At 71.8% G+C, this 55990-nt stretch carries 58 protein-coding genes and 1 riboswitch (2 of these 59 running past the window's edge); of the genes, 29 read left to right on the top strand and 29 right to left on the bottom strand.

Translation table 11 applies throughout. The features are described 5' to 3' along the window. From QSK39_RS27180 to QSK39_RS27230, 12 genes are all read left to right on the top strand, one after another. Positions 1 to 101, top strand: partial view of a TetR/AcrR family transcriptional regulator gene (locus tag QSK39_RS27180; protein WP_285480646.1) — the 3' end only. Its footprint begins 475 nt before the window's first position; 101 of the gene's 576 nt are visible here — the last part of the coding sequence; its start codon lies off the left edge, out of view; the stop codon is at positions 99 to 101. A gap of 61 nt (positions 102 to 162) precedes the next feature. Next, positions 163 to 249, top strand: coding sequence for a putative leader peptide (locus QSK39_RS53095; protein WP_350310667.1), 87 nt, complete (start codon positions 163 to 165; stop codon positions 247 to 249). 99 nt (positions 250 to 348) lie between these two features. After that, positions 349 to 2037: a nitrite/sulfite reductase gene (locus QSK39_RS27185; protein ID WP_285480647.1), complete on the top strand. Its 1689-nt coding sequence runs from the start codon at positions 349 to 351 to the stop codon at positions 2035 to 2037. Continuing rightward, positions 2034 to 2189: an eL43 family ribosomal protein gene (locus QSK39_RS27190; RefSeq protein ID WP_285480648.1), complete on the top strand. Its 156-nt coding sequence runs from the start codon at positions 2034 to 2036 to the stop codon at positions 2187 to 2189. The genes QSK39_RS27185 and QSK39_RS27190 overlap by 4 nt, the downstream gene beginning before the upstream one ends. Continuing rightward, positions 2186 to 2881 (top strand): phosphoadenylyl-sulfate reductase, encoded by a 696-nt coding sequence (locus tag QSK39_RS27195; RefSeq protein ID WP_285480649.1) that lies wholly within the window; start codon positions 2186 to 2188, stop codon positions 2879 to 2881. The genes QSK39_RS27190 and QSK39_RS27195 overlap by 4 nt, the downstream gene beginning before the upstream one ends. Positions 2882 to 2892: 11 nt before the next feature. Further along, on the top strand, positions 2893 to 3813 hold the full coding sequence (gene cysD, locus QSK39_RS27200) for a sulfate adenylyltransferase subunit CysD (protein ID WP_285480650.1): 921 nt from the start codon (positions 2893 to 2895) through the stop codon (positions 3811 to 3813). After that, on the top strand, positions 3813 to 5075 hold the full coding sequence (locus tag QSK39_RS27205; RefSeq protein ID WP_285480651.1) for a sulfate adenylyltransferase subunit 1: 1263 nt from the start codon (positions 3813 to 3815) through the stop codon (positions 5073 to 5075). The genes cysD and QSK39_RS27205 overlap by 1 nt, the downstream gene beginning before the upstream one ends. Continuing rightward, positions 5072 to 5809 carry a sirohydrochlorin chelatase gene (locus tag QSK39_RS27210; protein ID WP_285480652.1) on the top strand — a complete coding sequence of 246 codons (738 nt, stop codon included), beginning with the start codon at positions 5072 to 5074 and terminating at the stop codon, positions 5807 to 5809. Before QSK39_RS27205 ends, QSK39_RS27210 begins: the two co-directional genes overlap by 4 nt. Positions 5810 to 5946: 137 nt before the next feature. Further along, a complete protein-coding gene (locus QSK39_RS27215; protein ID WP_285480653.1) occupies positions 5947 to 6447 on the top strand; it encodes a hypothetical protein in 501 nt (166 codons plus the stop codon). Between the two features lie 188 nt (positions 6448 to 6635). Beyond that, positions 6636 to 7265: a cyclase gene (locus QSK39_RS27220; protein WP_284742015.1), complete on the top strand. Its 630-nt coding sequence runs from the start codon at positions 6636 to 6638 to the stop codon at positions 7263 to 7265. Positions 7266 to 7310: 45 nt separating this feature from the next. Continuing rightward, positions 7311 to 7823: a DUF3291 domain-containing protein gene (locus tag QSK39_RS27225; RefSeq protein WP_285480654.1), complete on the top strand. Its 513-nt coding sequence runs from the start codon at positions 7311 to 7313 to the stop codon at positions 7821 to 7823. Positions 7824 to 7861: 38 nt separating this feature from the next. Further along, positions 7862 to 8629 (top strand): enoyl-CoA hydratase family protein, encoded by a 768-nt coding sequence (locus QSK39_RS27230; protein ID WP_285480655.1) that lies wholly within the window; start codon positions 7862 to 7864, stop codon positions 8627 to 8629. On the opposite strand, the gene QSK39_RS27235 is transcribed toward QSK39_RS27230, so the two are convergent. Further along, a complete protein-coding gene (locus QSK39_RS27235; protein ID WP_285480656.1) occupies positions 8626 to 9930 on the bottom strand; it encodes an MFS transporter in 1305 nt (434 codons plus the stop codon). The two genes, QSK39_RS27230 and QSK39_RS27235, sit on opposite strands and share 4 nt — an antisense overlap. A 102-nt stretch (positions 9931 to 10032) precedes the next feature. Between QSK39_RS27235 and QSK39_RS27240 the strand changes: the two genes are divergently transcribed. Continuing rightward, entirely contained in the window at positions 10033 to 11010 is a 978-nt protein-coding gene (locus tag QSK39_RS27240; RefSeq protein WP_285480657.1) for an Lrp/AsnC family transcriptional regulator, read from the top strand. Here the strand turns inward: QSK39_RS27240 and QSK39_RS27245 are convergent. From QSK39_RS27245 to QSK39_RS27255, 3 genes are read right to left on the bottom strand one after another with little or no spacing between them, the layout of a single operon-like run. Beyond that, on the bottom strand, positions 10985 to 11353 hold the full coding sequence (locus QSK39_RS27245) for a barstar family protein (RefSeq protein ID WP_284742018.1): 369 nt from the start codon (positions 11351 to 11353) through the stop codon (positions 10985 to 10987). The genes QSK39_RS27240 and QSK39_RS27245 overlap by 26 nt on opposite strands. Continuing rightward, entirely contained in the window at positions 11350 to 11808 is a 459-nt protein-coding gene (locus QSK39_RS27250) for a guanyl-specific ribonuclease (RefSeq protein WP_285480658.1), read from the bottom strand. The genes QSK39_RS27245 and QSK39_RS27250 overlap by 4 nt, the downstream gene beginning before the upstream one ends. An 11-nt stretch (positions 11809 to 11819) precedes the next feature. Then, positions 11820 to 12023, bottom strand: a complete 204-nt coding sequence (locus QSK39_RS27255) for a hypothetical protein (RefSeq protein WP_284742020.1) — start codon at positions 12021 to 12023, stop codon at positions 11820 to 11822. 59 nt (positions 12024 to 12082) lie between these two features. Between QSK39_RS27255 and QSK39_RS27260 the strand changes: the two genes are divergently transcribed. From QSK39_RS27260 to QSK39_RS27270, 3 genes are all read left to right on the top strand, one after another. Then, positions 12083 to 13048, top strand: a complete 966-nt coding sequence (locus QSK39_RS27260) for a quinone oxidoreductase family protein (protein ID WP_285480659.1) — start codon at positions 12083 to 12085, stop codon at positions 13046 to 13048. Positions 13049 to 13185: 137 nt separating this feature from the next. After that, positions 13186 to 14229 (top strand): alpha/beta fold hydrolase, encoded by a 1044-nt coding sequence (locus QSK39_RS27265; RefSeq protein ID WP_285480660.1) that lies wholly within the window; start codon positions 13186 to 13188, stop codon positions 14227 to 14229. Positions 14230 to 14322: 93 nt separating this feature from the next. Continuing rightward, a complete protein-coding gene (locus QSK39_RS27270) occupies positions 14323 to 15789 on the top strand; it encodes an amino acid permease (RefSeq protein WP_285480661.1) in 1467 nt (488 codons plus the stop codon). Here the strand turns inward: QSK39_RS27270 and QSK39_RS27275 are convergent. From QSK39_RS27275 to QSK39_RS27285, 3 genes are read right to left on the bottom strand one after another with little or no spacing between them, the layout of a single operon-like run. Beyond that, positions 15786 to 16835 (bottom strand): NAD(P)H-dependent flavin oxidoreductase, encoded by a 1050-nt coding sequence (locus QSK39_RS27275; protein ID WP_285480662.1) that lies wholly within the window; start codon positions 16833 to 16835, stop codon positions 15786 to 15788. The genes QSK39_RS27270 and QSK39_RS27275 overlap by 4 nt on opposite strands. A 19-nt stretch (positions 16836 to 16854) precedes the next feature. Next, a complete protein-coding gene (locus tag QSK39_RS27280; protein WP_285480663.1) occupies positions 16855 to 17211 on the bottom strand; it encodes a nuclear transport factor 2 family protein in 357 nt (118 codons plus the stop codon). A 54-nt stretch (positions 17212 to 17265) separates the two neighbouring features. Next, entirely contained in the window at positions 17266 to 17775 is a 510-nt protein-coding gene (locus QSK39_RS27285) for a MarR family winged helix-turn-helix transcriptional regulator (protein ID WP_285480664.1), read from the bottom strand. Positions 17776 to 17882: 107 nt separating this feature from the next. Between QSK39_RS27285 and QSK39_RS27290 the strand changes: the two genes are divergently transcribed. From QSK39_RS27290 to QSK39_RS27300, 3 genes are all read left to right on the top strand, one after another. Further along, positions 17883 to 19655: a beta-N-acetylhexosaminidase gene (locus QSK39_RS27290; RefSeq protein WP_285480665.1), complete on the top strand. Its 1773-nt coding sequence runs from the start codon at positions 17883 to 17885 to the stop codon at positions 19653 to 19655. A 117-nt stretch (positions 19656 to 19772) separates the two neighbouring features. Beyond that, complete coding sequence (locus QSK39_RS27295) at positions 19773 to 20219, top strand: pyridoxamine 5'-phosphate oxidase family protein (protein WP_285480667.1); 447 nt, start codon at positions 19773 to 19775, stop codon at positions 20217 to 20219. 26 nt (positions 20220 to 20245) lie between these two features. Then, on the top strand, positions 20246 to 20821 hold the full coding sequence (locus QSK39_RS27300) for a PH domain-containing protein (protein ID WP_285480668.1): 576 nt from the start codon (positions 20246 to 20248) through the stop codon (positions 20819 to 20821). Between the two features lie 7 nt (positions 20822 to 20828). Here QSK39_RS27300 and QSK39_RS27305 read toward each other — a convergent pair whose 3' ends face one another. Next, positions 20829 to 21398, bottom strand: coding sequence for a Uma2 family endonuclease (locus QSK39_RS27305; RefSeq protein ID WP_285480669.1), 570 nt, complete (start codon positions 21396 to 21398; stop codon positions 20829 to 20831). A gap of 132 nt (positions 21399 to 21530) precedes the next feature. Beyond that, entirely contained in the window at positions 21531 to 23372 is a 1842-nt protein-coding gene (lepA, locus tag QSK39_RS27310; RefSeq protein WP_285480671.1) for a translation elongation factor 4, read from the bottom strand. Positions 23373 to 23487: 115 nt separating this feature from the next. Here lepA and QSK39_RS27315 point away from each other — a divergent pair, with 115 nt between their 5' ends. Beyond that, on the top strand, positions 23488 to 24108 hold the full coding sequence (locus QSK39_RS27315; protein WP_285480672.1) for a class I SAM-dependent methyltransferase: 621 nt from the start codon (positions 23488 to 23490) through the stop codon (positions 24106 to 24108). On the opposite strand, the gene QSK39_RS27320 is transcribed toward QSK39_RS27315, so the two are convergent. Both QSK39_RS27320 and QSK39_RS27325 read right to left on the bottom strand, forming a co-directional pair. Continuing rightward, positions 24105 to 24479: a VOC family protein gene (locus QSK39_RS27320; protein ID WP_285480673.1), complete on the bottom strand. Its 375-nt coding sequence runs from the start codon at positions 24477 to 24479 to the stop codon at positions 24105 to 24107. The two genes, QSK39_RS27315 and QSK39_RS27320, sit on opposite strands and share 4 nt — an antisense overlap. A gap of 23 nt (positions 24480 to 24502) precedes the next feature. Beyond that, the gene (locus QSK39_RS27325; protein WP_285480674.1) at positions 24503 to 25381 is read right to left on the bottom strand and encodes a DMT family transporter; all 879 of its coding nucleotides are present in this window, start codon (positions 25379 to 25381) and stop codon (positions 24503 to 24505) included. Between the two features lie 357 nt (positions 25382 to 25738). Between QSK39_RS27325 and rpsT the strand changes: the two genes are divergently transcribed. Further along, the gene (rpsT, locus tag QSK39_RS27330; protein ID WP_091316168.1) at positions 25739 to 25999 is read left to right on the top strand and encodes a 30S ribosomal protein S20; all 261 of its coding nucleotides are present in this window, start codon (positions 25739 to 25741) and stop codon (positions 25997 to 25999) included. Positions 26000 to 26202: 203 nt separating this feature from the next. Here rpsT and holA read toward each other — a convergent pair whose 3' ends face one another. Further along, on the bottom strand, positions 26203 to 27183 hold the full coding sequence (gene holA / locus QSK39_RS27335) for a DNA polymerase III subunit delta (RefSeq protein ID WP_285480675.1): 981 nt from the start codon (positions 27181 to 27183) through the stop codon (positions 26203 to 26205). A 136-nt stretch (positions 27184 to 27319) separates the two neighbouring features. After that, a riboswitch (SAM riboswitch) is annotated at positions 27320 to 27453 on the top strand. 13 nt (positions 27454 to 27466) lie between these two features. Here holA and thrC point away from each other — a divergent pair. Continuing rightward, a complete protein-coding gene (gene thrC / locus QSK39_RS27340) occupies positions 27467 to 28732 on the top strand; it encodes a threonine synthase (protein WP_284742038.1) in 1266 nt (421 codons plus the stop codon). Positions 28733 to 28769: 37 nt separating this feature from the next. Here thrC and QSK39_RS27345 read toward each other — a convergent pair whose 3' ends face one another. The 7 genes from QSK39_RS27345 to nadD all read right to left on the bottom strand — a co-directional run bounded on the left by QSK39_RS27345 (position 28770) and on the right by nadD (position 35292). Further along, on the bottom strand, positions 28770 to 31151 hold the full coding sequence (locus tag QSK39_RS27345) for a ComEC/Rec2 family competence protein (protein WP_285480676.1): 2382 nt from the start codon (positions 31149 to 31151) through the stop codon (positions 28770 to 28772). Beyond that, positions 31148 to 31867: a ComEA family DNA-binding protein gene (locus tag QSK39_RS27350; protein ID WP_285480677.1), complete on the bottom strand. Its 720-nt coding sequence runs from the start codon at positions 31865 to 31867 to the stop codon at positions 31148 to 31150. Before QSK39_RS27350 ends, QSK39_RS27345 begins: the two co-directional genes overlap by 4 nt. A gap of 195 nt (positions 31868 to 32062) precedes the next feature. Then, complete coding sequence (locus QSK39_RS27355) at positions 32063 to 32920, bottom strand: DegV family protein (protein ID WP_285480678.1); 858 nt, start codon at positions 32918 to 32920, stop codon at positions 32063 to 32065. A 4-nt stretch (positions 32921 to 32924) separates the two neighbouring features. Then, the gene (gene octT, locus QSK39_RS27360) at positions 32925 to 33653 is read right to left on the bottom strand and encodes a diglucosylglycerate octanoyltransferase (RefSeq protein WP_285480679.1); all 729 of its coding nucleotides are present in this window, start codon (positions 33651 to 33653) and stop codon (positions 32925 to 32927) included. Positions 33654 to 33656: 3 nt separating this feature from the next. Further along, the gene (locus tag QSK39_RS27365) at positions 33657 to 34271 is read right to left on the bottom strand and encodes a histidine phosphatase family protein (protein WP_285480680.1); all 615 of its coding nucleotides are present in this window, start codon (positions 34269 to 34271) and stop codon (positions 33657 to 33659) included. Then, on the bottom strand, positions 34268 to 34663 hold the full coding sequence (rsfS, locus tag QSK39_RS27370; protein WP_285480681.1) for a ribosome silencing factor: 396 nt from the start codon (positions 34661 to 34663) through the stop codon (positions 34268 to 34270). Before rsfS ends, QSK39_RS27365 begins: the two co-directional genes overlap by 4 nt. Before the next feature lie 59 nt (positions 34664 to 34722). After that, entirely contained in the window at positions 34723 to 35292 is a 570-nt protein-coding gene (nadD, locus tag QSK39_RS27375) for a nicotinate-nucleotide adenylyltransferase (protein WP_434056734.1), read from the bottom strand. Positions 35293 to 35489: 197 nt separating this feature from the next. On the opposite strand from nadD, the gene QSK39_RS27380 reads away from it, so the two are divergent. The 5 genes from QSK39_RS27380 to QSK39_RS27400 all read left to right on the top strand — a co-directional run bounded on the left by QSK39_RS27380 (position 35490) and on the right by QSK39_RS27400 (position 41461). Then, entirely contained in the window at positions 35490 to 37601 is a 2112-nt protein-coding gene (locus QSK39_RS27380; protein ID WP_285480682.1) for a RecQ family ATP-dependent DNA helicase, read from the top strand. A 99-nt stretch (positions 37602 to 37700) separates the two neighbouring features. Beyond that, on the top strand, positions 37701 to 38987 hold the full coding sequence (locus tag QSK39_RS27385) for an MFS transporter (protein WP_285480683.1): 1287 nt from the start codon (positions 37701 to 37703) through the stop codon (positions 38985 to 38987). 69 nt (positions 38988 to 39056) lie between these two features. Then, positions 39057 to 40778 (top strand): arginine--tRNA ligase, encoded by a 1722-nt coding sequence (gene argS, locus QSK39_RS27390; protein ID WP_285480684.1) that lies wholly within the window; start codon positions 39057 to 39059, stop codon positions 40776 to 40778. A gap of 12 nt (positions 40779 to 40790) precedes the next feature. Beyond that, positions 40791 to 41180 carry a PPOX class F420-dependent oxidoreductase gene (locus QSK39_RS27395; protein WP_285480685.1) on the top strand — a complete coding sequence of 130 codons (390 nt, stop codon included), beginning with the start codon at positions 40791 to 40793 and terminating at the stop codon, positions 41178 to 41180. Further along, a complete protein-coding gene (locus tag QSK39_RS27400) occupies positions 41177 to 41461 on the top strand; it encodes a putative quinol monooxygenase (protein WP_285480686.1) in 285 nt (94 codons plus the stop codon). Before QSK39_RS27395 ends, QSK39_RS27400 begins: the two co-directional genes overlap by 4 nt. On the opposite strand, the gene QSK39_RS27405 is transcribed toward QSK39_RS27400, so the two are convergent. Further along, positions 41431 to 42030, bottom strand: coding sequence for a TetR/AcrR family transcriptional regulator (locus QSK39_RS27405; protein ID WP_285480687.1), 600 nt, complete (start codon positions 42028 to 42030; stop codon positions 41431 to 41433). The two genes, QSK39_RS27400 and QSK39_RS27405, sit on opposite strands and share 31 nt — an antisense overlap. A 61-nt stretch (positions 42031 to 42091) precedes the next feature. Between QSK39_RS27405 and QSK39_RS27410 the strand changes: the two genes are divergently transcribed. Then, a complete protein-coding gene (locus QSK39_RS27410; RefSeq protein ID WP_285480688.1) occupies positions 42092 to 42805 on the top strand; it encodes an SDR family oxidoreductase in 714 nt (237 codons plus the stop codon). Positions 42806 to 42910: 105 nt separating this feature from the next. Here QSK39_RS27410 and proB read toward each other — a convergent pair whose 3' ends face one another. From proB to QSK39_RS27435, 5 genes are all read right to left on the bottom strand, one after another. Further along, the gene (gene proB / locus QSK39_RS27415) at positions 42911 to 44020 is read right to left on the bottom strand and encodes a glutamate 5-kinase (RefSeq protein ID WP_285480689.1); all 1110 of its coding nucleotides are present in this window, start codon (positions 44018 to 44020) and stop codon (positions 42911 to 42913) included. Next, on the bottom strand, positions 44017 to 45468 hold the full coding sequence (gene obgE, locus QSK39_RS27420; RefSeq protein WP_285480690.1) for a GTPase ObgE: 1452 nt from the start codon (positions 45466 to 45468) through the stop codon (positions 44017 to 44019). The genes proB and obgE overlap by 4 nt, the downstream gene beginning before the upstream one ends. 109 nt (positions 45469 to 45577) lie before the next feature. Then, a complete protein-coding gene (gene rpmA, locus QSK39_RS27425) occupies positions 45578 to 45835 on the bottom strand; it encodes a 50S ribosomal protein L27 (protein ID WP_285480691.1) in 258 nt (85 codons plus the stop codon). Between the two features lie 41 nt (positions 45836 to 45876). Then, complete coding sequence (gene rplU / locus QSK39_RS27430; protein ID WP_003067132.1) at positions 45877 to 46191, bottom strand: 50S ribosomal protein L21; 315 nt, start codon at positions 46189 to 46191, stop codon at positions 45877 to 45879. Between the two features lie 164 nt (positions 46192 to 46355). After that, positions 46356 to 49292 carry a translation initiation factor IF-2 N-terminal domain-containing protein gene (locus QSK39_RS27435; protein WP_285480692.1) on the bottom strand — a complete coding sequence of 979 codons (2937 nt, stop codon included), beginning with the start codon at positions 49290 to 49292 and terminating at the stop codon, positions 46356 to 46358. 534 nt (positions 49293 to 49826) lie between these two features. Here QSK39_RS27435 and QSK39_RS27440 point away from each other — a divergent pair. Beyond that, complete coding sequence (locus tag QSK39_RS27440; protein WP_285480693.1) at positions 49827 to 51260, top strand: S8 family peptidase; 1434 nt, start codon at positions 49827 to 49829, stop codon at positions 51258 to 51260. A gap of 96 nt (positions 51261 to 51356) precedes the next feature. Here QSK39_RS27440 and QSK39_RS27445 read toward each other — a convergent pair whose 3' ends face one another. The 4 genes in view from QSK39_RS27445 to QSK39_RS27460 are tightly spaced (at most 41 nt apart) and all read right to left on the bottom strand, a layout consistent with a single transcriptional unit that may run on beyond the window. Continuing rightward, positions 51357 to 52187, bottom strand: coding sequence for an ABC transporter permease (locus QSK39_RS27445; RefSeq protein ID WP_285480694.1), 831 nt, complete (start codon positions 52185 to 52187; stop codon positions 51357 to 51359). After that, on the bottom strand, positions 52187 to 52993 hold the full coding sequence (locus QSK39_RS27450; protein WP_285480695.1) for an ABC transporter permease: 807 nt from the start codon (positions 52991 to 52993) through the stop codon (positions 52187 to 52189). Before QSK39_RS27450 ends, QSK39_RS27445 begins: the two co-directional genes overlap by 1 nt. Next, positions 52993 to 53937: an ABC transporter ATP-binding protein gene (locus tag QSK39_RS27455; protein WP_285480696.1), complete on the bottom strand. Its 945-nt coding sequence runs from the start codon at positions 53935 to 53937 to the stop codon at positions 52993 to 52995. Before QSK39_RS27455 ends, QSK39_RS27450 begins: the two co-directional genes overlap by 1 nt. Before the next feature lie 41 nt (positions 53938 to 53978). After that, positions 53979 to 55990 carry the 3' portion of a phosphodiester glycosidase family protein gene (locus tag QSK39_RS27460; protein WP_285480697.1) on the bottom strand. Its footprint extends 1288 nt past the window's final position, so 2012 of the gene's 3300 nt are visible here — the last part of the coding sequence; its start codon lies beyond the right edge, outside the window — the gene reads right to left on this strand; the stop codon is at positions 53979 to 53981.

Genomic DNA, 55990 nt, shown 5'->3' on the forward strand with positions numbered 1-55990 from the left:
GCCTCACCGTCGAGCGGTTGACATTGCCCGAGGCGTTCGCCGGGTACTCGGACGCGCAGGTCGTGGGTCTGCTGGTCGACCGCATTCTCCCAGGCGAGTGACCCTTCTCCCACCATCCGGGCACCGCTGGACCACATTGTGGACGCGTGGCACGCTGACGCCGTGACTCATGCCGGTGTTCTCCTCGTGGCCCGCCGCCACGTCGACCTCCTGCGGGTCGCCAGCGCCCTCTGCGTACCCGTTCGCTGACTGCCGTCGCCACCACGAATTCTGGACAGCCGGCGCCGGAGGACACCCGCGAGCCGGTGGTTCCTCCGCCGCCACGAAAGCCTCTCGGAGGACGCCGCCATGGCCACGCCCCAGACCCCCGCCCGCCCCGCGCGCGTCAAGCAGAAGCGCGGCGAAGGGCAGTGGGCGCTCGGTTACCGCGAGCCGCTGAACCCGAACGAGCGGTCGAAGAAGGACGACCACCCGCTCAACGTGCGGGCGCGGATCGAGAACATCTACGCCCACCGCGGGTTCGACGCGATCGACCCGGGTGACCTGCGCGGCCGGTTCCGCTGGTTCGGCCTCTACACCCAGCGCAAGCCGGGCATCGACGGCGGCCGCACCGCGACGCTGGAGCCCGAAGAGCTCGACGACCGCTACTTCATGCTGCGGGTCCGGCTCGACGGCGGGGTGCTGAGCACCGGGCAGCTCACCGTGCTCGGCGAGATCTCGCAGGAGCACGCGCGGGACACCGCCGACATCACCGACCGGCAGAACATCCAGTACCACTGGATCGAGATCGAAGACGTGCCCAAGATCTGGGCGAAGCTCGAGAACGCCGGGATGACCACGATGGAGGCCTGCGGCGACAGCCCGCGCGTCATCCTCGGCTCGCCGGTCGCGGGCATCGCGGCGGACGAGGTCATCGACGGCACGCCGGCGATCGAGGAGATCAAGCGCCGCTACATCGGCAAGCCGGAGTACGCGAACCTGCCGCGCAAGTTCAAGACCGCGATCTCGGGCCAGCCCGACGTCGCCCACGAGATCCACGACATCGCCTTCGTCGGCGTGGACCACCCGGAACACGGGCCCGGCTTCGACCTCTGGGTCGGCGGCGGCCTGTCCACCAACCCGATGCTCGGGCAGCGCCTCGGCGCCTGGGTGCCGCGCGACGAGGTGCCGGACGTCTGGGAAGGCGTCATCTCGATCTTCCGCGACTACGGCTACCGCCGGCTGCGCTCGCGGGCCCGGATCAAGTTCCTGGTCAAGGACTGGGGTGCGGAGAAGTTCCGCCAGGTGCTGCAGGACGAGTACCTCAAGCGCGAGCTGATCGACGGGCCGCCGCCGGCCGACCCGGCCGTCCCGATCGACCACGTCGGCGTGCACCCGCAGGTCGACGGCAAGTTCTACGTCGGCGCGGCGCCGATCGCCGGCCGCGTCTCCGGCGGCACGCTGGTCGCCGTCGCGAAGGCCGCCGAGCGGGCCGGCTCGGGCCGGGTCCGGCTCACCCCGCAGCAGAAGCTCGTCGTGCTGGACGTCCCGGAAGCGCAGGTCGCCCCGCTCCAGGCGGAGCTGGCCGAGCTGGGGCTGGAGACGAAGCCGTCGCCGTGGCGGCGCAGCGTGATGGCCTGCACCGGGCTGGAGTTCTGCAAGCTCGCCATCGTCGAGACGAAGGCCCGCGCGCAGCAGCTCGTCGCGGACCTCGAGAAGTCCCTCGCGGACATCCAGGACGGTCTCGACACGCCGGTCAGCGTGCACCTCAACGGCTGCCCCAACTCCTGCGCGCGGATCCAGACCGCGGACATCGGGCTCAAGGGCCAGATCGTCACCGACGCCGACGGCAACCAGGTCGAAGGCTTCCAGGTGCACCTCGGCGGCGGCCTCGGCCTCGACGCCGGGTTCGGCCGGAAGCTGCGCGGCCACAAGGTGACCGCGTCGGAGCTGACCGGGTACGTCGAGCGCGTCGTCCGCAACTACGTCACCGGGCGCGAATCCGGCGAGCGGTTCGCGCAGTGGGCCGGGCGCGCCGAGGAAAGCGCCCTGCAGTGACCTCCACCGAGCGCGCGGTGCCGTACTACTGCCCGTACTGCGGCGACGAAGACCTGCGGCCGGAAGAGAACGGCGGCTGGCTGTGTTCCGGTTGCCGCCGGGTTTTCTCGGTCAAGTTCCTCGGCCTGTCCCTTCCGGAGGTTTCCCGATGACCGCCACCGCCGACTACAAGACCCTCGCCGAGCGCGCTTCGAAGGAACTCGCGCAAGCCACTGCCGACGAGGCGATCCGCTGGACCGTCGACACCTTCGGCGAGGACTTCATCGTGGCGTCCAACATGCAGGACGCCGTGCTCGTGGACCTCACCACGAAGGTGAAGTCCGATGTGGACATCCTCTTCCTCGAGACCGGCTACCACTTCCCCGAGACGATCGGCACGCGCGACGCGGTGCAGGCGGTCTACCCGAACGTCAAGATCGTCAACGCGCAGGCCGAGCAGAGCGTCGCCGAGCAGGACGCGGAGTACGGCGAGAAGCTGCACGACCGCGACCCGACGCTGTGCTGCAACCTGCGCAAGGTCGTGCCGCTGCGCAAGACCCTGGCGAACTACTCGGCGTGGATCACCGGCGTCCGCCGGGTCGACGCGCCGACCCGCGCGAACACCCCGATCGTCACCTGGGACGACCGCAACGGCCTGGTGAAGATCAACCCGATCGCGGCCTGGACCGACGACGAGTTCAACGGCTACATCCGCGAGCACGGGATCCTGGAGAACCCGCTGGTGTCGATCGGCTACCTCTCGATCGGCTGCGCGCCGTGCACCGCGCGCGTGGAGCCGGGCCAGGACCCGCGCAGCGGCCGGTGGGCGGGGCAGAGCAAGACCGAGTGCGGACTGCACGGCTGAGGAAGGGACGCATGACGACCTTGGAGCCCGCCACCGATGCGGCACAGGACAACTTGGCCGCGCTCGAATCCGAAGCGATCCACATCTTCCGCGAAGTGGCGGGTGAGTTCGACCGGCCGGTGATCCTCTTCTCCGGCGGCAAGGACTCGACGCTGCTGCTGCACCTGGCGATCAAGGCGTTCTGGCCGGCGCCGGTCCCGTTCCCGCTGCTGCACGTGGACACCGGGCACAACTTCGACGAGGTCATCGAGTTCCGCGACCGCGTCGTCGAGCGGCACGGCCTGCGGCTGGTCGTCGCGAAGGTCCAGGACTGGATCGACGACGGACGGCTCGAGGAGCGCGCCGACGGGATGCGCAACCCGCTGCAGACCACGCCGTTGCTCGACACCATCTCGGAGAACAAGTTCGACGCCGTGTTCGGCGGCGGCCGCCGCGACGAAGAGCGCGCCCGGGCGAAGGAGCGGATCTTCAGCCTCCGCAACGCCTTCGGCCAGTGGGAGCCGCGCCGGCAGCGGCCCGAGCTGTGGAACCTCTACAACGGCAGGCACCGCCCGGGCGAGCAGGTCCGCGTCTTCCCGCTGTCCAACTGGACCGAGGCCGACGTCTGGAACTACATCGCCCGCGAGAAGGTCGAACTGCCGTCGATCTACTACGCGCACCAGCGCGAGGTGTACCTGCGCGACGGGATGCTGCTGGCCGAAGGCCCGTGGGGCGGCCCGCGGCCCGGTGAAGAGGTCCGCGAGCTGACCGTCCGCTACCGGACCGTCGGCGACGGCTCGTGCACCGGGGCGATCGAGTCCACCGCGACCACCGTCGAAGACGTCATCGCCGAGGTGTCGGCGTCCCGGCTCACCGAACGCGGCGCCACCCGCGCCGACGACCGGATGTCCGAGGCGGCCATGGAAGACCGCAAGCGTGAGGGGTACTTCTGATGAGCTCGCTGCTTCGCCTGGCCACGGCCGGGAGCGTCGACGACGGCAAGTCCACTTTGGTCGGCCGGCTGCTCTACGACACCAAGTCGGTGCTCGCCGACCAGCTCGACGCCGTCACGCGCGCGTCCGTCGACAAGGGACTGTCCACTCCGGACCTGTCGCTGCTCGTCGACGGCCTGCGCTCGGAACGCGAGCAGGGCATCACCATCGACGTCGCCTACCGGTACTTCGCCACGCCGAAGCGGTCGTTCGTGCTGGCCGACACGCCCGGGCACGTGCAGTACACGCGCAACACGGTGACCGGCGCGTCCACCGCGCAGCTGGCCGTGCTGCTGGTCGACGCGCGCAAGGGCGTCATCGAGCAGACCCGGCGGCACGCGGCCGTGCTGGCCCTGCTCGGCGTGCCGCAGCTGGTGCTCGCGGTGAACAAGATCGACCTGGTCGGCTACGACGAGGCGACGTTCACGGTGATCGCCAAGGAGTTCGCTTCGCACGCCGAAACGCTGGGGTACCCGCAGGGCTCGGTGCTCGCGATCCCGGTCTCGGCGCTGGAGGGCGACAACGTCGCGTCGCGGTCTTCGCGCACGCCGTGGTACTCCGGTCCCAGCCTGCTGGAGCACCTCGAGGACGTGCCGGTCGCGCCCGACCCGCACGACTCGGCGCTGCGCTTCCCGGTGCAGTACGTGATCCGCCCGCGCACGCCGGAGTACCCGGACTACCGCGGTTACGCGGGCCAGATCGCGGCGGGCACGGTCCGCCCGGGCGACGAGATCGTCGTGCTGCCGCAAGGCATCCGCAGCCGCATCGAGCGCATCGACACCGCCGACGGCCCGCTGGCGGAGGCCGGCGCCGGCACGTCGGTGACGCTGCTGCTCACCGACGACATCGACATCTCCCGCGGTGACCTGATCGCCGCGGCGGACGCGCCGCCGCGGGTCACCGACGAGATCACCGGCACGCTGTGCTGGCTCTCGTCGAAGCCGCTCAAGCCGGGCGCGCGCGTGCTCGTCAAGCACGGCGCCCGGACGGTGCAGGCACTGGTCGGCGAGCTGCACGCGCGGTTCGACGAGCAGAAGCTGTCCAGTGTGGACGCCCCGGCCTCGTTGGAGCTCAACGACATCGGGCTGGTCACGTTGACGCTGGCCGAAGAGCTGGGCGTCGACGACTACGGCGTCAGCCCCCGCACCGGCGCGTTCCTGGTGATCGACCCGAAGGACGGCGACACCCTCGCCGCGGGCCTGGTCGGTGAGCGCTTCTCGTGACGCCACCCCTGGTCGCCGTCGCGCACGGCAGTCGTGATCCCCGCTCGGCCACGACCGTGCGGGCGCTCGTCGACGTCGTGCGCGCCCAGGCGCCGGGGCTCTCGGTGCACGAGTCCTTCCTGGACCTTTCCGCTCCAAACGTGACGGACGTGCTGCGGTCGTTGTACGCGGACGGCCACCGGAGCGCGGTCGTGGTGCCGCTGCTGCTCGGCAGCGCGTTCCACGCCCGGGTCGACCTGCCGGCGCTGATCGACCAGGTCGTTTCCGGGTGCCCGGGCTTCCGCGTCGAGGTGTCGGACGTCCTGGGCGCCGACCCGGCACTGGAGGCGGTGGCCCTGGACCGGCTGGCTGCCGCACCGCGCCGGCGCGGGACGGGCGTGCTGCTCAGCGCGGTCGGCTCGTCCAACGCCTCGGCGAACGCGGTGGTCGCTTCGCTGGCTTCGCGCTGGGAGTCACGGCTCGGTGTTCCGGTGAGCGAGGCCTTCGCTTCGGCGACCCAGCCGGACATCCCCGCGGCCGCCGCCCGGCTGCGCGAGCGAGGCGTCCGGCACCTGGTCGTGGCGTCGTGGTTCCTCGCACCGGGCCTGCTGCCGGACCGCATCGAGCGGCTGGCGCGCGAGGCCGACCCGCGGGCGTTCGTCGCGGCGCCGCTCGCCGACGACCCGCGCGTCGCCGACGTCGTCATCAGCCGGTATGCCACGGCGGTGAGCGGGCTGCTCCGCCAGTACGCCTGACCGGCGGTCCGTGCCATGCTCCGCGCAGTCCGCGGCCGCGCGAGCGAACCGCGAGATCGACGACCGGTGGGCGGAGACCCCGCTCGCGCAGCTGAGCCAGGAGCTCCCCGGCGGCCAGTGGACCGAAGCCCGCGTCCGTGAAGTGTGCGAAGCCGTCCCACGCCACCTCCTTCGGTGCGCCGGAACCCGGGACGATCACGTGCGAGACGGACTACGTCCGCCAAGCCGGGTTCGACGGCGACCTGCCGGACCTCCTCCGCGCCGCCGACGTCGCCGCGCGCAAGCTCGGCTGGTCCGACCACGACGGCCGCCTCCAGACCGCGCTCGGCTACTACGAGACCAGTCGTCGCGCAGGCACCCCGGTCGACGCCGGGGCCGTGCCCGCCATCTCCTACACCGTCCCGCCGCCCGCCGCCGGGACCACGGGCTGCAGCTCCCCCGACTACCTGCGCGAGACTTCGGTGGAGCGCTCGAGCGCGCCCTGGGCGAAGGACTTCACCGAACGCGCGGTCTACGACCCGGCGTTCGAGCGGTCGAGCGGGCCCCCGGCCGCGACGACAGCGCCCGAGCTGCTGCGCGCCCACCGGTTCGTCCTGACGTTCGGCCTCGTGCGCCAGTGCAGTCTCCCCGTGGGCTGAACCACTCTCGGTAGCGCGGGGCGATCGCGCGAGCATCACCACCGCCAAAAGGCGAGTCTTATTCACATTTGTGGTCACACACTGTGCCTGGGAACGGTAAATCCTTGACGCTCTACTTAACTTGCCGGTAACTATCTAAGCGCTGCGCAACTCTCCTCCCCTCCAAAACCGCAGGTAGGTGGATACAGATGAAAGCGCTTCACTTTTCCCGGCTGGCTGCCCTGACCGCGGCCGCGGCTCTTCCGATCGCCCTCGCCGCCCCGGCTTCGGCGGCCACCACCATCGCCTTCGACTGTCAGGCCGACGCTCCGATCATCGGGCCGCAGCAGGTGTCGCTCAACCAGGACGCCGACGTCACCGCGCCCGCCACCGTCGCACCCGGCGGCGCCTTCGACGTCGTCATCGACCCGGCGCCGAACGAGGTTCCCGGCGAGGTCAGCGGGAACACCGTCAAGAACATCAACACGTTCGCGCTGAAGTTCCCGATCCCGGCGAACTCCACCTACGTGAGCGCGGACCTGGCCGGCGGCTCCGGCCTCGGCTCGACGGCGCCGACCATCGCGGTCGCGAACGGCGTCGCGACCCTGAGCTTCCCGGGCCCGATCGCGGGCGGCGCCACCTTCGAACTCCCCACCATCACCGCGCACCTGACCGCCGGCCAGTCGGGCACCATCGAGACGAAGCTGTCCGGCACCAGCTACAGCGATCCCGGCCTGACCTTCAAGGCCGTGGCGGGCACCATCATCGGGGACATCACCGCCCCGACCGCCTGCTTCCCCAACCCCAGCCCGGTCTTCACCACGACGACCATCGGCTGACCGCGAGCCACCCTGCGGACGGGGTTCCGCCCGTAGGGTGGCTCCATGGGGTACGAACTCGCAGAAGTCAACATCGCCCGGATGAAAGCACCGATCGACGACCCGTCCTTCAAGGGTTTCGTCGACGCGCTCGAGCCCGTCAACGCCCTCGCCGACGCCGCGCCCGGCTTCGTCTGGCGCCTGCAGACCGAGGACGACAACGCGGTCTCGATCCGCGCCTTCGAATGGGACGTGCGCGGCACGTCCGGCCTCCTGATCAACATGTCCGTCTGGACGTCGGTGGACACCCTCGCCGCCTTCACGTTCTCCGGTGAGCACCTCGCGATCCTCAAGCGCCGCCGCGAGTGGTTCCACCGCGTGAAGGACGTGATGACCGCGCTCTGGTGGGTGCCCGCCGGGTACCGGCCCACGCCCGCCGACGCCGAAGAGAAGATCAAGCACCTGCGCGTCCACGGGCCGACGCCCGAGGCGTTCACGCTGAAGCAGCACTTCCCGGCCCCGGACGCGGCCGTCGTCGAAGCCCGCGAGGGTGACCCCGATTGGCTGTGCCCGGCGTAACACCGGGCCGGCGCGGCAAGTGTGTAAAGGTGTCGGTCATGGCTGACGAACTGGTGCACTACGACGTGGTGGGCGGCACCGCCACGATCACCCTGGACTCCCCGCACAACCGCAACGCGCTGTCGGCGCAGCTGCGCCGCGAACTGTCGGACTCGCTGGCGAAGGCGGCCACCGACGACGCCGTCCGCGTGATCGTGCTGACCCACACGGGCCCGGTGTTCTGCGCGGGGATGGACCTCAAGGAGGCCCGCGGCGCCGGTGCGGGCGACCAGGGCGTGAACGAGTTCCCGAAGATCCTCGAGCAGCTGTGGACCAGCCCGAAGCCGGTGGTCGCCCGCCTGGCCGGCCCCGCCCGCGCCGGCGGCATCGGCATGGTGGCGGCGTGCGACATCGCGGTGGCGGTGCCGGAAGCGACGTTCGCCTTCTCCGAGGTCCGCATCGGCGTGGTCCCGGCGGTGATCTCGCTGACGGTCCTGCCGCGGCTCAACCCCCGGGCGGCGCACGAGCTGTTCCTGACGGGTGACACGTTCGACGCGCGCCGGGCGGTGGAGATCGGCCTGCTGAACTCCGCGACCTCGGACCTCGACGCCGAAGTCGCGCGGTTCGTCAAGGCGCTGGCCGCGGGCGGCCCGACGGCGCTGGCCGAGACGAAGGCGCTGCTGAGCCGCCCCCGCCCGGCGACGCCGTCGGAGGGGTTCGAGGAGATGATCGGGCTGTCGGCGAAGTTCTTCGCGAGCGAGGAAGGCCAGGAAGGCATCCTGGCCTTCGCCCAGAAGCGCAAGCCGAACTGGGTCCCGCAGGACTAGACCGGGACGGCGGCCTGCTTGCGCGGAACCAGCGCGAGCAGGCCCGTCACCCCGCCGCACACCGCGGCCACCACGTACACGGGTGCCAAACCCCCGTCCTGGTAAGCGATCCCGAGCACCGCGACCCCCAGCGTCTGCCCGAACTGCCGGGTCGTCGTGAGGATCCCCGCGGCCATCCCGGCGCGTCCGGGCGGGGCCGCTGCCGCGATCGCCGCGCCCGTCGCCGGTCCCGCGATCCCCACGCCGATCCCCGTCACCGCGAGCCCGGCGGTCACCGGGAGACCCAGCTGCAGCAGGCACCCCACCGCACCCAGCAGCACGCCGGCACCCAGCAGGACCCGCGGCGGGAACCGGTGCAGGGCCTTCCCGGCGAGCACCGAGGTCAGGAACGACGCCACGGCCAGCGGCGCCAGCTCGAGCCCGGCCGCCACCGGGCCGAGCCCACGATCCGTCTGCAACCACAAGGACACGTAGACCAGCGCCGCGAACGTCAGCGTCGACGCCGCCGCGCACGCCACCAGCGTCGTGAACCCGCCGTCGCGGAACAACCGCAAGTCCAGCAACGGTTCCGGGCGCCGCTCGACGAGACCGAACACGGCGAACGCGACCGCCGAAACCACCAGCGCCCCCACCGTGACCGGCGACGTCCACCGGCCGGAACCGCCCAGGGTCAGCCCGTGCACCAGGCTCGCCGCGCCGACCGCGAACCACACCGCACCCGCGACGTCGAACCGGCCGCGCCGCGCGGGAGTGTCCGGCCGCACCGCCACCAGCGCGAACCCGCCCGTCACCACCGCCAACGGCACGGTGACGAAGAAGATCGCCGCCCAGCCGAAGTACTCGGTCAGCACGCCGCCCACCACCGGACCCGCGGCCGCGCCGAGCCCGTTCACCGCGAAGAACACGCTGATCGCGGTCGCCCGCGAGCGCCCTTCGTAAGCCGCGGCCAGGATCGCGAACCCGGTCACCGCCAGCGCCGAGCCACCGACCGCCTGCACCCCGCGCGCCGCGATCAGCATCCCGATGTCGGGCGAAAACCCGCAGGCCAGCGACGCCGTCCCGAACACCGCCAGCCCGGCGAGGAACACCCGCCGCCGTCCCCACCGGTCCGCGAGTGAACCCGCCGCCAGCATCAGCACCGCCAGGACGAGCGTGTAGACGTCGGGCACCCACTGCAGCTGCCCGACCGACGCCCCCAGCTCGGCCCCGATCCGGGGCAGCGCCACCGTCACGACGGTGGTGTCCAGCAGGAACAGGAACGAGCCCGCACAGACCGCGAGCAACGGCCACCACTTGCGCATCGAAACTCCCTTCGTGTGGCCCGAAGAGTGCGGTCCCGGCGTCGATCACCACCAGACAAGTCGACATATCCACCGGATACCGTCATCAGCTAGCGTCGAAGCATGGAAACCGTCACGCTCGACGACGTCGACCGCGGGCTCGTCCACGCCCTGCAGCTCGACGGCCGCGCGCCGATGCGCACGCTCGGCCAGGTGCTCGGCGTCTCCGAGAACACCGTCGCCCGGCGCTACCGGCGGCTGCGGGACGCCGGTGTCCTCCGCGTCACCGGCGCGGTCAGCGGTGGCGACGCCGGCTACCCGACGTGGACCCTCAGGCTGCGCACGACACCGGACGCCGGAGCCGCCGTCGCGGACGCGCTCGCCGACCGGCCCGACGTGTCGTGGGTTCACCTGCTCTCCGGCGGTACCGAGATCTCCTGCACCGTCCACGCCCCGGACACGGCGGGGCGCGACGACCTCCTGCTGCGCAAGCTGCCGCGCGCCAACCGGGTCACCGCCGTCTCCGCGCACGAACTGCTGCACACGTTCGCGCTCCCGGACGGCTGGAGCGGGCTGCACTGCCTGTCCCCCGAGCAGGTCGCGCAGCTGCGCCCGCCACCACCCGAAGGCCCCGGCGTCGCACCGGAACCCGGTGACCAGGCCCTCCTCGACGCCCTCGCGCACGACGGGCGCGCGGGCTACACGGCGCTGGCGGCGGCGACCGGCTGGTCCGACTCGACCGTGCGGCGCCGGATGGCGGTGCTGCGGCGGCACGGCACGCTGACCTACCACCTGGACCTCTCGCCGGCCCGCCTCGGTTTCCGCTCCGAAACGCGGCTGTGGCTGACGGTCTCGCCGGCGGACCTGGCCGGGGCGGGCGCGGCGCTGGCGAGCCACCCGGAGACGTCGTTCGCCGTGGCCACCACCGGCACCACGAACCTGACGGCGATGGTGAACTGCCGCGACGGCCGCGACCTCTACCGCTACCTCACCGAACGCGTCGCCGGGATCCGCGGCGTGCAGACCCTCGAAAGTGCGCCGGTGATCCGCACGGTCAAGCGCGCGGGGACGCCGCTCAGGCGTCCGGCAGCACGACCGTGAGCCGCCACGAACCGGCGCTGCGGCCGCTCGGCCCGAGTGCGCGCTGCGCGTCCGAAAGGACGCTGCGGATCGCCAGGTACGTCTTGGGTTCGGTCTTGCGCAACGCCTCCGAGCCCGGCCAGATCAGCACGTGCTCCCCCGGCGGCAGCCAGGACAGGTCGGTCAGGCAGTCGTACAGCGCGTCGAGGTTGTGGCCGAAGTAGTCCGGAAAGGACAGTGCGTCGGCGAACGCGCTCAGCGTGCTGGCCTTGTCCACAGTGGGCCGCGAGTTGACCAGGTGCGGGTACGCGCCCCGCGCGAAAGCCTCTTCCGCGGCGGCTTTCGCCTGCTCCGAGGCGCTCATCGGGCCGGGTCCACGACGACGAACGACCCGTAGTGGTCGCCGGTGTAGTACAGCTCGTGCGCCTGTCCCGTGATCAGCCGCCGCGCGCCGCGGTCGGCGCTGCCCGGAGTCTTCACGGTGTACTCGTGGTAGTAGCCGGACTTCTTGCCCGGCAACCGCTTCTCGCGGTTTTCGAACACGACGTCGTCGTTGCGCGGGTACGGGTACGGCCCGCCCTTTTCGATCAGCTTCCACGTGTCGCCGGCCTGCGACGGCAACGTCGACAGCCCCTTGACCGGCAGCCCGGAGTCCGTGCCCGGGACGGCCGCGGAGCCCTTCGGGGACGTGCTCGGCGAGCTGCTCGAAGCGGGGGACGCGGGTGAGTCGCCGCCGACGGCGTCCTTGACCAGCCAGCCCCCGAGAACCAGTACGAGGAGCCCGATCAGGGCGGCGGTGATCCGCCTTCGGTTGAACATGGTGCGCCAGCCTAGGACGGGGTGTCGGAGCGGTCGTCGTCACGCCCCGGAGCGAGCTTGCGGGCGAACAGCCCGACGAGCTTGTCGAGCACCCACGCGGCAGCCAGGCACAGCGGCACGACGACCACCATGACCAGCACGAACTGGACCGGGAACCAGGCCTGGGCGAGCCAGAGCTCAACCCCGTCCCACCAGTCGGCAAGCCCGTTGAACACGGTGTGAGCCTACGCGCGCTCTACTGCCCCCGCGCTTCAGGGGCGGTACGTTGCGAGGCATGTTCGCCGTGTACGCGCAGGAACCCAACGCCGAAAGCCCCTTGGACTCGCTCGTCGTCGGCGAGCGTCCCGAACCCGACGTGCCGGACGGCTGGGTCCGGGTGCACGTCAAGGCGGCCAGCCTCAACATGCACGACCTCTGGACGCTGCGAGGCGTCGGGATCAAGCCCGGCCAGTTCCCGATGATCCTCGGCTGCGACGGTGCCGGGACCCTCGACGACGGCTCCGAGGTGGTGCTCCACTCGGTGATCAACGAGCCGGGCTGGCAGGGTGACGACACCCTCGACCCGAAGCGGACGCTGCTCACCGAGAAGCACCAGGGCACCTTCGCCGACCAGGTGATCGTCCCCGCGCGCAACGTCGTCCCGAAGCCGGCCGGGCTGAGCTTCGCCGAAGCGGCCACGATGGGCACAGCCTGGCTGACCGCCTACCGGATGCTCTTCGTGAAGTCGGGGCTGCGGCCGGGCCAGACGATGCTCGTGCAGGGCGCCTCCGGCGGCGTCTCGACGGCGCTGGTGCAGCTCGGCCGAGCGGCCGGGTTCCGGGTCTGGGTGACCGGCCGCAGCGAGGAGAAGCGCGCGCTCGCTTCGAGCCTCGGCGCGCACCAGACGTTCGAGTCGGGCGCGCGGCTGCCCGAGCGCGTCGACGCCGTGTTCGAGACCGTCGGCAAGGCGACCTGGTCGCATTCGGTCAAATCGCTCAAGCCGGGCGGGATCATCGTGGTCTCCGGTTCGACCAGCGGGCCGGACGCGGGCGCGGAGCTGCAGCGTGTCTTCTTCCTCCAGCTGCGCGTCGCCGGGTCGACCATGGGCACCCGCGACGAGCTCGCGGACCTGCTCGCCTACCTCGACCTGACCGGGGTACGGCCCCAGATCGGCGCCGAACTGCCCTTCGCCGAGGCCCCTAAGGGGTTCCAGGCGATGCTCGACGGCGACACCGCCGGCAAGATCGTCTTCACCCGCTAGACCGCCGCTGAGCTGGGCGGATCTTCTCGTTCCGCCCAGCTCGGCACCTGGTGAATCTCTAACGTACTCAGTTCGAGATCTGGTCGTTAGCACCTAAGTTCGACCAAAACCCAATAGTCGCAAGGTATTCTGTAGTCATGACCGCGACGAAGCGGCCCGACTCGGCTGGACCGGGCGGCCGGCCCAGCAGCGACCCGGACCCGATCCGGGTCTCCTTCCGGCGCTACGCCGGTGTCCGCACCCGTGTCCTGGAGGTCGGCGAAGCCGCCCCGGACCCCGAGCTCCCCCGCCGCTCGCTGCGGCGCCGGGCGGCCACCCCGCACGTCCGGCCGAGCGCACCGCGCCTGGTGCTGCTGCACGGCTACTGCGACAGCGCCGACACGTGGCGTCCCGCCCTGGAGCAGCTCGCGGCCGCCGGGATCCCGGCGATCGCGGTCGACCTGCCCGGGTTCGGGGACGCGCAGCCGCTGCGGCCCGGCCCGATGCTGCCGCAGCTCGACGCGTTCACCACCGCCGTCGTCCGCGAGCAGGCCGTGCTCGGGTCGGTCGTGCTGGCCGGCAACTCCCTCGGCGGCACCATGAGCCTGCGGGCAGCCCAGAACAGCAGGTTGCCGATCTCCGGCGTCGTCTCGATCGCCGCGCCCGGCTTCGTCGACTCGTGGCTGATCCGCACGGTGGCGCGCTACCCGCTGCCGCTGCGGCTGTACTCGTCCCTGCCGGTCCCGGTGCCGGGCTTCCTGGTGCGCAAGGTCGCCGAGCAGGTCGTCCCGCGGCTGCTCTACGCGAACTCGGGTGCGGCCGACGCGACCCAGGTACAGCGCTTCACGGCGCTCTTCCCGGACTACCGCGCGACCAAGAGCCGGCTCGAGCAGGCCCGGCAGCTCGTCGCGGAGCTCGCCGACGCCTACCGCCTCGACTCGGTCAAGGTGCCGTTGCTGGTCGTCGCGTGCGGCAAGGACAAGCTCGTCACCGCGGCGTCCGGGCGGCAGCTGCACACGCTGGTGCCGCACAGCCGCCTGCTCGTCCGCGAAGACTGGGGGCACTGCCCGCAGCTGGACGACCCCGTCGAGATCGCGGAGCTGCTCTCGTACTTCGCGGCGAGCGCGGTCCGGACCACTCAGGCCAAGCGCGCCGTGGCGACGGCGGCGGAGGCCGTGAGCGAAGACACCGCGGCGGGCTGAGCGGCTCACGCTGTCTTCACGCGGAGTTGGCGGTAGGTTCCGGCGTTGGGTCCGTGATCCGGGCCCGTCCACCGCGACGTTCGGGAGACGATGATGTCCGCTCCAGGAGGCTTGGGTTCCGGTTCCAGCTCCGGCATCTTCCGGCGCAAGCCGATCGACCAGATCCAGGACACCAGTGAAGCCGGTGGCCTGAAACGCACCCTGGGCCTGTGGCAGCTGACCGCCATCGGCATCGGCGGCATCATCGGTGCCGGGATCTTCGCCCTCGCGGGAAGCGTCGCGCACGGCGACGACTCGGCGGGCATCCCCGGCGTCGGCCCGGCCGTGCTGATCTCGTTCCTCATCGCCGGCATCGCGAGCGCCGCGGCCGCGTTCTCCTACGCCGAGTTCGCGGGCCTGATCCCGAAGGCCGGTTCGGCCTACACCTACGGCTACGCGGTGCTCGGCGAGGTCGTCGGCTGGTTCATCGGCTGGGACCTGCTGCTGGAGTACACCGCGATCGTGGCGGTGGTGGCGATCGGCATCTCCGGCTACTTCAGCTTCCTGCTCGGCCAGCTCGGCCTCGACCTGCCCGCCTGGATGCTCGGCGCGCCCGGCACCGGACCCGGTCACAAGGTCGACCTGTTCGCCATGCTGCTGTGCCTGCTGATCGCCTACCTGCTCAACCGCGGCATCCGCAGCGCCGCCCGGTTCGAGACGGTGATGGTCGGGATCAAGGTCCTGATCGTGCTGGTGGTCATCCTGGTCGGCTTCTTCTACGTCAAGACCGGCAACTACACGCCGTTCGCCCCGGCCGGCTTCGGCGGCGCGGTGACCGGCGCGGCGACGGTCTTCTTCGCCGTCTTCGGTTACGACGCCATGAGCACCGCCGCGGAGGAGTCGAAGGACGCGCAACGGCACATGCCGAAGGCGATCCTCTACTCGCTGGCCATCTCGATGGTGCTGTACGTGCTGGCCTGCCTGGTGCTGACCGGCATGCAGAAGTACACCGAGATCGACCCGAAGAGCGGCTTCTCCACGGCGTTCAAGTCGGTCGGCCTCGACGGCCTGGCGACGGTGATCGCGATCGGCGCCATCGTCGGCATCCTCACCGTGCTGTTCACGTTCCTGATGGGCGCCACCCGCGTCGGCTACTCGATGAGCCGCGACGGCCTGCTCCCGGCGTGGTTCGGCAAGACGAACCCGAAGCGCCAGGTGCCGAGCCGGATGACGTGGATCCTCGGCGGCGCGTCCGCGATCATCGCCGGCGTGCTGCCGATCGGCGAAGCCGCGGAGCTGACGAACATCGGCATCCTGCTCGCCTTCGTCGTGGTCTGCGTCGCGGTGATCGTGCTGCGCTACAAGCAGCCGGACCTGCCGCGGACGTTCAAGACGCCGGGCATGCCGGTGGTGCCCGCGATCGGCATCGTGTTCTCGATCTGGCTGATCACGTTCCTGCAGCCGGCGACCTGGATCCGGTTCGCGATCTGGTTCGCCATCGGCATGGTCATCTACTTCCTCTACAGCCGGCGCCACTCGCTGCTGAACCGCACGCCGGGTGCCGTCGAGAAGACGGACTAGCGGATCCGGTCGAGGCGGGCGGCGGCGTCGCGCGCCTCGGCCTTCAGCCGTTCGAGGATGACGGCGGCCGACGCGTCGTAGGCGAGCGGGTAGGTCTGGCCGGCCCAGAGCGAGATCGCTTCGGGGTCGCCGGCCTTCGCTGCCGCCTTGCGCACCGGCCCGGCGAGGCTGTTCAGCTGCGGGTAGGCCGCCGGCGCACCCTCGGACAGCGCGTCCATGAACTTGTTGACCAGCCCGCGTGCCGGGCGTCCGCTGAAGGCACGCGTGAACGCCGTCTCGCGCTCGGCCACCGCCAGGGCCTTGCGGTGCGGCTCGGACGTCCCGGCTTCGTCGGCCCGCAGGAAGACCGTGCCCAGCTGGGCGGCGACGGCTCCCGCGGCGAGCACGGCGGCGACGTCCGCGCCGTGCACCAGGCCTCCGGCGGCGACCAGCGGCAGGTCGACGCGGGCGGCGACGAGCCGCAGCAGGGCGAGGACGCCGTATTCGGCACCGCCGCCGGGCCGGCTCGCGTCGTCGCTGAACAGGGACCGGTGCCCACCCGCTTCGAAACCCTGCAGGACGAGGGCGTCGGCGCCGAGGTCCGCGGCCCGCTGCGCGGCCTCCGGCGTGGTCACGGTGACGACCACCGCGCAGCCGGCCTCCTTGAGCCTGACGACGTCCGAAGGCGACGGCGGCCCGAACGTGAACGAGACGACGGGGATCCGCTTCTCGAGCACGACGTCCAGCTTCGCCGGGTACGCGTCGTCGTCCCACTTCGGTTCGCCCAGCTCGACGTCGTAGTCGTCGGCGAAGACCTGCAGGCGCTCGCGGTGCGCGGACACGTCAGCGCCGGTGTCGGGCTGCGGGACGAAGAGGTTGACGCCGAACTCGCCGCCGGTCAGCTCTCGCGTACGGTCGATCTGCGCGGCGAGCGCCGCGGGCGTGAGCATCCCGGCCGAGAGGAAGCCGAAGCCGCCGGCTTCGGTGACCGCCGCGACCAGCTCGGGCGTGGTCGGCCCGCCCGCCATCGGGGCGGCGATGACCGGGAACGTCAGCTCGTCGAACATGCCCCCGAGCCTAATCGGCTCAGTCCGGCAGCAGCATGGTGTAGAGCTTCTTGATGCGCCCGTCTTCGACGAGCGCGACGTCGATCCCGCGCGCCACCGGCGGCGCACCCTCCGGGCCGAAAGCCCAGGCCAGGTGCCCGAGGTCGTGGTTGACGAGCACCGGACCGGCCGCGGTGAACACGAACCCCGGCGACTGGTCCAGCAGGCCCTTGGCCTTGGCGTCCAGTTCGCCGTGCCCGGTCGCCACCCCCTCGGGATCGGCGAAGGTGACGTCGGCGGCGTAGGTCGCGGCGATCGCCTTCGCGCGCTTCTCGTCGTCCCGTTCGTTGAAGACCTGCAGCAGGTTGGCTTCCATCAGCTCGGCCACCGTCGCCATCACGCACCCCTTTGCTCGAAGCGCCATATTACGTGAAACGTCACGTAAGTGGGGTCAGGGGTGGTCGTTCGGCCGGGGCAGGCTGCCGTGCTCGACGAGCGCGTCGAAGACCCGCTCGAGCGAGGTCGCCAGCCGCGCTCGCTCACCGGGCTCCAGCGCGTCCAGGAAGGCCTTGCGCACGAACTCCACGTGGTCCGGCGTGGCCCGGCGCAGCGTCTCCCAGCCGGCCTCGGACAGCACCACGTCGACGGCCCGGCGGTCCTCGGGGTGGGCGCCGGTTTCGACCAGACCGCGCTCGCGCATCCGCTTCAGGTGGTGCGAGAGCCGACTGCGCTCCCAGCCGATGCGGATCGCGAGGTCGGTGACCCGCATCCGGCCACCGGGCTCGCTCGTCAGGGCGACCAGCACGTGGTAGTCGGCGAGCGAGATGCCGCTGTCCGCCCGCAACTGCCGGTTCAGCTCGTACTCCAGCCGGAGGTGCACCTTCATGTACGCGTACCAGACGGCCGTCTCGCCGCCGGAAAGCAGCGCGAACGGCGATCCCGGCTCGAAGTCCCGCGGCATCGCGCGAGCTTAACCACCCACTCTGGTCTAGACCACGACCAGAGGAAATGCGACGATCCGGGCAGGTGCGACGGCGATGTCGCGCCCTTCCCGCCAGGAGGTCCCCGGTGAAGACTCCCTTCGCGCGGCGTCTTGCCCGCGCGCTCGCCGTACTGGCGCTGGTCGGCGCCAGTACGACCGCCGCCCAGCTGGCACCGGCCGCGGCCGCCACGCCGGCCTTGCAGTCGATCGTGCCCGTGCCGGCCTCGGTGACCCCGGCGGCCGGGGTCACCTTCCCGCTGGCCTCGACGACGAAGATCGTCACCGAAGCCGGCTCGGCGCCGGCCAAGCAGGTCGGTGACTACCTGGCCGGGGTGCTGCGGCCGTCGACCGGCTTCGCGCTGCCGGTGTCCGACGCCCCGGCGTCCGTGCCCTCCGACAGCGTTGCGCTGCTGCTGAGCGGCGCACCCGCGTCCGTCGGCACGCAGGGCTACCAGCTCGTGTCGACGGCGTCCTCGGTCACCCTGCGCGCCCAGACGGCCGACGGGCTCTTCGCCGGCGTCCAGACGCTGCGGCAGATGCTGCCGGGCCGCGTCGAAAGCCCTTCGGTCCAGACGGGCCCGTGGACCGTCCCGGGCGCGACGATCGTCGACTACCCGCGGTTCGGCTACCGCGGCGCGATGCTCGACGTCGCCCGGCACTTCCACCCGGTGGCGACGGTGAAGCGGTACCTCGACCAGCTCGCCCAGTACAAGATCAACAACCTGCACCTGCACCTGGCCGACGACCAGGGCTGGCGCATCCAGATCGACAGCTGGCCCCGCCTGACGACCTACGGCGGCAGCACGCAGGTCGGCGGCGGCGCGGGCGGCTACTACACGAAGGCGCAGTACACGGACATCGTGAACTACGCGGCCTCGCGGCACATCACGGTGATCCCGGAGATCGACATGCCGGGGCACGTGAACGCGGCGCTGGCGTCGTACGCGGAGCTGAACTGCAACGGGGTCGCGCCTGCTTTGCGCACCGACACCGCTGTCGGCTACAGCTCCCTGTGCATCTCGAAGGACATCACGTACACGTTCATCGCGGACGTCCTGCGCGAGCTGGCGGCGTTGACCCCAGGCCCGTACCTCCACATCGGCGGCGACGAAGCCCAGTCGACGTCGGCGGCGGACTACGTGACGTTCGTGAACAAGGTGCTCCCCCTGGTGGCGGCGACGGGCAAGTCGGTGGTGGGCTGGCACGACATCGCGAAGGCCACGCTACCGGCTTCGGCGTCGCCGCAGTTCTGGGGAACGTCCACTTCGGACGCGGGCGTGTCGGCCGCGGTTTCCCGCGGCAGCAAGGTGATCATGTCGCCGGCGAACAAGGCGTACCTGGACATGAAGTACAACAGCTCGAGCCCGATCGGCCTGTCGTGGGCGGGCTACATCGAGGTCCAGGACGCGTACGGCTGGAACCCGGGTGCGTACCTGTCGGGCGTGGGCGAGTCCGCGGTGCGCGGGGTGGAGTCGCCGCTGTGGGCGGAAACGGTGGTGACGCCGTCGGACATCGACTACCTGGCGTTCCCGCGGTTGGCGGCACACGCCGAGCTGGGCTGGTCCCCGTGGTCGACGCACGACTGGACAGCGTTCCGGACCCGGCTGGGCGCGCAGGCCCCACGCTGGGTGGCGCAGTCGATCAACTTCTACCGCTCGTCGCAGGTTTCGTGGGACACGGGAGGAACGACGAACCCGGGCACGTGCGCGGACCCGGCGTGGAGCGCGTCGCAGGTGTACACGGGCGGGAACGTGGTGTCGCACAACGCCCACAAGTGGACGGCGAAGTGGTGGACGCAGGGCGAGGAGCCGGGGACGACGGGCCAGTGGGGAGTGTGGACCGACAACGGCGCCTGCTGAGTCCGGCGGCCGGGCCTGCCCGCGGGCGGGCCCGGCCCGGGCTGTGCGGACGGTGAGCGCCGCACTCCACCTGGTGAAACCGGAACACGCGGTTCGCCCGGCGGGTTAGGTTGAGGCATGAGCGTTGATCTCGAGCAGGTTCGCACCCTGTCCCTGCGGGAAAACGGCCTGGCCACCGTGGCCACCACGCGCGCCGATGGCACCGTTCACTCCTCCGTCGTCAACGCCGGTGTCTTCGATGACCCGGTGACCGGGGCACCCGGCATCGCGTACGTCGCCGTCGGGCGGGCGCACAAGCTCGCGCTGCTGCGGCGGGCCGGGCACGCCACCGTCACCTTCCGGCGCGGCTGGAACTGGGTCTCCGTGACCGGCGCGACCCACCTCGTCGGGCCCGACGATCCCGATCCCGCCTTCGACCCCGCAGGCCTGCCGAAGCTCCTGCGCGACGTCTTCGTCGCCGCCACCGGCACTCACGACGACTGGGACGAGTACGACCGCGTGATGGCCGAAGAGCGGCGGGTCGCGGTGTTCGTGACGGCCGACCGGATCATCGGCAACCCCTGACCCACCCGGCCCCAGGAGTCGACCCGTTGTCCGAGTCCCCATCCCGTGTCACCACGCCGGTCAAGATGCTGATCGGCGTGCTCCTCGTCGCCGACGCCGGTTTCGGCGCGGCGCTCATCGCCGGTCTGGTGCGCGGCTTCTCGCCGTGGCTGATCGGCGGCGCCTACGCGGCGACCGTGCTCCTCGCCGTCGTGGCGTTCCGCGTCTCACGCGCCCGCATGCTCAAGCGCGGCTTGGCGGGCCTGCGCGACCTCACCTTCGGCGACGAGGGCCTCCGCGTGCCGGCGGGCACGCTCAGCACGAGGCTGATCCCGTGGTCACAGATCGCCGACGTCTCGACGCGCCGTTCGGCCCGGTTCGGCGACGGCTACCTGCGCGACGCCCTGTGGGTCGACCTGGTCACCGGCGAAGGCGTCGAGAGTTCGGTGCAGCGCTACGCACCCCGAGGCCGTCTCGCACCGGCCCCACCGCAGCGACGGCAGTTCGACCAGACGGCGATCCTCGACCCGGCCCTGTTCGACGCGGTGATCGACCGGGTCCGGAAGGAACTGCGCCACCGGCAGCTGCACGCCCAGCTCCGCGGCACGCCCCGCATCCGCTGATCCGCGGTCAGCCGAGCCGGCCCAGCAGCTCCTTCGGCACGATCCGCACGGGGAAGGGCCGATCGACCTCGAGGATTTCGTCGCCGGCCGCCTTGCCCACCAGCTGATAGTGGCCGTCCTCGTCCAGCTCGAACACCGTCAGCGCAGGCTCTTCCGGGTCGATCACCCAGTAGCCGGGAGTGCCGAGCCGCTCGTAGAGCGCCTTCTTGGTGTTGAGGTCGTGGATCGCCGTGCTCGGCGACAGCACCTCGACCGCGAGAACCGGCGGTACCGGGAGGTCCTTGTCGGTGAAGTCTTCGATCCGGCCGACCAAGACATCCGGTTGCAGCTCGATCTTGTCACCGTGATGCACCGCGAACGGCGCCCCGACGACCTCGAACTCGGGCGGACACGAAGCCTCCAGGACGCCGTAGAGCCGGTAGGCGATCTTCTGATGTCTTCTTCCCGGCGCAGGGGTCACCAGGAGCACCCCGTCGATGAGCTCGTAGCGTCGGCCGTCATACGGGATCCCCTCGAGGTCGCGCACCGTCAAGGGGCCCGAATCGGTGGGATGCTCGATGTCCGCCATGACCGTCATGGTGCTCTCCTTTCGCTCTTCGCACCAGAGCGAACCAGACAGCACCGACAGAAACCGCATCGAACACGGGTTCGGCGCCCATATTCACGCGGAGGCGTGAATATGGGCGCCGCTGTCACATCAGTAGAACAGTTACTTCTTGTTCTTGCCCGAGTCCTCAGTGGACAGTGCGGCGACGAAGGCCTCCTGCGGGACCTCGACCCGGCCCACGGTCTTCATCCGCTTCTTGCCTTCCTTCTGCTTCTCCAGCAGTTTGCGCTTCCGCGAGATGTCGCCGCCGTAGCACTTCGCCAGCACGTCCTTGCGGATCGCGCGGATCGTTTCGCGGGCGATGATCCGCGCGCCGATGGCCGCCTGGATCGGCACCTCGAAGTTCTGCCGCGGGATCAGCTCGCGGAGCCGGTTCACCATGCGGTTGCCGTAGTTGTAGGCGTCGTCCTTGTGCACGATCGCGGAGAACGCGTCCACGCCCTCGCCCTGCAGCAGGATGTCCACCTTGACCAGGTCCGCCGCCTGCGTGCCGGCCTCTTCGTAGTCCAGCGACGCATACCCGCGCGTACGCGACTTCAGCGTGTCGAAGAAGTCGAAGATGATTTCGCCCAGCGGCATGTTGTAGCGCAGTTCGACGCGGTCCTCGGACAGGTAGTCCATGCCGAGCAGCTGGCCGCGCTTGTTCTGGCACAGCTCCATGATCGTGCCGATGAACTCCGACGGCGCCAGGATGCTGACCTTGCTGACCGGCTCCAGCACCTTGTCGATCTTGCTGCCGGTCGGCCAGTCCGACGGGTTCGTGACGTGGATTTCCTTGCCGTCGTCCAGGACCACGTCGTAGACCACGTTCGGCGCCGTCGAGATCAGGTCGAGGCCGAACTCGCGCTCGAGCCGGTCACGGGTGATCTCCAGGTGCAGCAGGCCGAGGAAGCCGCAGCGGAAGCCGAAGCCCAGCGCCACCGACGTCTCCGGCTCGTAGTCCAGCGCGGCGTCGTTGAGCTGGAGCTTGTCCAGCGCCTCGCGCAGCTCGGGGTAGTCGGAACCGTCCACCGGATACAGTCCGGAGTAGACCATCGGCTTCGGTTCGCGGTAGCCCGCCAGCGCTTCCTTGGCGCCCTGGCGCTCGGACGTCACGGTGTCGCCGACCTTGGACTGGCGGACGTCCTTCACGCCGGTGATCAGGTAGCCGACCTCGCCGACGCCGAGTCCCTTGCTGGCCTTCGGTTCCGGCGAGATGATGCCGACTTCCAGGAGCTCGTGGGTCGCGCCGGTGGACATCATCTTGATGCGCTCGCGCGGGGTGATCTTGCCGTCGACGACCCGGATGTAGGTGACGACGCCGCGGTAGGTGTCGTACACCGAGTCGAAGATCATCGCCCGCGCCGGCGCGTCCGCGTCGCCCTGCGGCGCCGGGACCGACTTCACGACCTCGTCGAGCAGCGCGCCGACACCCATGCCGGTCTTCGCCGAGACCCGCAGCACGTCCTCGGGCTCGCAGCCGATGATGTGGGCCAGCTCACCCGCGTACTTGTCGGGGTCGGCCGAGGGCAGGTCGATCTTGTTGAGCACCGGGATGATCTGGAGGTTGTTCTCCAGCGCCAGGTACAGGTTGGCGAGCGTCTGGGCCTCGATCCCCTGCGCGGCGTCGACCAGCAGGATCGCGCCTTCGCACGCCTCCAGCGCCCGGGAGACCTCGTAGGTGAAGTCCACGTGGCCCGGGGTGTCGATCATGTGCAGGACGTGGTCCTGGCCGTCGACCTGCCAGGGCAGGCGGACGTTCTGGGCCTTGATCGTGATCCCGCGCTCGCGCTCGATGTCCATCCGGTCGAGGTACTGAGCGCGCATGGCCCGTTCCTCGACCACCCCGGTGAGCTGCAGCATGCGGTCGGCCAGGGTGGACTTCCCGTGGTCGATGTGCGCGATGATGCAGAAGTTCCGGATGAGCTCCGGAGGCGTGAAGGTGGTGTCGGCGAACGTCGTCACTCGAATGAGTCCTCGGAAAGTCGGGGATGGCCACCTCTATGCTCCCATGGCGCTCCGGGTGCGGGTGGGGGTCATCCCCGATGCGAGGCCAGCTGATCCGTGGTGCCCTCGAAGTATGAGCACATCGCACCAGCCGGCACCACCTCCCCAGCCGGATCCAGGCGGCTTCGCCCGCGTCCTCGACCGTGTCTTCGGTCACCCCTCCGGAGCCCTCGGCCGCCTCGGCGGCTGGGTGATGGCGCGGGGCAACGCCGCCACCGAGCAGCGCATCGTCGACCTCGCCCGGATCGAACCGGACGAGACCGTCCTGGTCGTGGGCCCCGGCCCCGGCGTCGGCCTGGACGCCGCCGCGCGGCTGGCCGGGCGCACCATCGGCGTCGACCCCTCCCCCGAGATGCTCGGACTCTGCCACGAGCGCTGCGGCGACCGCGTCGAGCTGCGAGAAGGGTCGGCGGCGCACACCGGCGAACCCGACGGGTCCGTCGACGTCGTGCTGACCGTCAACAATGTCATGCTCTGGGACGACCGCACGGCCGGGTTCGCCGAGCTGGTCCGGGTGCTGCGCCCCGGCGGGCGGCTGCTGCTGTCCGCGCACGAGAAGTGGCTGCCCGTGAGCAGGCACGTCCTGGCCGACGAAGCCGCCGAAGCGGGCTTCGCCGACCTGCAGACCTGGACCTGGGAGCCGCCCGGCTTCGCGGCGCTGGCCGCGCAGCTGCGCGCCGTCAAGCCCGCCTAGCGGGTGTCCGTGCGGATCGGGTGGCCTTCGGGCACCTCGACCAGCACGATCCGCGTGCCGTCCGGGTCGGCGATCCAGGCCTCGTCGAGGCCCCAGGGCTCGCGCTGGGCGTCCCGCACCGGCTCCACGCCCTTCGCCTTGAGGTCGGCCATGGTGCCGGTCAGGTCCCGGACCTGAAGCCAGAGCACCAGATCGGGCGACGAGCCCGTCTCGCCCCGGCCGGAGACCTCCAGGGAGCCGTGGCCGAGGAAGAACACCGTGCCGCCGGGGAACTCACGCTCCACGGCCAGGCCGAGGGTGTCGCGGTAGAACGCCGTGGCGGCGGCCACGTCACGCGGGCGGATCAGCAGCCGGCTCTTCAGGACTTCCATCCGACCATCCCTACCGGACGCGCTCAGGCGGCCGCAATCGCGGCGATCCCGGACAGCACGATCACCGACCCGGCGAGCCGCCGCACGGCGTCGCGTTCGCCCAGCACCAGCCAGGCGGCCAGGCCGCCGAGCACGATGCTCAGCTCCCGGGCGGGCGCGACCAGGCTGACCGGCGCCATCGTGAGCGCGAACAGCACGAGGATGTAGGCCAGTGGCGACAGCAGTGCGACGATCAGCACTTCACGGCGCTGGTCGCGCCAGATCCGGGCCACCTCGTCGCGGCCGGCGAGCGCGCCGGGCACGAGCATGACGCTCTGGAGCACCGAGCCGAGGCCGAAGTAGACGACCGGAGGCATGCCGATGCCGGTCACCGAGTGCGCGTCCCAGAGCGTGTAGCCGGCGATCGTGGCGCCGGTCAGGAGGCCGTAGAGGATCCCCGCGCGCCGTGCCTTGGCGGCGGCCGGGTCGTGCGCGTCGCCGCCGCGGCCGGTGCTGATCACCAGCACCCCGGTGATCACCAGGAACGCGCCGAGCAGGCCGAGCCAGCCGGGCCGTTCGCCGAGCACCAGGACGGCCGCCAGCACCGACAGCAGCGGCCCGGTGCCCCGCGCGACGGGGTAGACGACGGAGAGGTCGCCGACGCGGTAGCCGCGTTGCAGGACGATGCCGTAGGCGACGTGCAGCACCGACGTGCCGACGGCGGCCAGCAGCCAGCTCCACTGTGGACGTTCCGGCTCGACGACCAGCAGCACGACCGTCACGGGCAGCAGGACGACGGCGGAAACCGTGTAGTAGAGCCAGACGAACTGCGTGCCACCGGAGGAGATCCGCTTGGCGGCGAGGTTCCACGCGGCGTGCACGACGGCCGCGACGAGGACGAAGGACAAGGCGGTGGTGTTCACGGGACCCCTTACGGGTTTTCGCGCGCGCGAAAACCGGGTCCTCCAGGCTTTTGCCCCGTCAGATGAACGACCGGCCGTCCGGGCCCGCCGATGGTGCCGCTCGGACCAGACTCGCCGGGTCCCGGTTGTGTGGTGCGGGGTGCGCGGACCGGCGACGGAACCCTAGGCACTGACCGCCGTCCACCGTACTCCTGGTGATCGGGGTCTTGCCGGACGCGGTCGCGGGCCGTCCGAGCTGGGCTGTTAGAGTTGTCGCTCGCTGCCCGTGCGGCATTCCGTCATGGAGGAAGCCCGCTCTTCGAGTGGGGCCAATTCAGCGCGGCGGCGAATCTCACCGAGTGAAACAGGAGTTGCCCTATGGCCAACATCAAGTCGCAGATCAAGCGCATCACGACGAACGAGAAGGCGCGTCAGCGCAACCAGGCGATCCGGTCCTCGGTGAAGACCGCGATCCGCAAGGTCCGCGAAGCCGCCGAGGCCGGCGACAAGGCGAAGGCCGCCGAGCTGCAGCGCGACGCCGCCCAGAAGCTGGACAAGGCCGTCTCGAAGGGCGTCATCCACGCCAACCAGGCCGCCAACAAGAAGTCGGCGCTGGCGAAGCGCGTCAACGCGCTCTGAGCTGGTTGATTTCTGGGAAAGCCCCGGCTTCGGCCGGGGCTTTCTTCATGCCCGAGGGGGCTTCGCGTGGTGGAGGGCGGTGCCGCCTGCGGTCGCTTGCGAGCGCGGACCGGCACTCGCGCGGTTACCCGAGCCGCAAGAGCGGGTCAGCGGCTGCCCTTGGCGGCCACCTCGAGGGCCGCGCGTTGCAGGGTGCGACCCGGTCAGCGGTCGCCCTTGGCGGCCGCTACCTGGAGGACCGCTCGTTCCAGGGCGTAGCCCGGGTCCGCCGCCACGCCCTTGACCTCGGCGTTCAGCCTGGCCACCACGCGCATCGCCGTGGCCAGGCCGTCCTGGTTCCAGCCGCGGACCTGGCCCTGCGCCTTGCGGATCTTCCACGGCGGCATGCCCAGCTCGCCCGCCAGCTGGTTCGGGTTGCCCCGGCCCGCGCCCGAGACCCGGGCGATCGTGCGGACCGCGTCGGCCAGTGCGTCCGCGACCAGGACGTGCGGGACGCCCAGCTGCATCGCCCAGCGCAACGACTCCAGGGCCGCCGAACGGTCGCCGCTCACGGCCTTCTCCGCGACCGCGAAGCCGGTCACGTCCGCGCGGCCGCGGTGGTAGCGGTGGACCGCGTCCGCGTCGACGGACCCGCCCGCGTCCGCGACGAGCTGCATCGCGGCCGAGGAGAGTTCCCGCAGGTCGGAGCCCACGGCTTCGATCAGCGCGGCGACCCCGGCCGCATCGATCTTGCCGCCCGCCCGGCGCACCTCGTGGCGCACGAACTGCTCGCGCTCGGCCGGCTTGGTGAGCTTCGGGCACTCCGTGACCTCGGCGCCGGCCTTCTTCAACACCGCCGGGAGCGTCTTGCCCGCCTTGCTGCGCCCGCCGCCGGTGTGCACGACGACCAGCACCACGCCGTCCGCCGGGTCCTTCAGGTAGGACGCCACCGCGTCGGCCAGCTCCTGCGAGATGTCCTGCGCCGACTCCAGGACGATCACGCGGCCCTCGCTGAACAGCGACGGGCTGACGAGTTCGGCCAGCTCGGGGGCTGTGAGATCGGACACCCGGACCCGGGTCAGCTCGGCCGTGGCGTCGATCGCGCGGGCCGCGGTGAGCGTCTCGCGGACGGCGCGCTCGATCAGCAGTTCTTCCTCACCCAGGACCAGGTGCAGCGGGGCCGGGGCGGTGGCTTGGGCGGTCACGGGTGAATCCTCTCACTTGCGCTGCCGTGCGCCCGCTCCGGTGATGTCGAGCGGCCGGCATGGCACAGCGTGAGCGCCATGTCGTACGGTGTCCTGGAGGCGGCGCGCTCGTTGGCGCGCACCGACAACCGAATACCGCTCATCCAGAGGGGCAGAGGGAACGGCCCGACGAAGCCCCGGCAACCGGCGTACAGCCCGTCATCCCGCGATCGCGGGGTAGCTGACGACCACGGTGCCAATTCCGGCCCGCTTCGGCGGGGCAGATGAGGAAAGGAACCTCGCGATGACCGCAACCCTCGGCACGACCTCCACCACGAAGACCCCGGATCTCGGTCCGGCCGTCGAACTGGTGTCGAAGGAAGAGGGCCACCGGCAGCCGCTCGCCCCGGAGTTCGTCTCCGCCGAGGACTTCTCGCCGCTCGAGGTCGCCTACGACTTCGGCCGCGTCCGCCGCGAAGACATCGAGGCCGGCCCCAAGAACATCTGGCGCTACAAGAAGCTCCTCCCGGTTCCGTCCAACGTCGAAGAGATCCCGAACACCGAGCCCGGCGCGACCCGGCTCATCCGCGCCGACCGCCTCGCCAAGGAGCTCGGCCTCAAGCGCCTCTGGGTCAAGGACGACACCGGCAACCCGACGCACTCGTTCAAGGACCGCGTCGTCGCCGTCGCGTTGGCCGCGGCCCGCGAGTTCGGGTTCGAGGTGCTCGCCTGTCCCTCGACCGGCAACCTGGCCAACGCGACGGCCGCCGCCGCGGCCCGTGCGGGCTGGCGGTCGGTCGTGCTGATCCCGAAGACCCTCGAGCGCGCCAAGATCCTCACCACCGCGGTCTACGACGGCGACCTCATCGCCGTCGACGGCAACTACGACGACGTCAACCGCCTCGCCACCGAGCTCGCCGGCGAGCACCCGAAGTGGGCGTTCGTGAACGTGAACGTCCGGCCGTACTACTCCGAAGGCTCGAAGACGCTGGCCTTCGAGGTCGCCGAGCAGCTCGGCTGGCGCATCCCGCCGCAGATCGTCGTGCCGATCGCCTCCGGTTCGCAGCTGACCAAGGTGGACAAGGGTTTCCGCGAGCTGGGCCAGCTCGGTCTCGTGGACGCCAGCCCGTACAAGGTGTTCGGTGCGCAGGCCACCGGCTGCTCGCCGGTGTCGGCCGCGTTCCGCGCCGGCCAGGACGTGGTCCAGCCGGTGAAGCCGGACACGATCGCCCGCTCGCTCGCGATCGGCAACCCGGCCGACGGCCCGTACGTGCTCGACATCGTCAACCGCACCGGCGGCTCGATCGAGGACGTCAGCGACGAAGAGGTCGTCGAAGGCATCCGGCTGCTGGCCCGCACCGAAGGCATCTTCACCGAGACCGCGGGCGGGGTCACCGTCGCGACGGCGAAGAAGCTGATCGAGACGGGCAAGCTCGACCCGGACGCCGAGACGGTGCTGCTGATCACCGGCGACGGCCTCAAGACCCTCGACGCGATCGAGAACCACGTCGGCCCGAAGGCGACCGTGCCGCCGTCGGCCAAGGCCGTGAACGAGGCGCTCGGCTACTGACGTCCGGCCGGGGCGGGCTTCGCCGCCCGCCCCGGTTTCAGCGCCGAGGCGGGCCTCGCGGCTCGCCCCGCCGCGCGACCGCCGGCCCCGCCGGGTCGCCGACCACCGCGGTGTCGCCGTCCAGGTCGGTCCGGGTGACCAGGGCGCCCAGCGCCGTCAGAGTGTCCATTGTGGACTTGTTCGGGTGCCCGTAGGTGTTGCCCGCGCCCACGCTGACCAACGCCACCCGCGGCGCCACCGCCGCGAGGAACGCCGGCAGCGAATAGCGGCTGCCGTGGTGAGGCACCTTCAACACCTCCGCCTTCAGGTTTCCGATGTCCGCCAGGAGATCCGCCTGCGCCGCCAGTTCGACGTCGCCGGTCAGGAGCACCCGGCCGGCCGCGGACTGCGCCCGCAGGACGACCGAGCTGTTGTTGATCGTCGTGCCGTCCTGCTGCCCGGCCGAGCGCTCCGGCACGTAGCGCGGGCCGAGGACGTCGAGCGACAGCCCCGGCCACGCCAGCCGCTCCCCCGGGTTCAGCTCCACCAGCGGCACGCCCCACCGGCGCGCCTCCGCGGCGACCTGCCGCCACGCCCACTCCGGCGCCCGCCCCGGGCCGACGGCGACCGCGCCGACCGCCCGGCCGTCGAAGACCGACGCCAGCCCGCCGATGTGGTCGGCGTGCAGGTGGCTCAGCACCAGCAGCGGGATCCGGTCGACCGCCAGCCGGTGCAGGCACTCGTCCACCGGCCCCGGCTCGGGCCCGGTGTCCACGACGACCGCGCGTCCCGGCTCGGCGGTCGCCAGCACGACCGCGTCGCCCTGCCCGACGTCGCACTCGACCATCGCCCAGTTCCGCGGTGGCCACGCCGGCGCGAGCACCCGGACCGGCACGAACACCAGCAGCCCGCCGACGACCAGCACCGCCATCACCAGCCGCACGCGCCGGTGCCGGGCAGCGAGCACCAGCACCACCAGCACGGCGGCGGCGAGCAGCCCGCCCGCCCAGCCGCCGGGCCACGCGACGACCGCGCCGGGAGCCCGCGCACCGTGGCGCGCCACGGTGATCAGCCACCGGGCCTCCGGGTCGGCGAGGTGCACCAGGACCTTCCCGGCGCCCGGCCACCAGGGACCGAGCACCGTCGCCAGCACGCCGAGCACCGTCGCCGGGGCGACCACGGGCGCGGCGAGGACGTTGGTCAGCACCGAAACCAGGCTCACCGTGCCCGCCATGCCCGCGAGGACCGGCGCCGTCACGACGAAGGCGGCCAGCGGGATCGCCAGTCCTTCGGCGAACCCCGGCGGGACGCCGCGACGAGCCAGCGCGGCGGCCCAGCGGGGCGCGATGAGAACCAGCCCGGCGGTGGCGAACACCGACAGCGCGAACCCGAAGTCCGTCGCCAGCGCCGGATCCGTCACCACCAGCACGCACACCGCGAACGCCAGTGCGGGCAACGCCGAGCCGCGCTTGCCCAACGCCAGAGCCAGCAACGCGACCGCCGCCATCACCCCGGCCCGCAGCACGCTCGGCTCCGGCCCGACCAGGACGAGGAACCCCGCCAGGCAGGTGCCGGCCGCCACCGCCGAGAGGCGGGGCCCGAGCCGCAGCAACCGCAGCAGGAGCAGGACCGCGCCACACACCACAGCGAGGTTTCCCCCGCTGACGGCGGTCAGATGGGTGAGCCCGGCGGTGACGAACTCCTGCTCGACCCGCGGCGACAGCCCGCTCGTGTCGCCCAGGACCAGCCCCGGCAGCAAGCCGGCCGGTTCGTCCGGCAGGACCTGGCACAGGTCGTGGAGCCCGGCACGCAGCCCGGCCGCGGTCCGCTGCCACCACGGCGCCGGCCCGAGGTCGCCCGGCGGGCCGCGTACGGACAACACCGCGACGGTCAGGTCCGATCCGCGCGGCGGCATCAGCAGGCCGCTCGCCGTCACGTCCTGGCCCGGCAGCAGCGAAACCCACTGCGCCACCGGCGCCAGCAGCAGGACGCGCCCGGACGAAGTGACCGGCCGGCCGTCGACCGACGCCGTGCGGACGTCGGCCGCCAGCACGACCGACCGGGCACCGGCCTGCTGGTCGGCGTAACCCGCACCGCGCACGGGCTTCGGTCGCTCGGCGACGACGACCCGCATCGACGCGGGGAGCCCGTCGGCCGCAGCCGCGCGGAGGTCGTCGTGCTGCGCGTCCCGGATCCGCCAGGCGACCGGCCCCGCCGCGACGAGGCCCAATACCAGCAGGGCCGCCGCCGCGCCGAGCGCCCGGGGACGGCCCCGGGCCCGCCAGAGCACCAGCCCGGCCAGCACGGCCGAGGCGAGACCGGCGGCGACGGCCGTCCACCAGCCCAGCAGCAGGCCGCCGAGTGCGGCGAGCCAGCACGCCAGCGCCGCCGGGACGAGCCGCATGTCCTGCCGGGTGTCGGTGGTGGGCAGCGAGCTCATCCGACCATCACCTGCTCGCGCAGCTTTTCGAACTTGCTTTCCCCGATGCCGCTGACATCGCGCAGTTGCTCGACCTTCGAGAAGCCGCCGTGCTCGGTGCGCCACTGGACGATCCGCTGGGCCGTCACCTCGCCGACGCCCGGCAGGGTGTCCAGCTGGTCCGCGCTCGCCGCGTTGAGGTCGACCCTGGCGCCCGCCGGAGCACCGTCGGCCACGGCGGCCGGCGCCGGGATCCCGACCGCGAGCTGTTCCCCGTCGGTCACCCGGCGGGCGAGGTTGAGCGCGCTCAGGTCCGCGCCGGGCTCGGCGCCGCCCGCGGCCCGCAGCACGTCCGCGACGCGGGCGCCCTGGACCACGGTGACGAGGCCGGGCGACCGGACGCGGCCGATCACGCTGACGACCAGACCGGCCTGCGGTGCGGCGCGGGCCGATGCTTCGCTCGCCGGTTTCGCGCTGGGCAGCGCGGGTGGTGGCTCGGGTACCGGCGGGCCGCCGAAGAGCGCGACCGAACCGAGGACGATCACCACGACCGACAGGAGGACACCGGCGAACGCCCACCGGCGACGGCCGGCACCGGCCGGGCCGCCCGGCAGCCAGCGCCGGACCAGCCGGCCGCCGGGCCCGACCGTGCTCTCGTCGGGCGAGAGCTGGTCGGCCAGCCAGGCGAGCCGGTCGTTGACGGGAGGGCCCGGATCCCGGGCGGGCTGCTCGAACACACGATCGACGTTAGGGCTCGCGGGGCGGCGTCCGACAGGGGTGCCGCCGCGTCCTGTGGACAACCGGGGTGATGTGGACGGATCCGCCCCGCCCGGGCCGGGACCGGCCGTTTCCGTCGTACCCGGGTGGCATCCTGGAGGGTTCGGCGCGCCGTCGGCCGCCCGGGTGCCCGAAGGGAACGTTCCCGCGGCGCACTAGCCGCGCGAGGGAACCGTCCGCTGCACGACCACGCCGAGCACACCGGGCCCGGTGTGGGCCCCGATCACCGCCCCCAGCTCGGAAACCACGCAGCCCGCCGAGCGCGGCACGGCCTCTTCCAGCCGGTTCGCCAGCTCGACCGCCCGCTCCGGCGAAGCGAGGTGGTGGACGGCCAGTTCGACGTCGTCGTCCCGCGCGGCCTGGGCGGCGAGCTCGACCAGCCGCGCGAGCGCCCGGTTCATGGTGCGGACCTTCTCCAGCGGCAGGATCCGGCCTTCGGACATGTGCAGCACCGGCTTCACTGCCAGCGCCGTGCCGAGCAGCGCGGCCGCCGGGCCGATCCGGCCGCCGCGGCGCAGGTGGTCGAGGGTTTCCACGACGAACAACGTCGACGAGCACCCGGCCGCAGTCACGGCCGCGGCCTCGACTTCCGCCGCCGGAGCCCCGTCCGCGGCAGCCGAAGCGGCGTGCAGCGCGGCGAACCCGAGCCCCATCGCGGTGGTGCGCGAGTCGACCACGCGGACCCGGTCCGGCCCGACCTCCTGCGCCGCCAGCACCGCCGCTTCCCAAGTGCCCGACAGCTCGCGCGACAGGTGCACCGAAACGATCGAATCGGCGCCGTCGGCGAGCGCCGCGCGGTACTCCTTCACGAACTCCGTGGGCGTCGGCCGGGACGTCGTGACGATCTTGCGCTGGCTCATCGCCTCGGCGACCGCCGCCGGGCCGGTCTCGACGCCGTCGAGGGAGACCACGCCGTCGACCAGGACGTGCAGCGGCACCACCCGGACCGCGTGCCGTTCGGCGAAGCCCTCCGGCAGGTGGGCGGTGGAATCCGTGACTACGGCGACCGACACGCCGTCAGCCTACGTGGCCGGGGGCCAGCACCGGCGCCATCAACACGGACATCGCGTCGCCCACGGAAGCGTGTCCCTGCCAGCCCCAGTGCATGCCGTCCGGGTTGCCTTCGCCGCTCAGGACGTGCTCTCCGACAACGGCTTCGAGGTCCAGCAACGGAACTCCCGCCCGCGCGCCCCAGGCCGCCATCGCGGCGGTGGCGCCGGGCCTCGCGGTGTGGACGCCCCCGTAGGCGGCCGCCCGGTGCACCGAGGGCAGCATGCTGAAGATCGGCAGATCGGGGCGCAGCACGCGCAGCGCACCCACCGCCGTGTCGAGGTACTGCACGGTGAGCTTGGCCGGCAGCACCACGGGACGGCCGCGGAACGCGACCGAAAGCCGGGGCTGCGCGGCCAGGTAAGCCTGGCGCACCACGCGACGCACCGGGTCGGGACGCAGGTACTTCAACCCCGTGCGCAGGTAGGTCGGCAACGGCGAAGGCAGCGTGTCCATGCTGCCGACCGCCAGCACGACCGCGTCGACGTGGTGCAGATCGGCCCAGACCCGCGGGTCGCCGGTCAGCGACCACCAGGCGTCCCGGGCGGTCCAGCCGATCCCGGCGACCAGGTCGGCGGTGCCGCCCAGCGCGGCGGCGGCCACGTTGGGCCACAGCCGCGGCTCGTCGGCGGCGCAGGGTCCTTCGGGACCGTGAAAGCTCAGCGAATCGCCGAACACGAGCAGGCGCGGCCCCATCGGCTAGCCGTGCATCCCCGCGTTGTAGGCCTGCAGCCGCCACTTCCCGTCGCGCGCGCCCAGCTCGACCCAGTGGCAGTTCGAGATCCCGCCGAGCGACGGCCAGACCTCCACCGGCAGGTTCAGCAGCCGCGCGGTGAGCGCGGTGATCAACCCGCCGTGCGCGGCCAGCAGCACGGTGTCGCCCACCGAGGAGTTGGCCTGCTGCAGGTCGGTGACCACTTCGCTCGCGCGGTCGGCGACGTCGAGGCGGTTCTCGCCGCCGGGGGGCGCCCACGTCGCGTCCTTGCGCCAGCGGTCGCGCTCACCCGGGTAGGCCTCGTCGACCTCCGCGCCGGTGAGCCCTTGCCAGTCGCCGAGGTGCGTCTCGCGCAGGCGCTTGTCGATCCGCAGCGGGACGCCGATCGCGTCGGTGAGCACGGTGGCCGTGTCGGTCGCGCGGCGCAGGTCGGACGCGATGACGAGGTCCGGGGAGAACCGGGCCAGTGCGGGAACCGCGAACCGGGCCTGGTTCCAGCCGCGCGGGGTCAGCGCCGAGTCGAGGTGACCCTGCATCCGCCCGGCGGCGTTGTAGTCCGTCTCGCCGTGGCGCCAGAGCACGAGCCGCCGCGGGCTCACGGGACGTCCGGGTCCTCGTCGGCGGGCTGCTCCTCGAGACCGGCCACCTCGATGCGCGGGCAGTCCTTCCACAGCCGCTCGAGGCCGTAGAACGTGCGCTCCTCGACGTGCTGGACGTGCACGACGACGTCGACGTAGTCCAGGAGGACCCAGCGGCCCTCGCGGGCGCCTTCGCGGCGGACCGGCTTGTGCCCGCTCTCCCGCAGCTTCTCCTCGACGTTGTCGACGATCGCGCCGACCAGGCGCTCGTTGGACGCGGAGGCGATGACGAAGGCGTCGGTGATGACGAGCTGCTCGGACACGTCCAGCACGACGACGTCGCTGGCCTTCTTGTCCGCCGCCGCGTGTGCGGCCGCTACGGCCAGCTCTCGTGCCTCGGACGTGGCTGCCACGGTGCTCCTTCACAGATCGGGTTCGCCCGAGAAGAGTACCCGCCGCGACCAGCGGCGCTTCAGTCGCTCTTCCGGTAGAGATCCTTCTTGGTGATGTAGCGGACCACGCCGTCGGGGACGAGGTACCAGACCGGCTCCCCGCGTTCGACGCGGTCGCGGCAGCCGGTCGACGAGATCGCCATCGCGGTGACCTCGACGAGGCTCACCTTGCCGCTGGGCAGGTGGTGCGAATTGAGCCGGTAGCCGGGCCGGGTGACGCCGATGAAGTGCGCGAAGTCGAACAGCTCGTCGGCCTTGTGCCAGGTCAGGATCTGCTCGAGCGCGTCGGCGCCGGTGATGAAGAAGAGCTGGTCCTCGGGGTACTCGGCGTGGAGGTCGCGCAGGGTGTCGACGGTGTAGGTCTGGCCGGCGCGGTCGATGTCGACGCGGCTGACCGAGAACACCGGGTTGGACGCGGTCGCGATGACCGTCATCAGGTAGCGGTCCTCGGCCTTGGTCACCTGGCGGCTGGTCTTCTGCCAGGGCTGGCCGGTGGGGACGAAGATCACTTCGTCGAGCCCGAACCGGGACTGGACCTCACTGGCCGCGACGAGGTGGCCGTGGTGCACGGGGTCGAACGTGCCGCCCATGACCCCGATCCGCCGTGGTGACATGACCCGGGAGCCTATACATCGCGCGCGCGGGACGCCGGGTGCTCTGCGCCACCTCGCCCGACCGGGCAACGGATGTGATTCAGGTCACATAACCACCCGTATTCGTCGCGAACGGTCCGTTCGCGACGCCGCCGATTCCCGGATCGTCGGTGCCATGGGGTAGACGTGGGGACGTGGACACGACCAGCACCACCCCAGCCCTCCGCGACCGCGCCGAGACCCTCCTCCGGGACCTGGCCGGTGACTCGGCGAAGCTGCGCGAAGACCAGTGGACGGCCATCGAGGCCCTCGTCGCGCAGCGGCGTCGCGCGCTGGTCGTGCAGCGCACCGGCTGGGGCAAGTCGGCGGTGTACTTCCTGGCCACGGCGCTGCTGCGGGAACAGGGCAGCGGCCCGACGGTCATCGTCTCGCCCCTGCTCGCCCTGATGCGCAACCAGATCTCGGCGGCGGCCCGCGCCGGGATCCACGCGGCCACCATGAACTCCGCGAACCCGCAGGAGTGGGAGCAGGTCCAGGCCTCGGTCGCGGCCGGCGAGGTGGACGTCCTGCTGGTCAGTCCCGAACGGCTGAACAACCCGGACTTCCGCGACAACGTCCTGCCGAAGCTGACCGCGAGCACCGGGCTGCTGGTGGTCGACGAGGCGCACTGCATCTCCGACTGGGGGCACGACTTCCGGCCGGACTACCGGCGCCTGCGCACGCTGCTGGGCGACCTGCCCGACGGCGTGCCCGTGCTGGCGACCACGGCGACGGCGAACGACCGCGTCGTCACCGACGTCGCCGAGCAGCTGGGCCTCGGCACGGGCACCGACACGCTCGTCCTGCGCGGCAGCCTCGACCGGGAGAGCCTGCGGTTGTCGGTGTGCCGGCTGCCGACGTCGCAGGCGCGGCTGGCCTGGCTCGCCGAGCACCTGGCCGAGCTGCCCGGGTCGGGGATCATCTACACGCTCACCGTGGCGGCGGCGCACGACGTCGCGTCGCTGCTGAAGGACCGCGGCTACCCGGTGGCGGCCTACACCGGCAAGACCGACCCGGCCGACCGGCAGGCCGCTGAGGACGACCTACTCGGCAACCGGGTCAAGGCGCTGGTCGCGACGTCCGCGCTGGGCATGGGGTTCGACAAGCCGGACCTCGGGTTCGTCGTGCACCTCGGCGCGCCGTCGTCGCCGATCGCGTACTACCAGCAGGTCGGCCGCGCCGGGCGTGGCGTGGAACGCGCCGAGGTCGTGCTGCTGCCCGGCGAGGAGGACAAGGCGATCTGGGCGTACTTCGGGTCGCTCGCCTTCCCGGACGAGCTGCGGGTGACCCAGGTGCTGAACACGCTCTCCTACGCCGACCGTCCCCTTTCGACGGCCGCGCTCGAGCCGTCGGTGGAGCTTTCCCGGTCGCGGCTGGAAATGGTGCTCAAGGTCCTGGACGTCGACGGCGCGGTGCGGCGCGTCAAGGGCGGCTGGACGAGCACGGGCGAGAACTGGGAGTACGACAGCGGGCGCTACAAGCGCGTCGCCGAAGCCCGCAACCGCGAGCAGGACGCGATGGTCGGCTACCTGGCGGCCGACGGCTGCCGGATGGAGTACCTGCGGCGCCAGCTCGACGACCCGGAAGCGGCGCCGTGCGGGCGGTGCGACAACTGCACCGGCCAGCACTGGGACACGACGGTGGCCGACGACGTCGCCGAAGCGACCCGGGAACGGCTGCAGCGTCCCGGCGTCGAGGTCGCGCCGCGGAAGCAGTGGCCCACCGGGATGTCCTCTTTGGACGTTCCGGTGTCCGGCCGGATCAGCGCCGACGACCAGGCCGAGCCGGGCCAGGTGCTCGGGCGGCTCACCGACGTCGGATGGGGCAACCGGCTGCGGGAACTCGTCGGGCCGCAGGCGAAGGACACCGAGGTGCCGGACTCGGTGTTCAAGGCCTGCGTCCAGGTGCTCGCCGGGTGGCAGTGGGCGGAGCGGCCGGTCGCGGTGGTGGCGGTGCCGTCGGAAACGCGGCCGCAGCTCGTGTACAGCCTCGCTACGCGGCTGGCCGAGATCGGCAAGCTGGACTTCCTCGGCGCCCTCGACGCCGAAGGGCCACCCCCGCGGCAGGCGAACAGCGCGCAGCGGCTGGCCGACCTGTGGCGGCGGATGAGCATGCCCGCCGATCTCGCCGGGGTCCTGCCGGGCGGACCGGTCCTGCTGGTGGACGACGTCATCGACACCGGCTGGACGATGACGCTGGCCACGCGCCTGCTGCGGAAGGCCGGGGCACCGGCGGTCCTGCCGTTCGCGCTGGCGAGCACCGCGTAGGAGGGAGGGAACCGGGATTCCGGACGGTGGGAACCTTTCGGACTGCGGACGTATGTGGCAAAGTCCCGTTGCACCTTCGGGGGTGACGTGGAGGCCGCCATGACCGAGTCCACCGTGCAGGCATCCCAGCGGCACCGGCTGCCGGTGCGCAAGCTGTTCGCGGCGAGCGCGGGCAATGCGCTGGAGTGGTTCGACTGGACGATCTACGCGACGTTCAGCATCTACTTCGCCAGCGCGTTCTTCCCGGCCGGGAACGACACGCTCGCGCTGATCAACACGTTCGCCACCTACGCGCTCGCGTTCTTCTTCCGCCCGCTCGGCGGCGTGCTGCTCGGGCGCTTCGCGGACACGCGCGGCCGCAAGCCCGCCATGATCCTCACCATCCTGCTGATGGCCGGCGGCTCGGTCGCGATCGGCCTGCTGCCGACGTTCTCCCAGGTCGGCTGGCTGGCGCCGATCCTGCTGCTGCTCGCCCGCGTCGCGCAGGGGCTGTCGCTCGGCGGTGAGGTGTCGAACGCGTCGGCCTACCTGGGCGAGATCGCACCGCCGGAGCGTCGCGGGCGGTACTCGGCGTTCTTCTACATCTCGACCGGGACGGCCGTGCTGATCGCGACCGTGCTCGGGTTCGTCCTGGCCCGGGCGCTGGACAAGGCGCAGCTCGCGTCGTGGGGCTGGCGGCTGCCGTTCCTGCTGGGCGGTGTCTTCGGCCTGATCGGGCTGTGGCTGCGCCGCAGCATCGCCGAGACCGAACTGTTCGAGCAGACGAAGGCCAAGGCGCGGAAGCTCGAACGGCCGCTGCTGACGACGCTGACGCACCACCCCAAGGCCGTCGGCAGGCTCGTCGGCTTCACGATGCTCTCGACCCTTTGCTACTACACGTTCTTCAGCGCGCTCACGTCCTTCGCGGTGAAGAACCGCCACGCCGACGCGGACGCCGTGTTCCTCGCGCTTTCCGTCGGCACGGCGCTGTTCATCGCCCTGCAGTACCCGATGGGCGCGCTCGCGGACCGGGTCGGGCGGAAGCCGCAGCTGCTCGTCTGGTCCGGGGTGACCGCGGTCGTCGTCGTGCCGCTGTCCACCTTGATCGGCCCGAACATCGGCGGGCTGCTCGTGGTGTTCTGCGTCGGGCTCGGGCTGTACACGGCCATGACGTCGATCGCGCCGGCCATCATGAGCGAGCTGTTCCCCACCGAACTGCGCGGGCTCGGGATCGGTGCCTGGTACAACCTGACCGTCGCGATCTTCGGCGGCACCGCGCCACTGCTCATCACCGTCTTCGGCGCGGTCTCGCAGACGCTCTACTTCTGGTACGTGGCGGCCGGCGCGGCGATCGCGTTCGCCGTCATCCTCACGCTGCCCGAAACGAAGGGCAGCGAGCTGCGGTAAACCCTTCGTCACCGGCCGGTCACGCTCGCTACGCTGCGTGCTCCGACACCGAGCCGAAGGAGGGACACCGTGCAGACCGCCGACGTTACCGAGGAGCTGGCGCGCCGCGTGGTGGCCGCCGCCGGCAAAGCACTGGACGTCGAACTGATGCCGGGGCAGGCGCTGATCCAGGCGTCGCCGCGCGAAGGCGTCGACTACCAGGGCAACCTCGCGATGAGCCTGGGCAAACGGCTCGGCCGCCCGCCGCGCGAAGTCGCGACGCTGATCGCCGGCGCGCTCGAGCTCGACGGGATCGCCGATCCGCCCGAGGTCGCCGGGCCGGGGTTCCTGAACTTCGTGCTGCGCAAGGAATGGCTGGAGTCTCGTACCGCCGCGCTGCTCGGCGATCCGCGGCTCGGCGTGCCGGAAACGACTGAACCGCGCCGGATCGCGCTCGACTACAGCAGCCCGAACGTCGCGAAGGAGATGCACGTCGGGCACCTGCGCACGACGGTGATCGGCGACGCGCTCGCGCGCCTGCTGCGGTTCGCCGGGCACGAAGTGCTGCCGCACAACCACCTCGGCGACTGGGGCACGCCGTTCGGCATGCTCATCGAGCACCTCCTCGACGTCCCGGCCGGGCACCGCGCCATCGCCGACCTCGACGCGTTCTACCGCGAAGCGCGGCAGAAGTTCGACGGCGACGACGCGTTCGCGACCCGCGCACGCGACCGCGTCGTGCAGCTGCAAAGCGGCGACGAAGAAACCCTGGCCGTCTGGCGGGAGCTCGTCGCCGAATCGACCCGGCACTTCGACGCGGTCTACGCGCTGCTCGGAATCTCGCTGACGGACCAGGACATCTACGGCGAAAGCTTCTACAACCCGTACCTCGCGACGGTGGTCGCCGACCTCGAGCAGGCCGGGCTGACCGAGCTCAGCGACGGCGCCGTCTGCGTGTTCCCCGAGGGGTTCCGCAACCGCGAAGGCGACCGGCTGCCGCTGATCGTCCGCAAGCGCGACGGCGGCTACGGGTACGCCGCGACCGACCTGGCGACCGTCCGGTACTGGACGGCCGAACGCGGCGCGACCGATCTCCTCTACGTCGTCGGGACACCGCAGGCGCAGCACTTCGCGATGGTGTTCGCCGTCTGCCGCGCCGCCGGCTGGCTGACCGGGCACGCCGAGCACATCGGCTTCGGCACGGTGCTGGGCGCGGACGGCAAGACCATGCGGACCCGCTCCGGCGACACGGTCAAGCTCGCCGACCTGCTCACCGAAGCCGTGACGCAGGCCGCGGCAGTCGTCGCCGAACGCAGTGAACTCGACGCCGCGGGGCAGGCCGAAGTCGCCCGGGCGGTCGGCATCGGCGCGGTGAAGTACGCCGACCTGTCCGGCGACCGCGAACGCGACTACGTCTTCGCCTGGGACCGGATGCTCGCCAAGGAGGGCAACACGTCCGTGTACCTCCAGTACGCGCACGCGCGGACGCAGTCCATCCTGCGGAAGGCGGACGGCGTACCCGGCGGTACGGAAATCGCTCTGGAAGCACCGGCGGAACGGGCGCTGGCGCTGAAGCTGCTCAGGTTCGGCGAAGCGCTGAAGGCCGCGACGGACGGTTACGCGCCGCACAAGCTCTGCACGTTCCTGTACGAGACGGCGGTCGCGTTTTCCCGGTTCTTCGAGGAATGTCCGGTCCTGAAGGCGTCTTCGCCGTCACTGCGCGCGTCCCGGCTGAGGTTGACTACGCTGACGTCGCACACGCTCGCGCTCGGGCTCTCGTTGCTCGGCATCGAAGCGCCCGACCAGCTCTAGCGGGAGACCACTGTGGAACTGCCCGGCGATCTGCTCGCCCTGCTGCGCGAGCCCAGCCTCTGCTTCCTGTCGACCTTGATGCCCGACGGCTCTCCGCAGCTCACCCAGACCTGGGTGGACACCGACGGGACGCACATCCTCGTCAACACCGTGCTGGGTCACCAGAAGCAGCGCAACATCGAGCGCGACCCGCGGGTGGCGCTCAACGTCGCCGACCGCGAACGGCCGTCGCGCTACTACGCGATCCGAGGACAGGTCATCGACACGACCGAGGACGGCGCCGTCGAGCACATCGAGCAGCTCTCGCAGCGTTACCTCGGTGGGCCGTACCCGTGGTGGGGTGGCCGGGACCAGACACGGCTGCTGCTCACGATCAAGCCGGACCGGATCAACCCGACATGATCATCATCGCCGGCTGGCTCGCCGTCGCTCCCGAAAGCCGCGATGCCTACCTCGACGACTGTCGCGAGGCTGTGCGGCTGGCGCGGGAAGCTCCCGGCTGCCTCGAATACTCGCTGGGTGCCGACCTGCTCGACCCCGGCCGGATCACCGTGTACGAGCGCTGGGAGTCCGATGAGGACCTGGAGCGCTTCCGCGGGTCCGGGCCGTCGGAGGAGCAGGCCGTGCAGATCCTCGACGCGTCGGTGGCGCGCTACCGGATTTCGGCGGTCGAAGCCCCGTGATCGGCCAGTAGCGCCACCAGTTCACCGGCCAGGCCTCGGCCGATCGGCTCCCGCGTCGCGAGGAGCCGGTACCAGAGCGTGCCGAACACGACGTCGATCACCGTGCCGGAGTCGACTCCTCCGGGCAGTTCGCCGCGCTCGCGGGCGCGGTCGACGATGACGCCGAGCGCTTCGCGGCGACGGTTGAGGAAGTCTTCGCGGAACCGCTTGCCGAACTCCGGGTCGATCTGCGCCTGCGCCATCAGCGCGCGCAAGGTGTCCGCCACCTGGGCTTTCTCGCCCAATTCGAACGTGCTGCCCAGGAAGCCGGCGAGGTCGGCGCGGAACGTCCCCTCGTCGGGGATCGGCACGTAGAGGTCCGCTTTCGTCGCGAGCGCGTCGAGGAGGACGTCGGCCTTCGACGGCCACCAGCGGTAGATCGTCTGCTTGCCGACGCCGGAGCGCGCGGCGATGCCCTCGACGGTCAGCGTGCCGTAGCCCGCCTCCGCGACCAGGTCGAGCGTGGCGGCGAGGATCGCCAGCCGGCTCTGTTCGCTGCGCTTGCGGCCGGGACGGGACTGGTCGGTCATGGGATCCGATGGTAGCGTCTATTTCGAAACGAGACGTACCGGTTCGAAATGGGGAACGAGCATGAGCATCGCACTTGTCGCCGGCGGCACCTCGGGCATCGGCCTGGCGACCGCGCGGCGGCTGAGCGAGCGGGGTTACGACGTCCACGTCACCGGGCGCGGCAAGGAGCGCCTCGACGACGTCGCGGTCAGCGACCCGTCTTTGACGGGGCACCAGGCCGACGGCGGGGACGCGGCGGCGATGACGGCGCTGGCATCGTCGCTGGGGACGGTCGACGTGCTGGTGGTGAGCCTGTCCGGCGCCGAAGGGATGGGGCCGATCGCGTCGCTGGACCTCGAGGTGCTGCGCCGCGCCTTCGACGCGAAGTTCTGGGCGCACCTGACCACGATCCAGGCGGTGCTGCCGCACCTGGCCGCGGACGGGTCGATCACGCTGCTGGGCGCGATCAGCGCGCACGCGGCCATGCCGGGGACGGCGGGCATCGGCGCGCTCAACGCGGCGGTGGAGGCGCTGGTCAAGCCGCTCGCGGTCGAGCTGGCGCCGCGGCGGGTGAACGCGGTTTCGCCGGGGGTCGTGGACACGGCGTGGTGGAGCGGCTTCCCGGCGGAGATGCGGGAAGGGTTCTTCGCGCAGACGGCGGCTTCGATCCCGTCCCGCCGCGTGGCGACGGCGGACGACGTCGCCGAGGTGGTGGCGCTGGCGGCGACGAACCGCAACCTGAGCGGCACGGTCCTGGAAGCCGACGGCGGTGCCCGATTGGTCTCGGTGGGGTGACATCCGACGTGATCAGAGGGGCATCACGTGTGATTGGAGAGGCATCACGTGTGATTGAAGGGGCGACACGGTGATGCCCTTTGGATCACGCGAGTCCGCGGAGCGCTAGCGGCGGAGGGGGACCAGGTCGTCGGCGTGGACCACCTCGCGGCGTTGCTCCGGCGGGAGCTCGGGGGTTGATCGGCCGATCAGGTCCGGGAGCTCGGTCGCGTCGAACGCCACCACTCCGCGGGCCACCGGGCGGTCCTTCGCGTCCACCAGATCGACCACGTCGCCCGCCTGGAACTCGCCCTCCACGCCCGTGATCCCGGCCGCCAGCAGCGACCTGCGGCGGCGGACCACCGCCGTCACCGCGCCGTCGTCCAGGCGGAGCTTGCCCGTCGTGTCCGCCGCGTAGCCCAGCCAGAAGCGGCGGGCCGACAGGCGCGTGTCCGCCGGGGCGAACGCCGTTCCCGGGGACGCCGTCGTCAGGGCCGCGGCGGCCTCCGACGCCGCCGCCAGCAGGACCGGGATGCCCGCGCCCGCCGCCGTGCGGGCCGCCGCCAGCTTCGAGACCATGCCGCCCGTGCCGAGGCCGGAGCTGGACATGCCGACCGAGATTCCGTCCACATCGGACTCCGAGAGGACCTCGGTGAGCTTGCGGGTGGCGCCGTCGCGGGGGTCGCCGTCGTAGAGACCGTCCACATCGGACAGCAGGACCAGCGCGTCCGCGCCGATCAGGTGGGCCACCAGGGCCGCCAGGCGGTCGTTGTCGCCGAAGCGGATCTCTTCCGTGGCCACCGTGTCGTTCTCGTTGACCACCGGGACCGCGCCGAGCGCCAGCAGCCGCGAGAACGTCCGCTGCGCGTTGCGGTAGTGCGACCGCCGGACGACGTCGTCGGACGTCAGCAGGACCTGGCCGACCGTCAGCGAAAACCGGCCGAACGACTCCGCGTACGCGTGCGCCAGAGCCAGCTGGCCGACGCTCGCCGCCGCCTGCTGGGTCGCGAGGTCACGGGGACGCTTGCCGAGCGAGAGCGGGGCCAGCCCGGCCCCGATCGCACCCGACGACACGAGGACGATCTGCGCGTCCCGGGAGACGCGCTCCGCGATCGCGTCGACCAGCGCGTCCAGCCGGGCCACGTCGAGCCCGCTGCCCGCCGTGGTCAGCGCCGACGAACCGACCTTGACCACCAGCCGCCGGGCGGCCGCGATGGCTTCCCGCGTGCCGCTCATTCGTCGAGGTCCAGCTCGTCCTCACCCGAACCGTCGCGCCGGATCCGGCGGGCTTCCTTGCGCTCGGCCGCACCGACGCGGTCGTGGTTCTCGAGGCGGACGTCCGTGCCGCGCCCGGACAGGTGCATCGCGACGCTCGGCGTCGACGGCTCCCACTCGAACTGGACGTCGCCGACCGTGACCGGGCTGCCCGGCCGCGCGCCGAGCTTCGCCAGCTTGTCCTCGACGCCGAGGCGGTTGAGCCGGTCGCCCAGGTAGCCGACGGCCTCGTCGTTGCCGAAGTCGGTCTGGCGGATCCACCGCTCCGGGCGGACGCCGCGCACGATGAACGCGCCCTCTTCCTCGGGGTCGGCCTCGACGGTGAACCCGCTGTCGTCGACGGCGAGCGGCCGCAGGACGATCTTCTCCGGCTCCAGCACCGGCTGCATCTCGCGGTACTGCTCGACCACCTTGGCGAGCGCGAAGGTCAGCTCCCGCAGACCCTTGCGCGACGCCGTGGAAACCTCGAACACCTGCAGGCCGCGGGCTTCGAACTCCGGCCGGACGAACTCGGCGAGCTCGGCGGCCTCCGGGACGTCGATCTTGTTGAGCACGACCACGCGCGGGCGCTCCTCGAGCTTCCCGCCGAGGCCCGGGGTGTACTTGGCGAGCTCCTCTTCCAGAGCGTCCACATCGGACACCGGGTCGCGGCCGGGCTCGAGGGTCGCGCAGTCGACGACGTGCACCAGCACCGCGCAGCGCTCGATGTGGCGGAGGAAGTCCAGGCCCAGGCCCTTGCCCTCGGACGCCCCGGGGATCAGGCCCGGCACATCGGCCATCGTGAACACCGTCTCGCCGCCGGTGATGACGCCGAGGTTCGGCACCAGTGTGGTGAACGGGTAGTCGGCGATCTTCGGCTTGGCCGCGGACAGCACCGAGATCAGCGACGACTTGCCGGCGGACGGGAAGCCCAGCAGGCCGACGTCGGCGACCGAACGCAGCTCCAGCACGAGGTTGCGGGTCTCGCCCGGCTCGCCCAGCAGCGCGAACCCGGGGGCCTTGCGCGCCTTCGACGACAGCGCCGCGTTGCCGAGGCCACCGCGGCCGCCCTGCGCCGCGACGAACGTGGTGCCCGGGCCGATGAGGTCGGCGACCAGCTCGCCGTCTTCGGTGAAGACGACGGTGCCCGACGGGACCTTCATCACCAGGGTCTCCCCCGCCGCGCCCGCGCGGTTACCGCCCTGGCCCATCTTGCCGCTGCCCGCCTTGGCGTGCGGGCGGAAGTGGAAGTCGAGCAGGGTGTGCACGTTCGGGTCGACGACCAGCAGGACGTCGCCGCCGTTGCCGCCGTTGCCGCCGTCCGGGCCGCCGAGGGGCTTGAACTTCTCGCGGTGCACCGAGGCGCAGCCGTTGCCCCCGTCGCCGGCGGTCAGGTGGATGACCGCTCGGTCCACGAACCGGGACGCCATGACTTGCCTCTATTCACTCGCGAAAAAGAACCCGTACAAAACAAACGAGGGGTGGCACCGGATATTCCGGCCCCACCCCTCGTCAGAGGTCTAACTCGAAGCCGTGGACTCAGGCTTCGGACGGCACGATGTTGACCGTCTTGCGGCCACGCTTCTCGCCGAACTGGACCGCACCGGTGGCCAGCGCGAACAGCGTGTCGTCGCCGCCACGGCCGACGTTCACGCCGGGGTGGAACTTGGTGCCGCGCTGGCGGATCAGGATCTCGCCGGCGTTGACCTGCTGGCCGCCGAAGCGCTTGACGCCGAGGCGCTGCGCGTTCGAATCGCGACCGTTGCGGGAGCTGGACGCACCCTTCTTGTGAGCCATGGCTCAGCCCTCTTTCTGAAAAAGCAGATCCGGAGAAGTTCTTACAGGGAGATGGCGGTGACCTCGACGCGGGTCAGCTTCTGCCGGTGACCCTGACGCTTGTGGTAGCCCGTCTTGTTCTTGAACTTGTGGATCCGGATCTTCGGACCCTTGGTCTGCTCGACGACCTTGCCGGTGACCGAGACCTTCGCCAGCGCGTCGGCGTCCGTGGTGACATCGCCACCGTCGACGTACAAAACGGCGGGGAGAATGTGCTCGGTGCCCGGCTCGCCCTCGAGCTTCTCGACCTCGACCACGTCGCCGACGGCAACCTTGTACTGCTTGCCGCCGGTCTTGACGATCGCGTACGCCGACACGGAAGTCTCCTGCATTACTCGACAATGGGTGGGGGCTTGCGCAACCGGCCCACCTGGTGGAACGGGTGGTCCAGGACTCGCGCAGGCGACCTGCTCTGGTGGCAGGCCGTACTACAGGTTACGTGGGGTGCCCCGGTGCGTTACCACCGGGGTCCCCTAGTCGTTCACTGGCTCTGGTCGGACGCGTGCACCGGCGGACCCGCCGGACGCGACGCGGCCCGGCGCGACCGGCGCCGGGTGGGACGCGTGGCCGGTTCGGGCACGCTGACGTCGGGCTCCGAAGACTCCACAGGCTCCACAGCCGCCGCAACCGGCTCTTCCGCCGGCTCCGGCGCCGAGGTCCGCTCGACCGCCGGCTCCTCCTGCGGCACCGGGGTCTCGTCCGCCTCGGTGGTCACCGGGACGTCCGCGACCTCGGTGGCCGGCTCCGTGACGGCCTCCTGACGCGTCTCTTCGGCAGCCTCGGCGGCCTCGGCCGTGTCGGTCACCTCCGGGACGTGCCCGTTGCCGTTCAGCACGCCGTGGTCGTGGTCCTTGGCCACCTTCGAGGCGTTGGCCATGGCCGCCACCGCCGAGGCGACCGACGCGCGCTGCTCCGGCGGCGGGACCGCGTGGACCTCGGCCTTGGCGGCCTCGGCCTGCTCCTTGGCGGCCTCTTCGCCCTTGCCGCGGCCCCGCGACCGGCGGGAGCTCTTCTCCCCGCCGCCGCCGTTGCCGCCGCCGTTCCCGCCGCCATTGCCGTTGCCGCCGTGGGAGTGCGCGCCGCCGCCCGTGCGCTGCACCTCGGTCGAGACGAGCACGCCCCGGCCCTTACAGTGCTCGCACGGCGTCGAGAACGCCTCCAGCAGGCCCGTGCCGATCTTCTTGCGGGTCATCTGCACCAGGCCGAGCGAGGTGACCTCGGCGACCTGGTGGCGCGTGCGGTCGCGGCCGAGGCACTCGGTCAGGCGGCGCAGCACCAGCTCGCGGTTGGACTCGAGCACCATGTCGATGAAGTCGATCACGATGATGCCGCCGATGTCCCGCAGCCGGAGCTGGCGGACGATCTCCTCCGCCGACTCCAGGTTGTTGCGGGTCACCGTCTCCTCGAGGTTGCCACCCGAACCGGTGAACTTGCCGGTGTTGACGTCGATGACCGTCATCGCCTCGGTGCGGTCGATGACCAGGTAACCGCCCGACGGCAGCCAGACCTTGCGGTCGAGCGCCTTGGTGATCTGCTCGTCGATCCGGTGGTCGGAGAACGCGTCGCCGGTGCCGGTGTAGCGCTTGAGGCGCTCGGTGAGCTCCGGCGCGACGTGGCTGACGTAGCCGTTGATGGTCTCCCACGAGCGGTTGCCCTGGATCTCCAGCTTGGCGAAGTCCTCGGTGAAGAGGTCACGCACGACCTTGACCAGCAGGTCGGGCTCCTCGTAGAGCATGGTCGGCGCGCCGCCCTTCTTGCCGGAACCGGCGGCGGCCTTCTCCTTGATGACGTCCCACTGCGCCTTCAGGCGGTCGACGTCGCGGCCCAGCTCCTCCTCGCCGATGCCCTCGGAGGCGGTGCGGATGATGACGCCCGCGTCCTCCGGGACGATCCGCTTGAGGATGTCCTTGAGCCGGCGGCGCTCGTTCTCCGGCAGCTTGCGGGAGATGCCGGTGGCACCGCCCGCGGGGACGTACACCAGGAAGCGGCCGGGCAGCGAGATCTGCGTGGTCAGCCGGGCGCCCTTGTGCCCGACCGGGTCCTTGGTGACCTGGACCAGCACGGAGTCGCCGGTGGAGAGCGCCTGCTCGATCTTGCGGGCCTTGCCCTCGAGACCGGCGGCGTCCCAGTCGACCTCGCCGGCGTAGAGCACGGCGTTGCGGCCGCGGCCGATGTCGATGAACGCGGCTTCCATGCTCGGCAGCACGTTCTGGACGCGGCCGAGGTAGACGTTGCCGACGATCGAGCCGGAGCCCGACTGCGTCACGAAGTGCTCGACCAGCACGCCGTCCTCGAGGACGCCGATCTGCGTCGAATCGCCCTTCTCGGCGACGACCATCGTGCGCTCGACCGACTCCCGGCGGGCCAGGAACTCGGCCTCGGACAGGATCGGGGCACGGCGGCGGCCCGCCTCGCGGCCGTCACGGCGGCGCTGGCGCTTGGCTTCCAGCCGCGTCGAGCCGCGGACGCTGCGCACCTCGTCGCGCGCCGGGCGTTCGCGCTCGGCCTGCTCGGCCTTGGCCTGGCGGACGTGGGTGACGGTGTTGGGCGGGTCGTCGGTGGTCTCGGCGTCGTCGCCGTCCGAGCCCTTGCGGCGACGACGGCGGCGACGGCGCCTGCTGCCGCCCTCGCCCTCGTCGCTGTCGCTGTCGTTGTCCGAGTCCGAAGACGACTCGGCGGTCTCTTCGCTCTCCTCGGTGTCCGCTTCGGCCTTTTCGTCCCCGTTGCGGCCCTTGCGGCGCGGCTCCTCGGGCTTCTCGTCCTCGTTGTCGCCGGCCTCGTCACTGCCGTCGGCGCCCTTGCCGCGGCCACGGCCGCGACGGCCCCGGCGGCGACGGCGGCGGCTGCCGGCGTCGTCACCGTCGTCGTCGGTGTCGAGGGCCGAGGTGGTGTCTTCGGTCTCGTCCTCGGCGGCCTCGGGCTCGGGCCGCGGTTCGGGCCGCGACTGCGGCCGGGCTTCCGGCTCCGCGAACGGGTCGGCCGGCTTGCGGGCCGGCTTGGCGGTGGGCTCCGGCGGCAGGAAGACCGGCGACGGCGCGGCGAACACCGGCAGGTGCGCGCGGGTCTTCTGCCGCGGACGCGGCTTCTCGGCCTCGGCGACCGGCACCTCGGGCACCGCGGGGCGGGCCTGCTCCACCGGCGCCGGGGCCGGGGCCTGCTCGACGGGTGCTTCACCGGCGTCGGCCGGCTCGAAGGTCTCGGCGACCTTGAGCGCGACGTCCCTGGTCACGCTCGACTGCGCGCTGCGCACGCTTTCGCCCAGCTCGGCGAGCTTGGCGAGGACGTCCCGGCTGTTCTTCTCCAGCAGCTTGGCCAGCGCGTGCACCCGGATCCGGGCAGGCAGGTCGGCCAGTGGACCGCTCGCGGGTGCGGCGGGATTCCCGCCGGTCTGCTCGGCGGGTGTTTCCGCGTTCGACATATGTCTCCTCCGCCCCCGGGCGCGTCTGCCGATGCTCACCGGCAGGGACGCGGCCGCGCAGGGGCCCCTTTCTGTTCGTTCCGCCGTGGTGGTCACCAGCGACGGGAATCCTGGCCCGACGACCGGGCGCCGCACCACCGCCTCGATGGCGCAACCCGGTCAAAGGTCTGCTCGGCGGCGTGCGTTGGGACTCGCGGCACCCGGGCCGCCCGCCACGTCGTCCAGCCGCCCGGCGCGCGGGCGGCGACGCGCGTCGCGGGAGTTCGCGCACATCACCGGGCCTCAACGCCGCAGGCAGCACCTCTCACGTGCGCCCCGCGGCCCAGTGGCCACCCCGAGTATCCCACACCGGGTGACTGCTCCGTCGTACTCGGTACCTCCGCCCACGCCGCCGGGCGCGCCGCGGCCCCCACCGGCCGGGGGAACTTGGCCGTAGCGCTTGTCCGCCGGGCACGGGGTGGCTACCGTGCGGCTCGGGGTGACCGGGATCTCGCGCGCCGGCACCCGCGGTTCCTGCATCCGGTGGGAGGTCCGGTGTCCCTGCTGGCGCGGCCCCTGCGGGCGGCCGTGTGCACCGTACTGGTGCTTTCGGGATGCGTCACCGCCGGTCCGGCGGCGGCCGACGAGCCGTCCTGCGGCCACGGCCGGAACCTGCGTTACGTCGTCACCTTCGACCGCGGCACGCCCGAGTCCACCGCTCGCGCGCAGGTCACCGGTGCGTGCGGGGCCACTACCGTCTACTACCCGCAGATCGCCGTCGCCGTCGCCACCTCGGGCGATCCTTCGTTCGGCACGCGGGTCGGGCTCGACCGGGCGTTCAGCGCCCAGGCCGAGCGGCTGGCCGCGCAGCGCGCCACCGAGGTCAAGCCGCAGCCGGCGCGGGCGACCCTGCCCGTCACCGACCCGGCTCGCGTCCCCACCGCGGACCTGAGCGACCGGCAGTGGGACATGCGGATGATCAACGCGGGTCACGCGCCGGGCGTGTCCGATGTTTCGACCGGCAGCCGGGACGTCGTCGTCGGCGTCCTCGACTCGGGGATCGACCCGGACCACCCCGATCTCAGCGGCGCCCTGGACCGTGACGACTCCGCAGGCTGCCTGACCGGCGCCCCCGACCGGTCGCCGTCGGCCTGGGCGCCGACGACGTCGGTACACGGCACGCACGTGGCCGGGATCATCGCGGCGGCCGACGACGGCCACGGCGTGACGGGTGTGGCGCCCGGGGTCAGGGTGGCGTCGGTGAAGGTGATCGACGACCGCGGCTACGCCGACCCAGAGGCCGCGGTGTGCGGGCTGATGTGGGCGGCGTCCCGGCACATGCGGCTGACGAACAGCAGCTTCTTCGTGAACCCGTGGACGCTGTCGTGCATCCGCGGCGACGACCGCGGGGTGGTGCACGAGGCACTGGCGCGCGCGGTGGAGTACAGCACGTCGGCGGGCACGCTGAACGTCGCGGCGGCGACCAACGAGGCCGTCGACCTGACGCCGTCGGCGCGGTCCGGCTCACCCGGGGCGGGTTCGGGGTGCGAAGCGCTGCCGGCCGCGCTGCGGGACGTCGTCGCGGTGTCGGCCGTCGGCTCGGACCGGGTGAAGGCGGGCTACAGCTCGTACGGGCTGGGCGTGATCGACGTCACCGCGCCCGGCGGGGAGGCCGGCGAGTGCGTGCTTTCGACGGTGCCGGGCGGGTACGCGCCGCTGTGCGGGACGTCGATGGCCGCGCCGCACGTCACCGGGGTGCTGGCGCTGCTGGCGTCCGTGCACCCGGACGCCGGGCCGCGGCAGCTGCGGCGGACGCTGGACAACCAGGCGATGCCGATGCCGTGCCCGGCCGACTACGACCTCACCGGCGACGGCACCCAGGACGCCTACTGCGCGGGGTACGAGGGGTTCAACGGCTTCTACGGGCACGGGATGGTGGACGCGCTGGCCGCCGTCGCACCCCGGGGACGGCCCGACCCGGCCCGCTGAGCCTGACCGGCTCGTGTGCGGAGCCGGAACTCGCGTGATCGGGCGGGCATCTCGCGTGCCTGAAGGGGCATCTCGCGTACCTGGAGGGTCGGGTCGTCAGGTCAGGAGGAGTTTGGCGATCCGGCGGGTCGAGGCCCACAGGCCCACCGCGCCCAGGGCCAGCAGGTAGGCCAGGTTGATCAGCATGCTGCCGGACAGCAGGCCCGTCGCGAGGCCGCGCATCAGCTCGATCGCGTGGTAGAGCGGGAGGCAGCGGACCACCCACTGCAGCGGCTCCGGGTACACCGACAGCGGGAAGAACGTCGTCGCGAACAGGAACATCGGCATCAGGACGAGCGCGATGTAGTCGAACTGGGCCGTCGATTTCAGGAACGTCACCAGGGCCATGCCGATCGCCGAGAACGCCAGCCCCACCAGCAGCGCCGCCGGGACCATCAGCAGCGCCCACCACGACGCCAGCAGCCCCATCGCCGCCGCGATCGCGAGGAACGCCACCGCGTAGATGCCGCCGCGGGTCATCGCCCAGCCGATCTCGCCGATCGCCACGTCCAGCGGGCCGATCGGCGTCGCCAGCATCGCGTCGTACAGCTTCGCGTAGCGCAGCTTGAAGAACATGTTGTACGTCGACTCGAAGATCGCGCCGTTCATCGCCGACGTCGCGAGCAGCGCCGGCGCCACGAACGCGACGTAGCCCATCGGACGGCCGTCCGGGCCCGTCACCTCGGTGACCAGCTTGCCGAACCCCAGCTGGAAGGCCAGCAGGTAGAGGAACGGCTCGGCCGCGCCGGAGACGAAGATCGCCCAGCTGCTGCGGCTCACGCGCACCGACCGCTCGACGAGCATGCGGGCGCGGCCCGCGTACAGCCCGGGCGGCAGGATCCGCAGCAGCAGACCGGCCCGCGCCGGGGGAGCTTGGACGCTCACCATCACTCCATCAGCCTCCGGTAGAAGGCCCGGTGCGCGACCGCCCACCCGGCCGCGAACAACGCCGCGAGCACCGCGAAGTGGCCGAGCATCGCCCAGCCGCCGACTCCCCCGACGCTCACGCCGCGGGCCAGCTGCGAGCCGTGCCACAGCGGGGAAAGCCAGGCCAGCCAGCGGATCGCGCCCGGCAGCTGCGAGATCGGGAAGAACGTGCCGGAGAACAACGTCATCGGCATGACGACGAAGCGGAAGATCAGCCCGAAGCGCTGGCCTTCGTCGAACGTCCGCGCCGCGAGCGCGGTGACCGGCGTGGCGCAGGCGAGCCCGGTGACCGTGCCCACGAGGATCACCAGCAGCACGCCGGGCCCGGTCCAGGCGCCGAAGAACAGCGCGACGAACGCGTAGATCGCGCCGGCGAGCGTCAGCCGCAGCGCGGTCCAGATCAGGTGGCCGCCGAGCACCTGCCCCGGCGACACCGGGGTGGCGGTGACCGCCAGGTAGTCCTTCTGCCACTTGAACCCGGAGAGCACGGGGTAGCTCGAGTCGCCGACGGCCTGCTGCGCGGCACCGGCGGCGAGCAGCGCCGGCGCGATGTACTGCAGGTAGGACAGGCCGCCGGTGACCGCGCCCGGGCGGACCTGCGACCCGAAGCCCAGGCCCATCGCGGCCAGGAACAGCACCGGCTGGAGGCCGGTGGAGTACAAAGTGGACAGCCAGTGGCGCCGGTACCAGGTCCAGTACCCCTCGACGCGCAGCCAGGCGCCGTGCCAGCTGCCGACGACACGGCCGGTGGATTCGACGGTGGTCATCAGTCGACCAGCGTCCGGCCGGTCAGGCGGAGGAACACGTCCTCCAGGGAACTGCGCCGCACCAGGCTCGACAACGGCCTCAGCCCGCGCGAGTGCGCGTGTTCCAGGGTGTCCTCGCCGTTGTCGCTGTAGAGCAGCACGCGGTCCGGCAGCACCTCCACGCGCTCGGCGAGCCCCTCGACCTGCTGCGCCGCCGCGACCTGCTGTCCGGTTGCGAACCGCAGTTCGACGACCTCCCGGGTCGAATACCGGCTGATCAGCTCCGAAGGCGAGCCCTCCGCGGCGATCCGGCCGTGGTCCATCACGACCAGGCGATCGCACAGCTGCTCGGCTTCGTCCATGTAGTGCGTCGTGACGATCAGCGTCGTGCCCTGCTCCTTGAGCCGGAACAGCCGGTCCCACAGCAGGTGGCGGGCCTGCGGGTCGAGACCCGTCGTCGGCTCGTCGAGCAGCAGCAGCTCCGGGTCGTTGACCAGGGACCGCGCGATCGTCAGCCGGCGTTTCATGCCGCCCGAGAGCGGGTCGACCTTGTCCTTCGCCCGATCGCCCAGCTGCGCGAACTCCAGCAGCTCGTCCGCCTTGCTCCGGGCCGCCGCCCGCGACAGCCCGAAGTAGCGGCCGTAGATCAGCAGGTTCTCCCGGACCGTCAGCTCGACGTCCAGGTTGTCGAGCTGCGGCACCACGCCGAGGCGCGCGCGGATCCGCGGCCCGGCCAGCTCCGGATCCAGCCCCAGCACGCGGAGGTCGCCGTCGGTGCGCGGGGACACGCACGCGATCATCCGCATGGTCGACGACTTGCCCGCGCCGTTCGGGCCGAGGAAGCCGAACGCCTCCCCGCGCCGCACCTCGACGTCGATCCCGCGCACGGCCTCGAACTCGCCGAAGCGCTTCACCAGTGCCTTGGCCTGCACGAGCGCCGGTTCCCGGTCCTCCGATTCGTCCACCCCCCGACCATACGAGCGGGCACCGACAAAAACCGAACGGTTTAGCCGCGGACGGTCACGACCAGCGACTGCGTCACCCCGTTGACCGTCACCGACAGCCGAGCGACGCCCGGTCGCACCGCCGTCAGCACACCGGTCGCGGGATCGAACGCAACGACGCCCCAGCCGACCGTCCAGTCCGCGCTCACCGGGTACGCCACCGGCACGTCCCGGGTGCCCTGCCGCACGGATGCGCGGACCACCGCGCGTTCGCCGCGGGCCAGCGAGGACGGACCAGAAACGGTCAGCGAGTCGACGTTCGGCCGCGTCTCGAAGCGCACCGGCTGCGCGCGGTCGGCCGGGTCGACCTGCAGCAGCGTCCAGCCGACGAACCCGCCGTCGCCGGGCGCGGCCGCGGGTGCCTTGCCCGAGTTGCCGTTGACCAGGTACGGCACGCCGTCCACCCGGGACAGCGAGAACACGCCGGCGTGCGAAGCCACCGAGGCGGCCGGTTTGCCGGACGCCTGCTCGAACCCGGTCAGCCACTGCGTCAGCAGCGTCGCTTCCTTCCGGTCGCCGAGCTGGGAGTTCCCGGTCGGGCTCGGGTCCTTCACCGGGTGGTGCATCGCGACGACGACCCCGCGGATCGACCGGTCGGCCGCGGCGGAGTCGAGCGCCGAGCGCAGCATCCGGACCTGGTCGAACCCGCCCGCCCGCAGCGAGCCGCGCGAGGAGTCCATCAGCACCAGCCGGATGCCGTGCACGTCGACGACCTGGTGCGGCACACCGAACGCGGCCTGGAAGTTGGCGAGGCCGTTGCCGCCCTCGGCTTCGTGGTTGCCCGGCACGTAGTACCAGGGCACCTTGCCGTCGAGCTCCTCGGTGATCACCTGCCGGGCCAGCACGAAGTCGGGCGCCGTGCCGCGGTCGACGAAGTCGCCGTTGATCAGCACCAGGTCCGGTTTCGCCGCGACGGCTTCGCGCAGCGCGCGGCGGGCCTGCGCGACCAGCGGCCCGGCCGGGTCGTCCGCGGTGAACTGCGCGTCGCTGACGACCGCGACGCGCAGGCCGCCGGCCAGGGTGCCGTCGGTGACCAGCGCCGGGTCGTGCGGGGCCGGGTCGGCCGGCACGGTCGCCGTGGGCGCCACCTCGAAGGTCAGGTCGTCGAACACCAGGTGACCTTCGTACTGCTGGTCCGGCACGTTCTCGACGGCGTAGAAGCGCGCCAGCCGCTGGCCGTCGGGCAGCCCGGCCGGGACCGCGGCGGTGACGTACCGCCAGCCCGTCCAGTCGACGCTGAGCGAAAGGTCCACAATGGACGCGACGTTCGCCGCGTCGCGCAGCTCCGCCCGCAGCCACGCGCCCTTGCCGTCGCCGTTCACCCACAGCCCGATCTTCTGGGTGCCCGCCGGCACCGGCAAAGCAGCGGACGGCGTCACGTACGCGGCCCGCGTCGCGGTCGTGCCGGTGAGCCGGTAGTCCAGCGCGAGACCGGCACCGCCGTCCCGCCCGGGCGCCGCGGACAGCGCCGCGCCGACGACCGCCGGGAACACCGTGGCCGTCCAGCCCGCCGGCCCGTCCAGCGGCGACGCGACCTGCGGCACGGTCCCCACCGAGGCGGCCAGGTGCGTGGTGAGGCCCGCCGCGGTCGCGGTGATCGCGGTGGCGCCGGACGCGGTCAGCGCGGTCACCGCGTACCCGTCCCCCGACGGCTCGACCCGCACGACGGAGTGGTCGTAGTCGAGCTTGACGTCGTCGGCTTCCAGCCAGGTGCCGTAGCCGTCGGCGTCGTAGCCGTAGACCTTGAAGGTGCTCTTCGCGCCGGCGCCGGACAGCGCGACTTGCTCGGTGCTCGTGCCGAGCCGGACCGGCTTGCCCAGCACCGAAAGCGTCGTCTTCCCGGACGCGCGACCGGCGCGCGCGACGACGTCGACGCCGCCCGCGCCGTGGCCGGTGACGACCCCGCGGGTCACCGTCGCCCGCCGGGGGTCGGACGTGCTCCAGCGCGGGTCGGCGGCCACCGCGGCGCCGGTCTCGTCGTGGCCGTCGGCGACCAGGTGCCGGGACAGGCCGG

The sequence above is a fragment of the Amycolatopsis sp. NBRC 101858 genome (assembly GCF_030269325.1).
Classification (GTDB): Bacteria; Actinomycetota; Actinomycetes; order Mycobacteriales; family Pseudonocardiaceae; genus Amycolatopsis; species Amycolatopsis ponsaeliensis.

Coding starts and splice junctions, on each gene's coding strand:
- QSK39_RS27185 (WP_285480647.1), top strand. CDS start 349: ATGGCCACGCCCCAGACCCCCGCCCGCCCCGCGCGCGTCAAGCAGAAG.
- QSK39_RS27195 (WP_285480649.1), top strand. CDS start 2,186: ATGACCGCCACCGCCGACTACAAGACCCTCGCCGAGCGCGCTTCGAAG.
- cysD (WP_285480650.1), top strand. CDS start 2,893: ATGACGACCTTGGAGCCCGCCACCGATGCGGCACAGGACAACTTGGCC.
- QSK39_RS27205 (WP_285480651.1), top strand. CDS start 3,813: ATGAGCTCGCTGCTTCGCCTGGCCACGGCCGGGAGCGTCGACGACGGC.
- QSK39_RS27220 (WP_284742015.1), top strand. CDS start 6,636: ATGAAAGCGCTTCACTTTTCCCGGCTGGCTGCCCTGACCGCGGCCGCG.
- QSK39_RS27225 (WP_285480654.1), top strand. CDS start 7,311: ATGGGGTACGAACTCGCAGAAGTCAACATCGCCCGGATGAAAGCACCG.
- QSK39_RS27230 (WP_285480655.1), top strand. CDS start 7,862: ATGGCTGACGAACTGGTGCACTACGACGTGGTGGGCGGCACCGCCACG.
- QSK39_RS27235 (WP_285480656.1), bottom strand. CDS start 9,930: ATGCGCAAGTGGTGGCCGTTGCTCGCGGTCTGTGCGGGCTCGTTCCTG.
- QSK39_RS27240 (WP_285480657.1), top strand. CDS start 10,033: ATGGAAACCGTCACGCTCGACGACGTCGACCGCGGGCTCGTCCACGCC.
- QSK39_RS27245 (WP_284742018.1), bottom strand. CDS start 11,353: ATGAGCGCCTCGGAGCAGGCGAAAGCCGCCGCGGAAGAGGCTTTCGCG.
- QSK39_RS27250 (WP_285480658.1), bottom strand. CDS start 11,808: ATGTTCAACCGAAGGCGGATCACCGCCGCCCTGATCGGGCTCCTCGTA.
- QSK39_RS27260 (WP_285480659.1), top strand. CDS start 12,083: ATGTTCGCCGTGTACGCGCAGGAACCCAACGCCGAAAGCCCCTTGGAC.
- QSK39_RS27265 (WP_285480660.1), top strand. CDS start 13,186: ATGACCGCGACGAAGCGGCCCGACTCGGCTGGACCGGGCGGCCGGCCC.
- QSK39_RS27270 (WP_285480661.1), top strand. CDS start 14,323: ATGTCCGCTCCAGGAGGCTTGGGTTCCGGTTCCAGCTCCGGCATCTTC.
- QSK39_RS27275 (WP_285480662.1), bottom strand. CDS start 16,835: ATGTTCGACGAGCTGACGTTCCCGGTCATCGCCGCCCCGATGGCGGGC.
- QSK39_RS27280 (WP_285480663.1), bottom strand. CDS start 17,211: ATGGCGACGGTGGCCGAGCTGATGGAAGCCAACCTGCTGCAGGTCTTC.
- QSK39_RS27285 (WP_285480664.1), bottom strand. CDS start 17,775: ATGCCGCGGGACTTCGAGCCGGGATCGCCGTTCGCGCTGCTTTCCGGC.
- QSK39_RS27295 (WP_285480667.1), top strand. CDS start 19,773: ATGAGCGTTGATCTCGAGCAGGTTCGCACCCTGTCCCTGCGGGAAAAC.
- QSK39_RS27305 (WP_285480669.1), bottom strand. CDS start 21,398: ATGACGGTCATGGCGGACATCGAGCATCCCACCGATTCGGGCCCCTTG.
- QSK39_RS27315 (WP_285480672.1), top strand. CDS start 23,488: ATGAGCACATCGCACCAGCCGGCACCACCTCCCCAGCCGGATCCAGGC.
- QSK39_RS27320 (WP_285480673.1), bottom strand. CDS start 24,479: ATGGAAGTCCTGAAGAGCCGGCTGCTGATCCGCCCGCGTGACGTGGCC.
- rpsT (WP_091316168.1), top strand. CDS start 25,739: ATGGCCAACATCAAGTCGCAGATCAAGCGCATCACGACGAACGAGAAG.
- thrC (WP_284742038.1), top strand. CDS start 27,467: ATGACCGCAACCCTCGGCACGACCTCCACCACGAAGACCCCGGATCTC.
- QSK39_RS27345 (WP_285480676.1), bottom strand. CDS start 31,151: ATGAGCTCGCTGCCCACCACCGACACCCGGCAGGACATGCGGCTCGTC.
- octT (WP_285480679.1), bottom strand. CDS start 33,653: ATGGGGCCGCGCCTGCTCGTGTTCGGCGATTCGCTGAGCTTTCACGGT.
- nadD (WP_434056734.1), bottom strand. CDS start 35,292: ATGGGCGGCACGTTCGACCCCGTGCACCACGGCCACCTCGTCGCGGCC.
- QSK39_RS27385 (WP_285480683.1), top strand. CDS start 37,701: ATGACCGAGTCCACCGTGCAGGCATCCCAGCGGCACCGGCTGCCGGTG.
- QSK39_RS27400 (WP_285480686.1), top strand. CDS start 41,177: ATGATCATCATCGCCGGCTGGCTCGCCGTCGCTCCCGAAAGCCGCGAT.
- QSK39_RS27405 (WP_285480687.1), bottom strand. CDS start 42,030: ATGACCGACCAGTCCCGTCCCGGCCGCAAGCGCAGCGAACAGAGCCGG.
- QSK39_RS27410 (WP_285480688.1), top strand. CDS start 42,092: ATGAGCATCGCACTTGTCGCCGGCGGCACCTCGGGCATCGGCCTGGCG.
- proB (WP_285480689.1), bottom strand. CDS start 44,020: ATGAGCGGCACGCGGGAAGCCATCGCGGCCGCCCGGCGGCTGGTGGTC.
- obgE (WP_285480690.1), bottom strand. CDS start 45,468: ATGGCGTCCCGGTTCGTGGACCGAGCGGTCATCCACCTGACCGCCGGC.
- rpmA (WP_285480691.1), bottom strand. CDS start 45,835: ATGGCTCACAAGAAGGGTGCGTCCAGCTCCCGCAACGGTCGCGATTCG.
- QSK39_RS27435 (WP_285480692.1), bottom strand. CDS start 49,292: ATGTCGAACGCGGAAACACCCGCCGAGCAGACCGGCGGGAATCCCGCC.
- QSK39_RS27445 (WP_285480694.1), bottom strand. CDS start 52,187: ATGGTGAGCGTCCAAGCTCCCCCGGCGCGGGCCGGTCTGCTGCTGCGG.
- QSK39_RS27450 (WP_285480695.1), bottom strand. CDS start 52,993: ATGACCACCGTCGAATCCACCGGCCGTGTCGTCGGCAGCTGGCACGGC.